Source organism: Streptomyces sp. NBC_01298 (assembly GCF_035978755.1).
GTDB lineage: Bacteria > Actinomycetota > Actinomycetes > Streptomycetales > Streptomycetaceae > Streptomyces.
In genome coordinates this window covers 57,672-114,670 of sequence record NZ_CP108416.1, presented here as the reverse complement: position 1 = coordinate 114,670, position 56,999 = coordinate 57,672, and the positions used below count along the sequence as shown (strand labels likewise).

Genomic DNA, 56,999 nt, shown 5'->3' with positions numbered 1-56,999 from the left:
CATCCCCGGCAAGCACGGGCACCCGGTGCCCGCCTGCGCTCCGGTCCGCGTCCTGATCGGGGACCAGCCCGGCGAACTCGCCCGGCTCCTCGCGAACGCCGCCGAACTCGCCGTCAACATCGAGGACATGACCATTGACCACTCGCCCGGCGACGAGAGCGGCCTGGTCGAGCTGATGGTCGCCCGCGGGACCGCCGTCACCCTGTCCCAGGGCCTGATGGGAGCCGGCTGGCGGGTCCAGCGGATGGGGCCGATCGAGGCTCCGCCGGTGGCCGTGGGCGTCTGACCCCGCGCCCGCGGATCCCCGTACGACCCCTTCCGCCATCCCTCCCCCCTCCACGGGGATCCGGCCGCCCCACCGGCCGGGTCCGACCGCCCACCACGCCGGCCCACCACCCCGCATGACAGAGGATCACCCTTGAGTACTTTGCGATGGCTCACCGCGGGCGAATCGCACGGCCCCGCCCTCACCGCCGTCCTCGAAGGCCTGCCCGCCGGCGTGGAGATCTCCACCAAGGCGGTCGCCGACTCCCTCGCCCGCCGCCGCCTCGGCCACGGCCGGGGCGCCCGGATGGCCTTCGAGCGGGACGAGGTGACCTTCCTCGGCGGTGTCCGCCACGGCCTCACCCAGGGCGGACCGGTGTCGATCCAGGTCGGCAACACCGAATGGCCCAAGTGGGAGACGGTGATGGCCGCCGACGGGGTGGACCCGGAGGTGCTGGCCGGCCGGGCGCGCAACGCCCCGCTCTCGCGCCCCCGCCCCGGCCACGCCGACCTCGCCGGGATGCAGAAGTACGGATTCGACGACGCCCGCCCGGTCCTGGAGCGGGCCAGCGCCCGCGAGACCGCCGCCCGGGTCGCCGTCGGGGAAGTCGCCCGGGCCTTCCTCAAGCAGGCGTACGGGATCACGATCGTCAGCCACGTCGTCTCGCTCGGCGCGGCCGTCGCACCCGAGGGACTGGTGCCGGAGCCGTACGACACCGAGCGCGTGGACGCCGACCCGGTGCGCTGCCTGGACCCGGAGGCCTCCGCCGCGATGGTCGCCGAGATCGACCGGGCCCACGAGAACGGCGACACCCTCGGCGGGGTCGTCGAGGTGCTCGCGTACGGACTTCCGCCGGGCCTGGGCAGCTACGTCCACGGCGACCGGCGCGTCGACTCCCGGCTCGCGGCCGCCCTCATGGGCATCCAGGCCATCAAGGGCGTGGAGTTCGGCGACGGCTTCGGCCTAGCCAAGGTCCCCGGCTCCCTCGCGCACGACGAGATCGAGCGGGACGGGCAGGGGGCCGTCCGCCGCCGCACCGCCCGCTCCGGCGGGGTCGAGGGCGGGATGACCACCGGCGAACCGCTGCGGGTGCGCGCCGCCATGAAGCCCATCGCCACCGTGCCGCGGGCCCTGGCCACCATCGACGTCGCCACCGGCGAGCCGGCCGTCGCCCACCACCAGCGCTCCGACGTCTGCGCGGTGCCCGCCGCGGCCGTCGTGGCCGAGGCGATGACGGCGCTGGTCCTCGCGCACGCCGCGCTGGAGAAGTTCGGCGGGGACTCCCTCGCCGAGACCGCCCGCAACCACCGGGGCTACCTCGAGAACCTGGCCGTCCGGTGAGCGCCCCGACGCTGAACACGCCGGCGCTGGCGGGGAGCACCCGGATCACGGTCGGGGGCGAGCGTCCCTACGAGGTCGTCGTCGGTCACGGGCTGACCGGTGAGACCGGGCGCGTACTGGGCTCCGAACCGCTGCGGGTGGCCGTCGTGCACTCCCGCACGCTGCTGGCGACCGCCCGGCGGATCGCGCGGGAACTCAACGACGAGGGACGCGTCGTCGTCTCGCTGGAAGTGCCCGAGGGCGAAGCCGCCAAGGACATGACCGTCGTGACCGGCCTGTGGCGGGCCCTCGCCGACGCCGGGTTCACCCGCTCCGACGCCGTCGTGGCCGTCGGGGGCGGCGCCACCACCGACCTCGCCGGGTTCGCCGCCGCCGGGTGGCTGCGCGGCGTGCGGCTGGTGCTCGTCCCGACCACCCTGCTCGGCATGGTCGACGCCGCCATCGGCGGGAAGACCGCCGTGAACCTGCCCCAGGGCAAGAACCTGGTCGGCGCCTTCCACCCGCCCGCCGGGGTGCTGTGCGACCTGGACCTGCTGGACACCCTGCCGCCCGCCGACTACGTCAGCGGCCTCGCCGAGGTGATCAAGGCCGGGTTCATCGCCGACCCGGAGATCCTGCGCCTGGTCGAGGAGGACCCCGCCGGGCCCGTCCACACCCGGGAGCTCGTGGAGCGCGCCATCCGCGTCAAGGCGGAGGTCGTCACCGAGGACTTCCGGGAGGACGGCCGCCGCGAGCACCTCAACTACGGGCACACGCTGGGCCACGCCATCGAGCGGGTCGCCGGCTACCGGGTCCGGCACGGTCACGCGGTGGCCGCCGGCATGGTCTTCGCCGCCGAACTCGCCCGGCTCGACGGCCGGCTGTCCGCCGCCGACGCCGACCGCCACCGCACCCTCCTCGCCGCCGCCGGCCTGCCCACCACCCACGCCGGGGCCTGGGCCCCGCTGCGCGACGCGATGGGCATCGACAAGAAGACCCGGGGCAACCGGCTGCGGTTCGTCGTGCTCGACGCCATCGGCCGCCCCGCCCTGCTCACCGCCCCGGACGAGGACCTGCTCCGGGCCGCCTACGAGCGGATCTCCCGGTGAAGCGGGCCCCCGTCCGCTACGCCCGTGCCCGCGCCGTCCGGCGTGCCCGCGCGGTCCGCCACGGCGGATCGGTCCGGCCGGCGGGGTGGGCCGGCGGGGGCGCAGCAGCCGAACGCACCGCAGGCCCCGTACGCGCGGAAGCGGTGGGAGCCGCGGGACCCGCACGCACACCCGTATCCGAATCCCCCGAACAGGAAGGCCCGTCATGACCGTCGCCACCGCCCCGCAGGCGCCCGCCCTGCTCTGGGGGGACGCCGACCGCCGGGCCGTCGAGGTCGCCCGCGCGCTGACCGTGGACGCGGTCGAGGCGGCCGGGCACGGACACCCCGGCACCGCCATGAGCCTCGCGCCGGCCGCCTACCTGCTCTTCCAGCGGCTGCTGCGGCACGACCCCCGGGACCCGCGCTGGGCCGGCCGGGACCGGTTCGTGCTCTCCTGCGGCCACGCCAGCCTGACCCTCTACACGCAGCTCTACCTGTCGGGCTACGGGCTCACCCTCGACGATCTCAAGGGCCTGCGCACCGAGGGCAGTCTGACCCCCGCGCACCCCGAGTACGGGCACACCCCGGGCGTGGAGACCACCACCGGCCCCCTCGGCCAGGGCCTCGCCAACGCGGTGGGCATGGCCATGGCGGCCCGGCGCGAGCGCGGCCTGTTCGACCCGGAGGCCGCGCCCGGCGCCTCCCCCTTCGACCACACCATCTGGGCCATCGCCTCCGAGGGAGACCTGGAGGAGGGCGTCGCGCACGAAGCCAGCTCGCTGGCCGGACACCAGCGCCTCGGCAACCTCGTCGTTCTCTACGACGAGAACCGCATCTCCATCGAGGACGACCGGCAGATCGCGCACTCCGAGGACACCCTCGCCCGCTACCGGGCGTACGGCTGGCACGTGCAGGAGGTCGACTGGACGGCGGGCGGGGAGTACACCGAGGATGTCGAGGCCCTGAACCGGGCGCTCGTCACCGCCCGGGAGACCACCGACCGGCCCTCCCTGGTATCGCTGCGCACGATCATCGGCTGGCCCGCGCCGAAGAAGCGCAACACCGGCGGCATCCACGGATCCGCCCTCGGCGCCGAGGAGGCCGCCGCCGCCAAGGCGGCGATGGGCCTCGACCCCTCGCTCTCCTTCCAGGTCCCCGACGAGGTCCTGGCCCACGCCCGCCGGGTCGCCGACCGCGGCGCCGAGGCCCACCGCCAGTGGGACAAGACCCTCGCCGACTGGCGCGCCCTCAACCCCGGGCGCGCCGAGCTCTTCGACCGGCTCTCGGAGCGCCGGCTGCCCGAGGGCTGGCAGGAGAGCCTGCCGGTGTTCGCCGGGGGCGGCCAGATGGCCACCCGCAAGGCGTCCGGGGAGGTGCTGAACGCCCTGGCCCCCGTCCTGCCCGAACTGTGGGGCGGCTCCGCGGACCTCGCCGAGTCCAACCTGACCACGATGAAGGGCGAACCCTCCTTCGTCCCCGAGGAGTTGGCGACGGAGGCGTACTCCGGCCACCGGTACGGGCGGACCCTGCACTTCGGCATCCGCGAGCACGCCATGGGCGCGATCCTCAACGGCATCGCCCTGCACGGCGGGACCCGCCCCTACGGCGGCACCTTCCTGGTGTTCTCCGACTACATGCGGCCGGCCGTGCGCCTCGCGGCCATGATGAAGCTGCCCGTCACCTACGTCTGGACCCACGACTCCATCGGCCTCGGCGAGGACGGCCCCACCCACCAGCCCATCGAGCACCTCTGGTCGCTGCGCGCCATCCCCGGCCTGGACGTGGTCCGGCCCGCCGACGCCAACGAGACCGTCGTCGCCTGGCGCACCATCCTGGAGAACGACGACCGCCCGGCGGGCCTGTGCCTGTCCCGGCAGAACCTGCCCGTGCTGGAGCGCACCGAGGAGAGCGGGCTGTCCCCCGCAGAGGGCGCCGCGCGCGGCGGGTACGTCCTGGCCGAGGCCGAGGGCGGGCGCCCCGAGGCCATCCTCATCGCCACCGGCAGCGAGGTGCCCATCGCGCTCGACGCCCGCCGCATCCTCCAGGACGGGGGCCTCGCCACCCGGGTGGTGTCCATGCCCTGCCTGGAGTGGTTCCAGGCACAGGAGGAGGCCTACCGGGAGGAGGTGCTCCCCACGGATGTGGCCGCCCGGGTCTCCGTCGAGGCCGGGTCCAGCCTCGGCTGGTACGCCCTGGTCGGCGCGGCCGGCACCTCGCTGGGCATCGACTCCTTCGGTGCCTCCGCCCCGTACCAGTCCCTGTACGAACTCCACGGCCTGACGGCGCCGAAGGTGGCGGCGGCGGCCCGCGCGAGCTTCGAGCGGGCCCAGCGCAGAGGCTCCGTACGATGAGCGGCGTGACAACTCCCGTACTGGAGGCCCGGATACCCGGGTCCAAGAGCATCACCAACCGGGCGCTGCTCCTCGCGGCCGCCGCCCCCGGCAGCAGCCGCCTCGGCGCGCCCCTGGTCAGCGACGACACCCTCGCCTTCCGGGCCGCGCTGACGGACCTGGGCACCGGGGTCCGCGACATCGGCGACAGCGGCTACGGGTACGGGGACGGCTCCGGCTACGGCGACGGCTCCGGCGAGGTCTGGGAGGTCACCGGGCGCGGCACCGGACCGGCCGGCCCCGGCCGGGTCTGGTGCGCCGACGCCGGCACCGCGGCACGCTTCCTGCCGCCCTTCGCGGCCACCGGGCGCGGGGAGATCGCCTTCGACGGCTCCGACCAGTTGCGGGCGCGCCCGCTCGGGCCGCTGCTGGAGGCGCTCACCGGGCTCGGGGCGAGGGTGCGCGGTACGGGCCTGCCCTTCACCCTGACCGCGCGGGGGCTGGCCGGGGGCCGCATCGAGCTGGATTCCGGGCTGAGCAGCCAGTACCTCTCCGGGCTGCTGATGGCCGCCCCGCTGATGGGCGGGCCGCTCACGGTGGACGTGCCGCGGCTGGTCAGCCGTCCGTACGTGGACATGACCCTGGCCCTGATGCGGCAGTTCGGTGCCCGGGTCGAGGAGGAGGGCAGCGCGATCACGGTCCACCCGGGCGGCTACCGGCCCACCGACCTCGACATCGAGCCGGACGCCTCGACCGCCTCGTACTTCTTCGCGGCGGCCGCCGTCACCGGCCGTACCGTACGGGTCCGGGCGCTGGGCGAGGGCAGCCTGCAGGGCGACACCGCCTTCGTGGAGGTGCTGCGGCAGGCCGGCGCCCGGGTCACCACGACCGCCAACTGGACCGAGGTCACGGGCACCGGCGCGCTGCGCGGCGGATTCACCGTCGACATGGGCGATATCTCGGACACCTTCATGACGATGGCCGCGATCGCCCCGCTCGCGGACGCCCCGGTCACCATCACGGGCATCGCGCACGCCCGGCTGAAGGAGTCCGACCGGATCGCCGCGGTAGCGGAGAACCTCCGCGCACTGGGCATCGAGGTGGAGGAGGGACCGGACCGCATCACCGTGCACCCGGGCACCCCCGCCCCGGCGACGATCGACTGCCGCCGCGACCACCGCATCGCGATGTCCTTCTCGGTACTGGGCCTGCGCGCCGCCGGGATCACCCTCGACGACCCGGCCTGCGTGGCCAAGACCTTCCCCGGGTTCCACGAGGAGCTGCGGCGGCTGTTCGGCTGAGACGCACGGAGCGGCGCTCCCCCGTGGGGGCGCCGCTCCTGTGTCGTTTGTCGTACGGGTCAGCGGACGACGTCGAAGACGTTCAGCTGCAGGCCGTTGGCGTACGCCGCGTGTTCGACGAGCTTCAGCTTCTGCGCGTCCTTGTCCGTGGCGCTGAAGAGGCGCTTGCCCGCACCGAGCAGCAGCGGGAAGACGAGCAGGTGGTAACGGTCGATCAGGCCGGCGTCGGAGAGCGCCCGGTTCAGGGCGGCGCTGCCGTGCACGATGATCGGGCCGCCCTCGGTCTCCTTGAGCGCGGCGACCTCGTCGAGGGTGCGCAGGATCGTGGTGTCGCCCCAGTCCGACACCAGGTCGTCCTCGGTGAGGGTGGTGGAGACGACGTACTTGGGCATCACCTTGTAGTCGGCGAAGTCCTCCATGGCGGGCCACACGGGGCTGAAGGCCTCGTAGCTGGTGCGGCCCAGCAGGATCGCGGAGGCCTCCTTCTGCTCCCGGCCCTTGATCTCGAACGCCTCGGGCAGGAACTCGACGTCCTTGAAGGTCCAGCCGGAGTTCCGGTACCCGGGCTCGCCGCCGGGGGCCTCCACGACGCCGTCGAGGGAGACGAAGGCGGAGCTGATCAGGGTGCGCATCTGGGGTTCCTCGGAATCTCGTGGCTGGCTCTCGGCGGTCCGTCCGGCGCGCCCCGCGACCACGTGCGTGGCTGCCGCGGCGTGCCTTTCATGATCTAAGACCGTGGCTCCCCGGGGAACTCATCGGTCCCGGCGATATTTCTTTCGGATCTTTCGGTGGAGGTGTCCGAGGGCGCCTCCGGTTTCGTGTGGAGGATCTCGCGGGCCTGTTCCGCGGCGCGGGCGATGCTCTCCGAGACGAAGTCGAGGAAGCGGGCGATGTTCTCCATGCGGGTGCCGGCCGGGGTGCCGGCGCCGAGGACGGTGACGCCCTGCCGCGCCGTCTCGACGATCTGGGCGGTGGAGCGGGCGCTGGCCATCATCGACTGGTACCAGATGTCGTCGTCGACGACGTAGCGCTCGCGGCGGCCTTCCTCGCGTTCCCGTCGGATGAGGCCCTGTCCCTCCAGGAACGTTATCGACTTCGATACCGAGGCCGGGCTGACCTGGAGGCGCTGGACGAGTTCCGACGCGGTGAGGCTGCCCGTGTCGGTGAGGGTGAGGCAGGCCATCACCCGGGCCGTCATGGTGGGCATGCCCGAAGCCATCATGACGGTGGTGAACACCTCCTCGTAGGCGCGTACGGCCTCGGCGTCCCGTCCGTAGGCCTGCGGGGCGGCCTGCGGTCCACGGGGCGCGGTCTGCTTGCGCCGGTGCGCGCGGGCTTCGGTGGCGCGGTGGGCCAGATCGGCGCGGTAGGCGCCGGGGCCGCCGTTGCGCATGACCTCGCGCGTGATGGTCGAGGTCGGTCGGTCCAGCTGTCGGGCGATCTCCGCGTAGGCGAGGCCGTCGGCCACTCCCAGCGCGATCTGCTGGCGTTCCTGCTGGGTGAGCCTGCCTCCCGGCATCGCGGTCTCCTTCGTGCGTCGTCGTGCCTCCAGTATAGCGTTCGCTTCCATGTCATTGCAACGTTCTGAGTGGCTGTCGTTGCATTTAACTTCAGTTCTTCGCAACGATTTCACGGCTTTGACCTGCAAATACTAGGATTCATCGCAACGAACTTCTTGCTGGGACTTGGAAAGCAACGTAGCTTTTCCTTCATCGGAAACAACGAGTCGCAGGAGAGAATCATGCAGAAGTTCGCTACCACCGCCCCGATCTCCGCCGTTCTGGACATCCCGGCCGGCGCCGTCCGGCTCATCGCCGCTGACCGCGCGGACACCGTGGTCGAGGTCCGGCCCGCCGACGCTTCGAAGGGCCGCGATGTGAAGGCGGCCGAGCAGACCGTGGTCGAGTACGCCGACGGGGTCCTGCGGATCGCGGTCCCCGCGAAGAACCAGATCCTGGGCGCCTCCGGTTCCGTTGAGGTGACCGTTCAGCTGCCCGCCGGCTCCGGCGTCGAGGCGAAGGCGGCCAGCGCCGAGCTCCGGGGCGTCGGACGCCTTGGTGACGTGGTCTTCGAGGCCGCGCAGGGCTCGGTCAAGATCGACGAGGCCGCGAGCGCGCACCTGACCCTGGCGGCCGGTGACGTCTCGGTCGGCCGCCTGGCGGGCTCTGCCCGGATCAGTACGCAGAAGGGCGACCTGAGCATCGTCGAAGCCGTGCGCGGCACGGTCGAACTGCACACGGAGTACGGAGACATCTCGGTCGGCGCGGGCCGTGGGGTCAGTGCCACCCTCGACGCCGGCACCGCCCTCGGCCGGATCGACAACGCCCTTCGCAACACCGAGGGCGCGGCGGCCGGCCTCGCCATCCACGCGACCACCGCCTACGGCGACATCGCCGCCCGCAGCCTCTGACAACCAGTCACAGAAGGAGTACCGCTCATGACGACCTCGGCCATCACGGCGAACGGTCTGCGCAAGTCCTACGGCGACAAGACGGTCCTCGACGGCATCGACCTGGCCGTCCCCGAAGGAACGGTCTTCGCCCTGCTCGGCCCGAACGGCGCGGGCAAGACCACCGCCGTCAAGATCCTCTCCACCCTCGTCTCCCCGGATCCCGCCTCCGGCGAGATCCGGGTCGGGGGCCACGACCTGGCCGCCGACCCGCGGGCGGCCCGCGCCGCCATCGGTGTCACGGGGCAGTTCTCCGCGGTCGACGGGTTGATCACGGGAGAGGAGAACATGCTCCTCATGGCCGACCTGCACCACCTGTCGAAGGCGGAGGGGCGGCGGGTCACCGCCGAACTCCTCGAGCGGTTCGACCTGACGGAGGCGGCGAAGAAGCCCGCCTCCACCTACTCCGGCGGTATGAAGCGACGCCTGGATATCGCCATGACGCTGGTGGGTGATCCGCGGATCATCTTCCTCGACGAGCCGACCACCGGTCTCGACCCGCGGTCGCGCCACAACATGTGGCAGATCATCCGCGAGCTGGTCACGGGTGGTGTGACGGTCTTCCTGACCACGCAGTATTTGGAGGAGGCGGACGAACTCGCGGACCGCATCGCGGTGCTGAACGACGGCCGGATCGCCGCCGAGGGCACGGCGGAAGAGCTGAAGCGGATGATCCCGGGCGGCCATGTGCGTCTGCGGTTCTCGGACCCGCACGCCTACCGGTCCGCGTCTGCGGTGCTCGGTGAGGTCGCTTTGGATGACGAGGCGCTGGCGCTGCAGATCCCCAGTGACGGCAGCCAGCGCGCGCTGCGCTCGATCCTCGACCGGCTGGACTCGGCCGGCGTGGAGGCGGACGAGCTGACCGTGCACACCCCGGATCTCGACGACGTGTTCTTCGCCCTGACCGGCACCGACCCCCGCCCCGCCCAGTCCACCGTCCCCGCCCAGTCCAAGGAGAACCTCCGATGAGTTCCCTGTCCCTCGCCGTCCGCGACTCGTCCACGATGCTGCGCCGCAACCTCCTCCACGCCCGCCGCTACCCGTCCTTGACCCTGAACCTGCTGCTCACGCCGATCATGCTCCTGCTGCTCTTCGTCTACATCTTCGGAGACGTGATGAGCGCCGGCATCGGCGGCGGCAGCCGCGCCGACTACATCGCCTACCTCGTCCCCGGCCTGCTCCTGATGACGATCGGTTCGACCACGATCGGCACGGCGGTGTCCGTCTCCACCGACATGAGCGAGGGGATCATGGCCCGCTTCCGGACGATGGCGATCCACCGAGGGTCGGTGCTCATCGGGCACGTCATCGGCAGCGTGCTGCAGTCGATCGCGAGCGTGGTCCTGGTCGGAGCCGTGGGGGTGGCCATCGGCTTCCGTTCGACGGACGCGACGGCCCTGGAATGGCTGGCGGCCTTCGGGCTCCTGGTCCTGTTCGCCCTGGCGCTCACCTGGATCGCCGTCGGCATGGGACTGATCAGTCCGAACGCCGAGGCCGCGAGCAACAACGCGATGCCGATGATCCTCCTCCCGCTCCTCTCCAGCGCGTTCGTGCCGGTCGAGGGGATGCCGGGCTGGTTCCGGCCGATCGCCGAGTACCAGCCCTTCACCCCGGCCATCGAAACCCTGCGCGGACTCCTCCTGGGCACCGAGATCGGCAACAACGGATGGATCGCCGTCGCCTGGTGCCTGGGCCTCGCCGTCCTCGGCTACTTCTGGTCGGCCGCGAAGTTCAACAGTGACCCGAAGTAGCGGCCGAGGCAGCACAGGCCCCCTCCCGCACCCCGCTCCGCCCCGAGGCGGCGTACCCCGACCACACGTCGGAGTGCGCCGCCTCGTTCGTATGCGCCCGGGGCGCCGTCGGCGCGCCCGCGACGGCCTCGGCCTCGGCCGGCCACACCGGGCGCTGCGGATCGCGGGTCAGCGCCCTTGAGGACAGCTTCTGTCCTCAACCGGCCGTGATCGTGGGGGAGTTCTCGCGTGCCTGCCCGCGAACGCCCGGGATGTCCGGACCGATCAGGAATCGAGAAGCGCGGTTCGGGGAGCCGTCCTAGCCTGCTCACCATGGACATCACCATTCACACGACGTCGCTTCCGCACGACGACCCGGACGCGTCGCTCGCCTTCTACCGCGACGTCCTCGGCTTCGAGGTCCGCAGCGATGCCGGGCAGGGGAGGATGCGCTGGATCACGGTCGGCCCGCCCGGTCAGCCGGGCACGTCGATCCTGCTGGCGCCGCCGGCCTCCGATCCCGGCGTCACCGAGGACGAGCGCCGAACCATCACCGAGATGATGGCCAAGGGCACCTACGGCTGGATCCTGCTGGCCACCCCGGACCTCGACGCCACCTTCGAGAAGGCGCAGGCCGGTGACACCGAGGTCGTCCAGGAACCGACCGAGCAGCCGTACGGCGTCCGTGACTGCGCGTTCCGCGACCCCGCGGGCAACCTGGTCCGCATCCAGGAACTGCGCTGAGCCGACGAAGGGCAAGGGGTTCTCATGTGCAAGCCCGAATGGCGACGTGCACGCGTCCAGGCGCAGCGCCTGGAGGATCTCGCACGGCTGCGCCGCGTCCGGGACCGGATCGACCGGGAGTACGCGCAGCCGCTGAACGTGGAAGCGCTCGCCCACGATGTGAACATGTCCGCCGGGCACCTGAGCCGGCAGTTCCGTGCCGCGTACGGGGAGTCGCCGTACGCGTACCTGATGACGCGTCGCATCGAGCGGGCGACGGCGCTGCTGCGGCGGGGGGACCTCAGCGTCACCGAGGTCTGCTTCGAGGTCGGCTGCGCGTCGCTGGGAACGTTCACCACCCGCTTCACCGAGCTGGTCGGCATGCCCCCGGGGGCCTTCCGGCGTCAGGCCGCAGCCGACGACGCGGGGCCGGCGATCACGGTGGAGGGGATGCCGGCGTGCGTGGCGAAGCAAGTCTCCAGACCGGTCAGGAATCGAGAAGCCACGGCCGCCCCGCAAGCCCTAGCGTGATGGTCACAGCAACCGCAGGAACCGCATCCGTTCACAGTGAGAGGAGCAGGACATGAAGGCGCACGTCAGCTCGATCCTTCTTGGTGTCCGGGACATGGACCGGGCCAAGCAGTTCTACACCGAGGGACTCGGCTGGAAGATCCAGAGCGACTTCGGCATCTCGGTGTTCTTCGAGTCGGACGGCGCCTCGCCGGTCGGCTTCTACAGCCGCGAAGGCCTGGCCCAGCAGGTGGGCACGGACCAGGAGGGCAGCGGTTTCAGCGGGCTGGTCCTGACGTACGTGGTCCGCAGCGAGACGCGGGTCGACGAGATCATGGCGGAGGCCTCGAAGGCCGGCGCCACGGTCCTCAAGCCGGCCGGCGCCCTGCCGTGGGGCGGTTACGGCGGCACCTTCGCCGACCCGGACGGCTACGTCTGGAGCCTCGGCTACAGCGACCAGGGCACCGACCAGCCCTACGCGGAGTAGCCGCGACCTGTGTCCGACAGCCGTCCGGGACGGCGGGGGAACGTTTCCCCCGCCGTCCCGGACGGCTTTGACCCGGGTGCGGGAAGCAGCAGGACGAAGAGACGAAGAGGAGAAGGTCTTGAAGTTCCAGTCCGTCGTCGAGCCGCCCGAGCCCATGCGGGGCCTCGAAGTTCCGTCCGAGGTGGTGGCGGCACTCGCCGGTGGCGCGCGGCCGCCGGTGACGATCACGATCAACGGGCATTCCTGGCAGAGCCGGGTCGCCCTCCTGCGCGGCCGCCACTTGATCGGCCTCAGCCATGCCAACCGAGATGCCGCGGGTGTCGAGATCGGCGAGGAGGTCGAGGTGGAGCTGGAGCTGGACACCGAGCCGCGCGTCGTCGTCGAGCCCGACGACTTCGCCCGGGCTCTGGACGGGGACCCGGCCGCCCGCGCCGCGTACGACAACCTGACGTACAGCCGCAAGCGCGAGCACGTGCGCGCCATCGAGAGCGCGAAGAAGCCCGAGACGCGCCTGGGGCGCATCGAGAAGGCCATCGCCACCCTGCGCGGCTGACACCCCGCGAGCGAGCCTCCGTCGGCCGGGAAACCCGCCGGGCGGAGGCATCGTCATGCCCGGGCGTAGCCGCGCCGCTGTAGCTTTCACTTTCAGTCCATTGCAACGTTTGCGGCTTCGTCGTTGCATTCAGCTTTAGGCTTTCGCAACGATTGTAAGGCGCTGACCTGCATTTATTAAGTTTCTTCGCAACGACTTCCTTGTCGAAATATGGAAAGCAACGTAGCTTTTCCTTCATCGGAAACAACGAGTCGCAGGAGAGAATCATGCAGAAGTTCGCTACCACCGCCCCGATCTCCGCCGTTCTGGACATCCCGGCCGGCGCCGTCCGGCTCATCGCCGCTGACCGCGCGGACACCGTGGTCGAGGTCCGGCCCGCCGACGCTTCGAAGGGCCGCGATGTGAAGGCGGCCGAGCAGACCGTGGTCGAGTACGCCGACGGGGTCCTGCGGATCGCGGTCCCCGCGAAGAACCAGATCCTGGGCGCCTCCGGTTCCGTTGAGGTGACCGTTCAGCTGCCCGCCGGCTCCGGCGTCGAGGCGAAGGCGGCCAGCGCCGAGCTCCGGGGCGTCGGACGCCTTGGTGACGTGGTCTTCGAGGCCGCGCAGGGCTCGGTCAAGATCGACGAGGCCGCGAGCGCGCACCTGACCCTGGCGGCCGGTGACGTCTCGGTCGGCCGCCTGGCGGGCTCTGCCCGGATCAGTACGCAGAAGGGCGACCTGAGCATCGTCGAAGCCGTGCGCGGCACGGTCGAACTGCACACCGAGTACGGAGACATCTCGGTCGGCGCGGGCCGTGGGGTCAGTGCCACCCTCGACGCCGGCACCGCCCTCGGCCGGATCGACAACGCCCTTCGCAACAGCGAGGGCGCCGCCGCGGGCCTCGCCATCCACGCGACCACCGCCTACGGCGACATCGCCGCCCGCAGCCTCTGACAACCGTAAAGGAGCACCGCTCATGATCAGCCTGCGCGGACTCCTCGGCTACGACGACAGGTCGGAAGTGGGCCGCCTCGTTCGTTCGCGGATGTCCGCGGTGGCTACGCGCCGCGGACGGCACGGAGTTCTCGGTGCTGCCTCTTGGGGGGCGCGATTTCGTAGCGGCCAGTGGCGGGCCGGGTGGGGGTTTCCGTCGGAGGCAAGCAGCACAGTGGCTGATGCCGTCTGTGGTGCGGAGTAGCGCCCGTACGCCGGATACCGGCTGCGGGCTGCACTGGGCGCACCTTCTGTGGCTGAGGCTGGTCCGTGGGCCCCATCCCGGCCGAGTGAGAATCGAGTCCAGGGCTGTGGGTGAGGGGGATGGCAGTGAGGCACACACTGGACCTGTGGCGTCGAGGGCTCGGGGAGGTGCCCGAGTCGGTGTGGCACGAGACCGGGCTCGAGGTGCTGATCCTCGCGGACAACGGGCTGACGGCGCTGCCGCCGGAGATCGGGCGCCTTCACCGGCTGAACACGCTGGACCTGGGCCACAACGCGCTGACGTCGGTGCCCGAAGAAATCGGCAGGCTGGCGGGGCTCGGCGACTTCCTCTACCTGCACGACAACCGGCTGACGCGGCTTCCGGACTCGGTGGGAAACCTGACCCGGTTGCGTTACCTCAACGTCGGCGAGAACTCCCTCACCACCCTCCCCGAGAGCATCGGTGGGATGAGCGGCCTCATCGAGCTCAGAGCGCAGCACAACCGGCTCACCACCCTGCCCGACGCCATCGGCGGGCTCCGCGGCCTGCGTGAGCTGTGGCTGCGGGGGAACTCGATCGAGCAGCTCCCCTCGTCGGCCTCCGAGCTGCACGAACTGCGCCACCTGGACCTACGCGAGAACTCCCTGGCCGGGGTGCCGGAGTCGCTGGCGGGCCTCCCGCGACTGCGCCAGATCGACCTGCGGAGCAACCGGCTGGGCCGGCCGGCCGACTGGCTCGCCGACATGCCGTCGTTGGAGAAGCTGGATCTGCGCTGGAACGAAGTGGACCCTTCCCTACCGGTCATCATCGAGCTGGAGCGGCGGGGCTGCGTCGTCTTGACGTGAGGGGGAGCGGGGTTACTGGTTCCAGTGGGAGGCGGTTTTCAGGAGGCGGTCGTTTGCGGTTGGGGTGCCGATCGTGATGCGGACGCCCTCTTCGCCGAAGGGGCGGACCATCAGGCCGGCCGCCTCGCAGGCGTCCGCGAAGTAGGCGGTGCGGGAGCCCAGGCGCAGCCAGACGAAGTTGGCGTGGCTTTCGGGGACCTCGTAGCCCTCCGCGCGGAGGGCGGCGCTGACGCGGTCGCGTTCCGCGACCAGGTCGGTCACGCGTTCGCGGAGTTCCTCCGTGGCGCGCAGCGAGGCCAGGGCGGCGGCCTGGGCGGGGCCGCTCACGCCGAGGGGGACGGAGCAGGCGCGCAGGGCGGCCGTGACCCGGGGGTGGGCCACCGCGTAGCCGACGCGGAGCGCGGCCAGACCGTAGGCCTTGGAGAAGGTGCGCAGGACGGCCACGTTGGGGCGGTCCCGGTAGAGGTCGATGCCGTCCGGGATGTCCTCGGCGGCGTCCACGAACTCGCGGTAGGCCTCGTCGATGACGATGAGGATGTGCGGGGGTACGCGGTCCAGGAAGCGTTCCAGTTCGGCCCGGCGCACGGCGGTGCCGGTCGGGTTGTTCGGGTTGCAGACGAAGATCAGGCGGGTGCGGTCGGTGACCGCGTCGGCCAGGGCGTCCAGGTCGTGGGTCTCGTCGCGCAGCGGGACCTGGACGGAGGTGGCCCCGGCGGCCCAGGCCAGCAGCGGGTACGCCTCGAACGAGCGCCACGCGAAGACGACCTCGTCGCCCGGGCCCGCGGCGGCGGCGACCAGGTGCTGGGTGATGCCGACCGAGCCGGTGCCCAGCACCAGGTGGTCGGCGGGTACGGCGAGGCGGTCGGCGAGTTCCGCGACGAGCTCGGCCGCGGTGGGGTCGGGGTAGCGGTTGAGGCGGCCCAGCCAGGTCTCGACCGCGGAGATCACCGAGGGGAGCGGCGGGTAGGGGTTCTCGTTCGAGGAGAGCTTGTCGACGAACTCGTCGCGTGCGGCGCGGCCCGGCACGTACGCGGGGAGCGTCGAGACGTCGGCCCGGAGCCTGGGGGAGGTGGGGGAGGCCGTGGAGGGCGTGGGGGCCGTGTGCGGATCGGCATCGGGCATGGCGCAATCCTTCGATGGGGAAGCCGTGGGCGGCGAGGGTGCCGGGCGGGAGTACAGCACCGTCCGGCCGCGCCGACGGGGGAGGGCGGCACGGCCGGACGGTGACCAGGGGAGACCGGGGGAGGGGGACGGCGCGGGGCTGAGGGGGATCAGGCCCGCGCCGGTGCCGCCGGGTTGTAGGGCGAGGGACCGCCGAACGCCCAGCGCAGCCGGGTCGCCCCGTCGATCTGCACCACGCGCTCGATGTCGAACTCGCACATCCGCAGGGCTCCGGGCACGTCCGCCCGGTCCCCCTCGGCCCAGTTGATCCGTGCCTTGCCCGTCAGTTGCAGGGTGTGGCCGGACTCCCAGTCCAGGAAGAGCAGTCCGCAGTTCTCGTTGAGCTGCAGATTGCCCAGGGTCATGTAGAAGGAATTGCCGAAGTAGTCGGGCCATACGAGCCTGCGCGGTCCCGCCACCGTGACGAAACCGGGGTCGCCGCCCCGGTGCGAGGAGTCCGCGCCGTAGCCGTCGGCCTGGCTGGCGATGAAGAAGGTGTCCGCGCCGCGGATCCACTTCTCCTGTTCGGGCGTCAGCTCGTCGCCGTCCCGGGTCTCCCGGGGCGCCGAGGCCGGCCCGTCCGCGACCGGGACCCGTACCTGGAGGTACTTGGGGCAGTTGCCCAGCACCTGTTCGGTGCGGATCTGCAGGGATTCCCCCTCGCGCCGCGCCACGCCGTTGATCCGGATCCGGGTCGTCGTGTGCGGTTCGAGGGCGAGCAGCCCGATGTCGGCCGTCTCCGCGAAGGCTTCGGCGAGCGGATCGCCCGGCACGGGCAGGGAGGACAGCGTGATCGTGCGCCGGCTGGTGGGCAGGGCGAAGCCGGGGTCGCCGGTGACCAGCGAGGACCACATGGCGCCCGTGGCGTCGGCGCCGCCCAGGAAGAGCATGCGCTGGCGCATCAGGTACTGGTCGAACCCGGGCTGGATCACGTCGTCGAACATCGGCGAACCCCAGCCGGGACCGCCTTCGCCGGCCTGCTTCTGGACGGCCTGTTCACCCTCGTGATGGGGGGTCTTGATCACGGGAATCGGAAACCTCCGGTCGGGACGGGCGCCGCGGCCGACGGGGTCGCCGTCGGCGGGCGCCCGTCTACGGGGCGCCGGTCAGCGGGCGCCGATCAGCAGGGCGGTGTCCACGACACGGTTGGAGAAGCCCCACTCGTTGTCGTACCAGCCGACGATCTTGACCTGGCGGCCGTCGCCGATCACCTTGGTCAGGCCCGAGTCGAAGATGCACGACGCGGGGTCGGTGACGATGTCGCTGGAGACGATCGGCTCGTCGGTGTAGGTGAGGATGCCCGCGAGGGGGCCCTCGGCGGCCTTCGCGAAGATCTCGTTGACCTCCTCGACCGTCGTCGCGCGGCCGACGCGGACGGTGAGGTCGGTGGCCGAGCCCGTCGGGATCGGCACGCGCAGCGCGTATCCGTCGAGCTTGCCCTTGAGCTGGGGGAGGACCAGGCCGATCGCCTTGGCGGCGCCCGTGGTGGTCGGCACGGTGTTCGTCGCCGCCGAGCGGGCGCGGCGCAGGTCGGTGTGCGGACCGTCCTGGAGGTTCTGGTCCGCGGTGTAGGCGTGGACCGTGGTCATCAGGCCGTGCTCGATGCCGAGCGCGTCGTCGATGACCTTGGCCAGCGGGGCCAGGCAGTTGGTCGTGCACGAGGCGTTGGAGACGATGTCGTGCTCGGCCGGGTCGTAGAGGTCGTCGTTGATGCCGAAGGCGATCGTCAGGTCCTCGTTCTTCGAGGGCGCGCTGATGATGACCTTGCGGGCACCGGCCTCCAGGTGGGCGCGTGCCTTGTGCGCGTCGGTGAAGACGCCGGTGGACTCGATGACCACGTCCACCTCCAGCTCGCCCCACGGGAGCTTGGCGGGGTCGCGCTCGGCGGTCACGCGGATGGTGCGCCCGTCGATGACGAGGTTGCCCTCGACCGCGCGGACTTCGTGGCCGAGCTTGCCGAGGGTGCTGTCGTACTTGAGCAGGTGGGCCAGCGTCTTGGCGTCGGTGAGGTCGTTGACGGCGACCACCTCCAGGCCGGTGCCCCGCTGAAGGGCGGCGCGGAAGAAACTGCGGCCGATGCGGCCGAATCCGTTGATGCCGACCTTGATCGTCACGTGATACCCCTCGTTCGGAAACTACATCCATGACCGCACGTGAAGCCGCGTTGTCCGGCCAGTCCTCGTCTTCAACTGTACTGGCCGACCTGTCTTCTGACTTGCGTAAATGCGCCTGTTCATGGCCTGTTCACGCCGAAAGTCGAGGTGGAGCCCCGCGCATTGGAACATCTGATGCTACTCGAGTACGTGCATGCAGGTATGTTTTTATGGGCCTGCCTGTCACGATGACACGACGCTTCCCGGCCTCCCGGAGCGAGGAGAACGATGGACATGCTGCCCCTTCGCGGGCCGAGCACATCCGTGCCGGACCGCAGTCCACCGCTCGCCGCGCTCACCACACCCTCCGCGGGTACGGCGGCGCGGGTCATCCGGGCACACGGCGAGTCCGTGTACGGGACCACCGTCCGGCGCGAGTTCGGAGACGTCACCATCTCCCTAGTCACCGGGGAGGCCCACGAGGCCGTACGCCCCGGCCGCCACATCCGCCCGGACCCCTCCGAGTCCCTGCGGCTGTTCCGGGCGCTGGCCGGCGAGATCCACGTTCACCAGGACGGCCGCCGGGGCCAGGCGAGCGGCCCGCAGATCATCTGCTGCGACACCAGCCGGCCCTACCGCCTCCTGCTGCCCCGGCCCTTCCACCTGGTCGAGGTCCAACTGCCGCACCGGCACCTCGGCATGTCGGCGGCCGACACCGCGAAGCTCACCGCCACCGGCTGGTGCGGGCGGATGGGCGCGGGCGCCCTGCTCTCCCAGCTGCTCGCCGGCCTCCACGACCACGGCACCGAGATCCATTCCGCCGTGGACCGGGTCGGCGCCACCGTGGCGGGCCTGACCGCGGCCGTCCTCGCCGATCGGCTGCGCCACGTCGCCGCCGAGGACGAGGTGGCCCGGCACGACCTGATGCTGGGCATCCAGGGGTTCATCCGCGCACGGCTCTCCGACCCCGACCTCACCCCGCAGGCGGTCGCCGAGCACCACAACATCTCGCTGCGCTACCTCCAGCGGATCTTCCAGGAGCACGGGACCAGCCCCGCCCGGTGGATCCGGGACGAACGCCTCGCCCGCTGCCGCTCCGAGCTGCGAGACCCGCGGCTCGAACACCTGCCCGTCGGGGTGATCGGCGAGCGGTCCGGCCTCTACCAGGCCTCGCACTTCAGCCGGCTCTTCCGCGACCGGTACGGGCTCACCCCGCGCGGCTACCGGACCATGCGCGAGGCCGTGCCCACGTAGCACCGACACCGACCGGTACCGCGCACCGACGAGCACCGCGCACCGACCGGTACCGCACACCGACGAGCACCGCCTCCCGCCGAGCACCGACGACCGACGAGCACTGACATCCGAGGAGGATGACGGATTTGACCGGCACGAGCTTCGAATTCCCCGGTGAGTACTACGAGATCATGCGGAAGGACTTCCGCAACCTCGACGCCGAGACGGAGTTCCTCGCGTCCCTGCTCCCCGAGGCGGGCACCGTACTCGACCTGGGCTGCGGCACCGGCTCCAACCTGCGCGCCCTGCGCGAGCGCGGGCACCGCGGGACCGGCGTCGACCAGAGCGCCGCGTTCCTGGAGTACGCCCGCGCCGCCGGCGACGAGGGCATCTCCTACGTGGAGGCCCGCGCCGAGGAGCACCGCACCGACGAGCGCTACGACCTCGTCTACAGCCTCTTCATGACGCTGAACTACCTGGAGCGGGCACAGCTCCCGGCCGTCCTGCGCTCCGTCCGCGAGCTGCTGAACCCCGGCGGGCAGGTCGTCCTGGAGTTCGGCCACCTGCTGAACTTCGTCGACTCCTTCCAGCCCAACAGCGTCGGCCACCACCGCCGCGACGGGGTCCTCATCACCCGCCTCGCCCGCCAGTTCATCAACGCGCACGCCGCGAACTGGCGCAACGAGGAGACCCTGCTGGTCCGCACCGCGGACGGCACGGTCGCCATGTACGACAACTTCTTCGACCAGGCCGTCCTGACCGGGCCCGAGGTGCGCGAACTGCTGGCCGCGGCGGGACTGACCATCACGGCCGAGTACGGCGGTTTCCGCAAGGAGCCCGCGCCCTTCCACGGCCGGGGCCCGCTCGTCATCGTGGCCACCGCGACCCCCGCCGACACCGCGTCGCACACCGGGTCCGACACCGCGTCGGACACCGCTCAGCAAGAGGAGAACCAGGCATGACCGGCACCGGCATATCCCTGCTCGACGGCGGGCCCGCCCCCGAAACCGGCGTCGCGCACCTCGGCGCCGCCCTCGTCCGCGCCGTCGGTGAGAGCCAGGCCGACGAACGCGGCGTGACGTACATCCGCGCCGACGGCACCGAGGTCCACCAGAGCTACGCCGAGCTGCTCGACGACGCCTCGCGCGTCCTGGCCGGCCTGCGCTCCTCCGGCGCCGCCACCGGTGAGAAGATCATCCTGCAGTCGGCCGACGACGCCGACCTCCTCGCCGGCTTCTGGGGCTGTGTCCTCGGAGGCTTCCTGCCGCTGCCCGTCAGCGCCGACGCGGTCAACGGCCCCGGCCTGCTGGAGCGCGTCTGGGCCGGGTACGGCCGCCCCCGCGTCCTGACCGGCACCGGCCAGGAGATCGCGCCCGCCGTCACCGCCGACGCCGGCTGGGCCGCCGCCCACCTGGGCGACGTGGCGAGCCTGCGCACCGCCCACGAGCCGGACCTCGCCTGGCACGAGCCGGACGCCGCCGACCCGGCCGTGCTGCTGCTCACCTCCGGCAGCACCGGCGTGCCCAAGGCCGTCAGCCTGACCCACCGCAACATCCTCACGCGCAGCGCGGCCACCTCCCGCGTGAACAAGCTCGACGCGGACACGCGCACCTTCAACTGGATGCCGCTGGACCACATCGGCGGGCTGATCATGTTCCACGCGCGCGACGTCTTCCTCGGCGCCGCCCAGGTCCACGCCAAGATCCAGTGGGTCCTGGAGGACCCGCTGCGCTGGCTCGACGCCGTCTCCACCCACCGGGCCGACACCACCTGGGCGCCCAACTTCGCCTTCGTGCTCGTCAACGACCAGGCCGACCGCTTCGAGGGCCGCGGCTGGGACCTGAGCCCGCTGCGCTACATCATGAACGGCGGCGAGGCCGTCCGCTCCGGCGTCGTCCGCCGCTTCCTGGACCTGCTGGCCCCTTACGGGCTGCCCGCCACCGCGATGTTCCCGGGCTGGGGCATGTCCGAGACCACCGCCGGCGTGGCCGACTGCCAGTTCACCGAGGCCGCCGCCGGCGACGACCGCTACGTGCCCGTCGGCCGCCCGCAGCCCGGTACCCGCATCCGGGTCGTCGACGAGCACGGCGCCCTCGTGCCGTGGGGCGTCACCGGCCGCCTCCAGGTCACCGGTTCGACCATCACCTCCGGGTACTACGACAACCCCGTGCAGAACCGGCAGTCCTTCACGGACGACGGCTGGTTCAAGACCGGCGACCTGGCGTACGTGGAGAACGGCATCCTCACCGTCACCGGCCGCACCGACGACGTCATCCAGCTCGGGGAGATCGCCTACCACGGTCACGAGATCGAGGCCGCCGTGGAGGAACTCGACTTCATCGAGCCCTCGTACACCGTCGCCTCGCTCGTCACCGCCGAGCCCGGCGGCGCCGAGGAGCTCGCGGTCTTCTTCAGCCCGCGCACCGGCACCCTCACCGGGGAGCAGGGCGAACGGATCCGCGAGCGGGTCCGCGAGCGGCTGGGCGTCGACGTACCGCACCTGCTGCCCGTCGACCGGTCCGAGATCCCCAAGACCGGCATCGGCAAGCTCCGCCGTGCCCAGCTCCGCAAGAGCTTCGAGGACGGCCTGGCCTCCGTTGCGGCCTCCGTCCCGGCCGGCAGCGCGGCCTGACCGTGCGGATGGTGCTGCCGGGGCGGGCAGCACCATCCGCACGTCTCCATCCCCTACGCACGAGGAGCGCCCATGGCGCAGCAGGAGCGAGCCGAGCGGACACGACGGGCTCTGATCGACGGCGCCGCCAAGGCCATTGACCTCTACGGCTACGAAGGGGCCTCGCTCGCGGTGATCTGCACCGCCGCGGGAGTGACCAAGGGCGCCTTGATGTACCACTTCCCCGCCAAGGACGACCTGGTCAGAGCGGTGCGCACCGAAGCCCGGCAAACGATCGTCGGCGCGCTGGGCGCCGTGCCGCACCGCGGGATGCGGCCCTTGCAGGCCGCCGTCGACATGACGCACGCCGTCGCCGGGCGGCTCGGGCACGACCCCGTCGTACGGGCGGGCGCGCGGCTGACCCGGGAGTTCGTGCACTACCCCGACGGCAGCGTTTCCTGGACCGATGCCGTCCGCGAGGAGCTGGCCGACGCCCTGACCGGCGCGGTCGACCCCTGGGGGACGGCCGCGCAACTCGTGCACTCCCTGATCGGGATGGACGTGTGCCTGCGCGTGGAGGAGCGCCGCCCGGGCTGTTCCTGCGGGCCCTTGCGCGGGTACCTGACCCGGCTGTGGCAGCTGATCCTGCCGGGGATCCTCGCGGCGCCGCAGGCCGTGGAGCTGTACCGGGCCGAGGGATCCTCGCCGTACTGCGCCTTCGCGGCCGCGCCCGAACCCGTGTACACCGGGGCGCGGGGATGAGCGGGGATCGTGGGGCCGCGATGGGGGCCTCGGTGGGAGGCTCGGCGGGTGCCTCGGCGGGTGCCTCGGCGGGAGGCTCGGCGGGTGCCTCGGTCGGGGTGGCGAGGGCCGGGGGCAGGGCCGGGGGTGCTGCCGGGGGTGGTGCCGGGGGTGGGATGGGGGCCGGGGTCGATCCGCGTCCGTTGACCGGGGAGCCGCTCAGTCTGGACATCCTCAACACCCACTGGCACGACCGGTACGGCCGCTACGACCTGCTGGACTCCACCTCCGGGCTCGCGTGCTGGCTGGCCGGGTCCCGGGTGGCCGCGGCGTACGCAGGCGGCGAGCTGCGTGCCGACCGGACCACCCTGACCGCCGCCCGGGCCGCCCGCTCCGCGCTGGCCGGTGTGGCCGGGCGCGCCGATGCGGGGCCGGGGGCGCTCGACGACTTCAACCGGCTGCTCGACGCGGGCCGGATCCGCCGGCTGCTCACGGCCGCCGGGCCCGTGGAGCGGCTGGAGGCGCCCGACTCGGGGCGTCTGCTCGGGTACCTCGTGGCGGCGGACTACCTCCGGTTGCTCAGCACCGCGGGGGACCGGATGCGGAGTTGTGCCAACCCGACGTGTGGGCTGCGGTTCCACGACGTCAGTCGGAACGGCACCCGGCGGTGGTGCACCAGCACGGGGTGCGGGAACCGGGCGAAGGCGGCTCGCCACTATGCGCGGCGGACGGCGTCGGCGTCCTGAGGGCGCGGCGGCGTTGCCGGGGACGCTGTCCCCGGGCCCCTGCGCCTCAAGCGCCGGCGGGGCTGGGGTTGGCCTGGGCGCGGGGTGGCTGCGGGTGGGGGGTCGGTGCCGGGGGGGGGGTGGGGTGTTGGCCTGGACTGCATGATTTAGGCGCCCTGTGCCGTACTTCGACAGTAATCCCGAGTAGTGCGCCACAAATCACGCTTTACGTCCCGGCCAACACCCCACCCCGCCCCCGTCCCCGGCCCACCGCCTTTCCCGGCCCCGGCCGGGGGGTGGTCATTCAGCCCGTCCAGCGTTTGAGGACCGGGTCCGGGCAGCGCCCGGGGAACGGTTGCAGCAGGGACCTCGGCTTGTGTCGGGGTGGTGTCGTTGTGGCGCGGGATGGTGTCAGTGCTGTGAGCAGGTGTTTTGTGTGCTGTGGTGTCGGCGCGCGGGGGAGTGGTGCCAGATTGGCTCGACATGGCGCCATAGCTGTGCCATGCTGTGCGACATGGACCTCACGCCCTACGTCGCCACCCTCCGCCAAGAGCTCGCCGTGGCCGCCGAGGCCGGCGGCGACGAAGCCCGCAAGCTGGCCGAGCGGCTCACCGCTCCGCTGGAGTCCGCGACCCGGCTGACGCTGCTCAATGTGCTCTCCGCGGCGATGGACGAGATCACCCGTGAACTCGCCCCCGGCTCGGTCGACGTACGACTGCGTGGGCTCGACCCCGAGTTCGTGGTGACGGTGCCCGCCGGCGAGAGTCATGCTCCCGCGCAGCCCACCAGTGAACCGCTCGCGCCGCAGGCACCCGCCGACGGCGACGAGGGCGGCACCGCACGCGTCAACCTGCGCCTGCCGGCCCACCTCAAGGCCCGCGCCGAGGAGGCCGCGAGCCGCGAGGGGCTGTCGGTCAACGCCTGGCTGGTGCGCGCCGTATCGGCCGCGGTCGACGGTGGCGCAGGGCCCCGTACGGCCGAGAAGTCCCAGAGCGTGGGACAGAGCTTCACCGGCTGGGTCCGCTAGCCGCATCAGTTCGCCCACACCACGTCCCACCAGCGGGGACGCCCGGAAGACCCAAGAGGACGGGACAGCCATGCCTTCTTTCGACACCTCCGAAGCGATCTCGGTCACCGCACACGTGGAGGCCGGCTCCATTCAGTTCACCGCGGGCGACCGCCTCGACACCGTCGTCGCGGTGCGGCCCCGGGACCCGAAGCGCGACAAGGACGTACGGACCGCCGAGCAGACCGAGGTCACGTTCGCGGGCGGCGTGCTGACCGTCAGGACGCCCAAGTCCAACCCGTTCGGCAAGCCCGGCATCGTCGATGTGACGGTCGAACTGCCCACCGGTTCGCACATCGACACGACCGGCGCCTGGACCCAGGTGGTCGGCGAGGGCCGGCTCGGCGAGGTCCGGGTGAAGACCTCGTCCGGCGACGTGCGCCTCGACACGACCGGCCCGCTCAAGCTGACCGCGTCGCACGGATCGATCACCGTGGACCGGGCCGAGGGCGCGACCGAGATCACCACCAGCTCCGGCAGCCTGCGCCTCGGCTTCGTCGACGGCTCCGCCGTCCTGAAGAACTCGCACGGCACCACGACCGTCGGCGCCGCTACCGGCGAGCTGCGGGTGAGCGGTGCCAACGGCGACATCGAGATCCGGCGGGCCGAGGACTCGGTCACCGCCAAGACCGCCCACGGCACCCTGCGGGTGGGCGAAGTCGCCCGCGGCACGGTGGAGCTGGAGACCTCCTACGGGGCCATCGAGGTCGGCGTCCGCGAGGGTACGGCCGCCTGGCTCGACGTCAGCTCCGGTTCCGGGCAGGTCCGCAACACGCTCACCGCGTCCGGGAGCCCGGAGGGGAGCACGGACACCGTCAAGGTCCGCGCCCGGACGAAGTACGGCAACATCGACATTCGTCGCGCGATCGCCGGCTGACCCCTTCCGTATTCGCGCGCGCGCTCTCTCTCCCCCCCCCCGCCACTTCAGCCTTCGAATGGAGGGCTCCATGCCTTCTTCTGTCATGTCCGCGTCAGGTGGAGCGGCCCCGGCCGCCGTCTCCACGGTCGGTCTGCGCAAGTCCTACGGAGACAAGACCGTCCTCGACGGCATCGATCTGAGCATCCCGGCCGGTTCCGTGTTCGCACTGCTCGGGCCCAACGGCGCGGGCAAGACCACCGTCGTGAACATCCTGTCCACGCTCATCGCCGCCGACGGCGGACAGGCCCAGGTCGCGGGCCACGACATCGCGGCCTCCCCGGGCGGGGTGCGCGCCGCGATCGGTGTCACGGGGCAGTTCTCCGCGGTCGACGGGCTGATCACGGGTGAGGAGAACATGCTGCTCATGGCGGATCTGCATCATCTGTCGAGGGGGGAGGGGCGGCGGGTCACCGCCGAACTCCTCGAGCGGTTCGATCTGGTGGAGGCGGCGAAGAAGCCGGCTTCGACCTACTCGGGTGGGATGAAGCGTCGGCTCGACATCGCGATGACGTTGGTGGGTGATCCGCGGATCATCTTCCTCGACGAGCCGACCACCGGGCTGGATCCCCGTTCCCGGCACAACATGTGGCAGATCATCCGCGAGCTGGTCTCTGGTGGGGTGACCGTCTTCCTCACGACGCAGTACCTGGAGGAGGCGGATCAGCTGGCGGATCGGATCGCGGTGTTGAACGGCGGCAGGATCGCCGCCGAGGGCACGGCGGAAGAGTTGAAGCGGCTGGTCCCCGGAGGCCACGTACGGCTGAGGTTTTCCGACCCGCACGTCTACCGGAACGCCGCCGCGGTACTCGGCGAGGTCACCCGGGACGACGAGGCGCTGGCGCTGCAGATCCCCAGCGACGGCAGTCAGCGCGCGCTGCGCTCGATCCTCGGCCGGCTGGACTCGGCCGGTGTCGAGGCGGACGAGCTGACCGTGCACACCCCTGACCTCGACGACGTGTTCTTCGCCCTGACCGCCTCCACCCACCAGACCAAGGAAGACGTCCGATGAGCTCTCTCTCCTTCGCCGTCCGCGACTCGGCCACCATGCTGCGCCGCAACCTCCTGCACGTGCGGCGCTACCCGTCCCTGACGCTGAACCTGCTGCTCACCCCGGTCATGCTGCTCCTGCTCTTCGTCTACATCTTCGGCGACGTGATGAGCGCCGGCCTCGAGGGCGGCGGCGGGGGCCGGAGCGCGTACCTCGCCTATCTCGTCCCCGGGATCCTGATGCTGACCATCGGCGGCACCACGATCGGCAGCGCGGTGTCCGTTGCCATGGACATGACCGAGGGCATCATCGCCCGCTTCCGTACGATGCCCATCCACCGCGGGTCGGTGCTCATCGGGCACGTCGTCGGCAGTGTGATCCAGTGCGTGATGAGCGTCGTCCTCGTCGGGGCCGTCGCGGTGGCCATCGGCTTCCGGTCCGTGGACGCCACCGCCGTGGAATGGCTGCTGGCGCTGGGCTTGCTCGCGCTCGTCTCCTTGGCGCTCACCTGGATCGCCGTGGGGATGGGGCTGACCAGTCCGAACGCCGAGGCGGCCAGCAACAACGCGATGCCGCTGATGATCCTGCCGCTGCTGTCGAGCGCGTTCGTGCCGGTTGACGCGATGCCGGGCTGGTTCCAGCCGGTCGCCGAGTACCAGCCGTTCACCCCGGCCATCGAGACCCTGCGCGGCCTGCTGCTCGGTACCGAGATCGGCAACAGCGGGTGGATCGCGGTCGCCTGGTGCCTGGGCCTGGCCGTGCTCGGCTACTTCTGGTCCAAGTCCCTGTTCCAGCGCGACCCGAAGTAGGGGTTGACCCTCCCAGTCACGGGCGGGGCACCGGCATCCTGCGCAGCGCCGGATGGCAGTCGTCGCCAAGATGGGGGTGTCCGCCCCCACCGAGGCGGGCGCCCGCCTCGGCGACGTCCGCTGCCCCGCGCTGATCGTCGAGGGCGACCTCGACACCCTGCGCGCCTACGGCCCGGAGGACGCCGCGGCCGTCCACGCGGCCCGCTGACCCCGTGGCCCGCGGCGACCATATGCGTCAGACGACGGCGAGCCGGTCCACCAGCAGCTCCACCCTCCGCTCGGCGTCTCCGGGGGGCAGCCGTCCCGCCCGGATCAGGGTGGCCAGCCCGTGCAGGGCCGCCCAGAACACCTCGGTGAACAGCCCCGGGTGGACGCCGTCCCCGGCGACCTCGCCGAGCGTCTCCAGCAGGGCGGCGAAAGCATCCTTCAGAGGCTCGGGGGTGTCCTCCTGGGCGTAGGCCAGGCCGCCGTCGAGCTGGAACAAGGCGTCGTAGACCGCCGGGTTGTGCTCGGCGAATGCGAGGTAGGTGCGGGCGAGGGCGGCGACCCTGGTGCGGGGGTCGTCCGCGGCGGAGGCCGCGGCCCGCAGCGCCGCGGCCATCTCCGTGGCACCCTCGAGGGCGACAGCGCCGATGATCTCGCGCTTGCCGCGGAAATGGCTGTAGAGGACGGGCTGGCTGTATTCGATGCGCTCGGCGAGCCGGCGGGTGGTGACCGCGTCCCAGCCTTGCTGCTCGGCGAGTTCGCGGGCCGTCGCCACGATGAGGCGCTCGCGGACCGCCCGTTCGCGCAGCTTGCGTTCGTGTACTGACATGATTCGATCCTAGCACTGCTAGACAAAAGAGCGGCAGCAGAGTTAGCGTTGCCCCATCACCTAGCAATGCTAGATATCGGAGGAGTCGTCATGCTCAACGCACTCGAGGTGTTCACCACCGTGATCGTCGGCGTGATGGTGGGGGTGGAGTTCTCCGTCGCCTTCGTCATGAGCCGGATCCTCAACGCACTCCCCGACGACAGCCGCCAACTCGGCCATGCCCACGGCGGCCGGATGCTCGGCGCCGTGATGCCGGTCTGGTACATAGGCTCGCTCGTCCTCGTGGCGGTCTGGGCCATCGCCGGATGGGACCACCACGGCACCGGCCTCGTCGTCACCGCCGGCGCGCTGCTGATGCTCAGCGTGGTCATGTCGATCCTGCTGCTCGTCCCGATCAACAACCTGAACAAGACGTGGACCCCCGAGAACCGGCCCGCCGACTGGAAGCAGCAGCTGCACCGCTGGGAACGCTTCCACTACGCCCGCGTCGCCGTCATCATCGCCGCCTTCGCCCTGCTGGTCTCCGCCCTTGCCTGAGCTCGTTGCGGGGACTGCACGAAGCTCGCGAGCCGCCCCTCCATCAGCAGGTCGCGCCCCTCGCGTCCCCTGGTCGGCGCGGCCGCGCCCGTCCCGGGGATCCGGGGTGGCCCGGCGGGGGCCGGCCGTGGCCCGTCGGCCTGCTCACGTCCGGCTAAAGCCCGGGCAGAGGAGGGCTCAAGGCCCTTCGACGTCGGCCCGCGGGGCGGAGCGACTGAGGAACAGCGACTGAGGGCTGGCTCAGTCGCTGCGATGCGATGAGTAAAACCCCTGTTCAGAGGGGGTGCTTGAGCCAGACAGCGACTGAAGCGACTCAAGGTCCGGGTATATGGGCTGCAACGCATGTGCGCGTGTGCGTGTGTGTGGGCGTCATATATACGGGTCTTGAGTCGCTTCAGTCGCTGTTTTGGCTTGTGCACCTCTGTGACCTGGTGTTTTGTGAGCGTCTCAACGAGCTACCGAAGAAAATTCGGTAGCTGCGTCTTCAGTCGCCGGGTAGCTGGAGCACTCCGCGGAGGCACGCGCTTGCGCAGGCTCAGTTGTCTCTTGCCTCCCGGTGGTTTCGCTAGCCTGATTCCAGGCGTTGAGTCGCTTCAGTCGCTGATGGGGGAAGTGGATGGCAGGTGAGCTGCGAGTTTCGCGTAGTTACCCAAGGCAGTCGGGGAGAGCTGCTTGGGGGGAACAGCAGCCTCTGACGACTGCCCTGTGGTGCGCGCGGCGCGGTTGGCCCGTTCACCCGCTGGCTCCGGGCCGCAAGACGCCCGTGGGCAACTGTGAGACCTGCCGTTCGGCGGGCCACCACCGTGGTGCCTGCGACTGCCTCCGGGCGGGCCGTTGGTGCCACGGCTTCCACGCGGCCACCCTCGACCCCGCCAGGATCGAGCAGTGCTGGGGTTCCCGCCCGGACCTGGGCATCGGTGTCGCGTGCGGTCCCGCGGACCTCGTGGTCGTCGACATCGACGCGCACGCCCGCGAACTCCCCGACCGGGACCGGCTGCTGCCCGGCGTCGCCATCTCTCCGGACGTGGACCTGACCGGACTGGCCAACGGCTTTCACACCCTGGGCCTGCTGGCCGCCCTGCGCGGCGCCGTCAGCCCTGCCGACGACGCCTCGACCCTGCGCGTGCGTACTCCTTCCGGGGGACTGCACGTCTGGTACCGGGACCACGGAGGCCACCGCTGGCAGTGCTCCACCGGATCGGGTAACGGCCGCGCCCTCGCCTGGCAGGTCGACCTGCGGGCACACGGCGGCTACATCGTCGCCCCCGGCACCGTGACCCGCGCGGGCGTCTACGAGCCCGTGGGCCCCGCGCGGGAGCCCGCGCCGCTCCCGGCCTGGCTCGCCCGGGAACTGGAGCGCACCGGACACCTGTCACCGGCGCACGTGGCCGCGCCCCGCTCCGTACCGCCCCGGGCCCGCCAGGCCGTCATCGCGGCGGGCGGCGGTCGAGGCGCCCCGGGCAGGCTCCTGACCGGAGTCCTCGCCGAGGTCGTCGCCTGCGCCGCCGTACCCGAAGGGGCCGCGTTCTCCGAGAAACTGAACCGCGCCGCCTACACCGCCGGCGGACTGGTCGCCGCCGGGCACCTGACGGAGACCGACGCCGCCGGTCTGCTGCGTGAAGCGGCCGAGCGGGCCCGGCCGGGGCAGGAGCGCCGCAGCGGCGCCGTCATCCGCAGCGGGCTCAGAGCGGGCGCGATGCGCCCGCTCTCGCTCGGAGGCAGAAGGTGAGCCTGGAGAACGGCGGCCGTCTCTGCGAGTTCGACGTCCAGGCCGCCGCCGCGCAGATCCTCGCGCAGCCCGTCGCGGCGGAGCACGAGGACCGGGACGCGGACATGACCGGCGTGCCCGTCATCCCGGTCACCAGCCCCGTCGCGGTGGCCCCCAAGGTCCCCGCCCAGGAGGCGCGTGCCCCGCACGCGGACGGCGAGGCGACGGCGGCCGGGCTGCTGCCGGACACGCTCACCGACCGGGGCAACGCCAAACTGTTCGTCAAGCTCTATGCCGACGACTACCGGCATGTTCCCGGCATGGGCTGGTTCCGCTGGGACGAGACCCGCTGGCAGATCGACGAGGACGACACCGTGCTCTGGGCCGCCGGCGACCTCGCGGAGAGCATCGCCACCACCGACCCCCGGGGCGTCTACACCCCGGTCGCGCTGCAGCAGCACCGTCGCCGCGCGCTCAGCACCAGCGGCATGAACGCGATGCTCACCCAGGCGAAGTCCGCCCCGGGCATGGTGCTCAACGCGGCGCTGCTGGACGCGGATCCGTACGCCCTGTGCACCCCCGCGGGCGTCGTCGACCTGCGTACCGGGCACATCCGCGCGGCGCAGCCGACGAAGGACTTCCATTCGCGCTGCACGTCGGCCGCGCCGGAGCCGATGGCCACCCCGCGCTGGAACCGCTTTCTGACCGACACCTTCGGCGGAGGCCCCGAAGGCGCGCAGATGATCAGCTTTCTGCAGCTGCTGCTCGGCTACTCCGTCACCGGGGACGTCGGCGCCCAGGTCATGCCGTTCCTGTTCGGCTCCGGCAAGAACGGCAAGTCGGTCCTGCTGGACGTCCTGATGAAGCTCCTCGGGGACTACGCGGACGCCGCGCCGCCCGGGTTCCTGATGGCGCGTCCGTACGAGGGCCACCCGACCGACCTCGCCGAACTGCACGGTCGGCGGGTCATCGTGTGCAGCGAGGTCAAGCCGGGCGACCGCTTCGACGAGGCCCGCGTCAAACTGCTCACCGGCGGCGACCGCATCAAGGCGCGCCGGATGCGGCAGGACTTCTTCAGCTTCGAGCCCACGCACAAGCTGTGGCTGCTGGGCAACCACCGGCCCGAAGTGGGCACCGGTGGCTTCGCGTTCTGGCGGCGCATGCGGCTCATCCCGTTCGAGCGCGTGGTCTCCGACGACCGCAAGATCGACAACCTGGCGGACGTCCTGGTCACCCGGGAGGGCCCGGGCATCCTCAACTGGCTCATCGAGGGCGCCCGCCGCTATCTGGGCGGCGACAAGGACCTCTCGGGGCCGGAGCGGGTCCGCATCGCCACCTCGGCGTACGCCGAGACCGAGGACCACACCGGGCGGTTCATCGGTGAGACCTGCCGGTTCGAGCCCGGTCTGCGGGCGGAACAGGCGCTTCTGTATGCCGCGTACCGGAGCTGGTGCCGCAGCGAAGGGGCTCCGGCGATCTCTTCCCGGGCGTTCGCGGCACGCGTCCGCGAGGCGGTGGGTCTGGTGTCGCCGAAGGCGATGATCCTTTCGAACCAGCGCAAGTACTACCCGGGCATCGGCCTGCTCGCGCACGAGGAGAGAGTATGAGCGCCCTCATCGCAGAGGACGAGATCCTGCACGAGGCGGACCTCGTCTGGCTCGAGGACATCAGCCGGCTCGATTACGTCCGCCAGAGCCTGGACCGGCTCCCGACCCGCCGCGGCAGGCCCGCCTACCACCGCGACGGCCGCATCGTCGGGTACGCGGTGCTGGGGCCGGGGGCGAAGCCCTCCCGCAACTCCGGTACCTTCCGGCGCCGGGTCTTCTGGCTGCTCCCCCACGACCGGGACACCGCCCCGGAGGGGCTGTACGCCACCGGGGCACCCGCGGAGGCCGTGGACGCGCGTACCCTGGCGCCGGGCGTCAAGGGATGCAAGACCGAGCGCTCTGAGGGCGGCCCGATGTCTTCGGCCCGCCTGGGGACCGCGGGCTGAGTCCGGGGCGGCCCTTCCCCTGTGCCGACCCTGACGCCCTGTTCCTCCCTGTAAGGCCTGATTCCTCCGCACTCGAAAAAAGAACAGGCCACCCGGTATATTTCTGTCGTCGTTGAGAGGCATTAGCTCGGGGGGGAAAGCCATCGACGTGCACAGTGCTGTCGTGTCGCGGAAAGGCGAGATTCGGGCGCAAGTGGCCGTCGTCGGGGGCGGGCCGGTCGGTTTGCTCGTCGCGGCCGACCTCGGCGCCCGGGCCGTCGACACCGTAGTCATCGAACGGGCGGCCGCAGTCAGCGAGCAGCCCAAGGCGAACACATTGCACGCCCGGGCCGTGCAGTGCCTGGCGCGGCGCGGACACCTGCCGGCCGGTTCGGCTCCGTACGTCGGAGGGGCGAGTCCCTTCCACTTCGGTGGTCTGCCCGGACTGGTCATCACGGCGCCCGAGGGCGAGCCGGAGCCGATCCTCAAGTGCTCCCAGGCCGATCTGGAGCGTCTGTTCGAGGAAAGGGCCCGCCGGGCCGGCGTCCGGATCCTGCGCGAGCACCAAGTGACGGGCATCGTCCAGGAGCCGGACGGGGTGCGGATCACGGCTGAGGGGCCGGGGGGAACGGTCACCTGTGTCACCGGATACGCGGTGGGAGCGGACGGTGCGCGCAGCACGGTGCGCGAACAATCGGGCATCGAGTCCGAGACTTACCCGGCAACGGTCGCGGCCATGGCCGCGACCGTCACGCTCCCGGACCCGGCCGCCCTGGCCCCGGGGTGGCACCGTACCCCTCGGGGATGGATCGTCGCGAAGCCCGATACAGGGGGCCGTACGCACGTCCGGACAGCCAACTTCCTGCGTGTGCATGCCGACCGGCACAGCCCGCTCGGCCTGGAGGAACTGCGTCGGGAGGCGTCATGGATAGCCGGACGCGAGATCGCGATGGATGCTCCGCGCTGGCTCAGCCGGTTCAGCGACTTCACGAGGCTTGCACGGAATTTCCGCGCGGGGCGTGTCTTCCTCGCCGGGGACGCGGCGCACATGCACTTCCCGATCGGCGGGCAGGGGCTGAGTGCCGGGGTGCTGGACGCCCTGGATCTGAGCTGGAAGCTAGCCCTCGCGGTGCACGGTACGGCGAGCGCGGGGCTGCTCGACACCTACGATCTGGAGCGGCGGCCGGCCGCCCGGCGCATCGTCGAGAACACCCGGGCCCAGCTCGCCCTGATGCGGGAGGGGACCGAAGCCGACGCGCTGCGCGCCGTGTTCGCGGAGATTCTGGCGGCGGACCCGACCGGGGGCTGCCTCGGCGGCATGATCAGCGCTCAGGACACGGTGCTCCCGGAGCCCACGGGGTGGTCCGCCCCCGATGCAGGAAGGTTCCTGCACAACGTCGCGCTCACGACCGCGACAGTCAAGACCGATGTGATCGGGCTTCTGGCGGAGGGCAAGCCGCTGTTGCTGCTCTTCGGCGAGAAGGGCAGCCGCTACCGCGACGCGGCGCGGGAATGGGAGGGGACCCTGCGAGTGGTGCACGCGATGCCCACTCCCGACGTGCCGCACGAGGCGCTGCTGGTGCGGCCCGACGGCTATATCGCATGGGCCCCCGGACGTGACGGCCTGGCCGTCGCGCTGTCGGCGTACCTGGCCCGAGGTGTTCGCGTCCGTCACCCGCGACGGAGCGGGGTGTGACTGCGAGATCAGGCGGTGCCGCCTGCCCCCACCAGCTCGTCCACGGGCCTGAACGCCTCGGCGTAGACCGTGGCGCCACGGGTCTCGGAGAGGTCGAGCGAGGCGAGGACGGACGGAACCACGACGCTGGGCAGCAGGTGGCGCATCAGTGCGGACACCCTTGTCGCGAGGTCCGCGTAGTCACAGATGGCCTGGGACATGGACTGGGTTCCGGCGAACGCGCCCACGAGGACGCCCGCCGTCTCGGTGGGCACGACATGGGGCAGCAGCTCACCCTGGCCCTGGGCCTCTTGGAACAGTGCGAGGCCGACTTCGCTCCAGCGCAGGAACGGGCCGCTGCGGTCCAGGCCTTGTGTCAGCTGGTCCATCGACAGCCGTACGCCGGCGCGCACCATGGGGTCGGTCTGCAGCCGGTGCGCGTGCAGCATCACCGCGTCCACGATCTCCTGCACCTTGCAGGCGCTGCTGCGGATGACGAACTGCTGGTCCTGCTCCGCAAGGACGCCTTGGGCCAGTTCTTCCTTCGACTGGAAGTGGAAGTACAGGGCTCCCTTGGTCACCCCCGCCTCCCGGAGGATCTGGGAGATCGTGGCCGCTTGGTATCCGTGTTCCTCGAAGATCTTGGCCGCCGCGGAAAGGATCGTCTGCCGCGTGCGGATGGCTCGTACTTGCTCAGCCACTCTGCCTCCTCCCCCCTTCGGGGATGGTGTCGGGTGCTCCGGCGACCAGTAAAAAACCGCCCAGTTTGTATCTTACAACGGTCAACCTTCTCTTCGGTCGATGGGCCGAGGAGTGACGGGTCAGGAAAGGAAAGTCATGATTCTCCTCACCGGTGCAACAGGAAGGATCGGGCGAGAGGTGGTCCGCCGATTCCCCTCTGACCTGGCAGTTCGCATTCTGGCGCGGGATCCGGGGCGCGTGACCGGCGCGTCCGGGAGGGCAGAGATAGTCCAGGGCGATTACAGCGATCCGCAGTCGCTCACCCGGGCACTGGATGGCGTGCGCGCCACCTTCCTCGTGACCAGCCGCATCGGCGACGACGACGCGCGCTTCGTCCGGGCCGCGGTGGCGGTCGGCGTACGGCACGTGGTGAAGCTGTCCGCGGCCGCGGTCGTGGATCCCGGGGCGAACGATCTGATCACCCGGTGGCAGCGGGCGAACGAGGACCTCCTGCGCGCGTCCGGGATGGAGTGGACCCTGCTGCGCCCTCGATCGTTCATGTCAAATGCTCTGGCCTGGGCGGATTCCGTCCGCGCACAGCACGTGGTGCGCGCCCAGTACGGGTCTTCGCCCAACGCGTGCGTCGATCCGCGCGATGTCGCGGACGTCGCGGTGCGCGCCCTCACCGAGGAGGGCCACGCGGGCCGGGCCTACACCCTGACGGGGCCGGAGCCGATCACGGCGGCCCAGCAGACGGCGCAGCTCGCCGAACTGCTGGGCCGTCCGCTCAGGTTCGAGGAACTGGGCGCGGACCAGGCGCGAGCCGCGCTGGGCAAGCGGTACCCCCACGACCTCGTCGAAGCGCTCCTGGCGGGCGCGGAGCGCCAGCGCGCGGGGGCGAAGGCCCGGATGGACGCAACCGTCCCTGCGCTGCTCGGCCGGCCGGCCGGCTGCTTTCGCGTGTGGGCCAGAGATCACCTGGGTTCCTTCTCGGCCCGGTGACGGCGTGCTGTCTTGCACCGCCGCTTGCTCCCTCAAACGCCGTGCGACCCGGCGACCACCGTGGCGTCGAAGACGAGCTCGCCGTCCTGATGGCCGGTCACCAGGACCGTTTCCTCGTCGTCGGGGCCCCTCCCGGGAAGGCGCTCGGCCTCGATCATGCAGGGTGAGTCCAGTTCGGTGTACCGCTTGAAGTTTGCGGCGACGTCGAGCGGGAGGTAGGAGGACCGCTCCAGCACCGACGCCGTGGCCTGCCGGGCCGCCTCGAGCAGCACCATGCCCGGTACGTGGTCCACCGCGTGCTCGAACAGTACGGGGTGGCGCGTGTCCGCTCTCAGCTGCCAGCGAGTGGGCTCGTCCGTGGGCGACAGGACCACGTCCATGGGCGACATGCGCCCGACGCTCTGCGGCGCCGCAGGACTGACGAGCGGCAGCTGGTGCCAGGGCCCGTAGAGGGTGTGGTTGCCGCGGATGCGCTGGTACACCCCCGGGGTCATGCAGGAGAACGAGCCGCCCCCGGTCGCAACGATGTGCCCCTCGCGCCGGAAAACCGTCTCGAGGCGCAGACCCGACAGATTCCTGCCGCGGCTCTTCATCTCCGTGCAGGTGACCTCGATGTCGAGGGCGGCCGGGGCCCAGCCAACCCGCAGATGCTGCGGGCGCACGGCTATGTTGATGTCACATACACTGAATTGATGTCCGAGCGGCACGCCGAACTCGGCGTGCCCCAGGAGCAGGCCGATCTGACGAATCGTCTCGCAGCCGATGAGAGGGTCGTGGTAGCCGTTCGCGACGGGAGTGAAGAAGCTGTGGCCGCGAGGCCACTGGGCGGCCACCCGGAAGCGGGTGTCGTCTTCGCGTTCCCAGTCGGTGAGCATGACTTCCGCGACAGCGGACCGATGCACTAATTCCTTGGGAACAGTGCTGGTCAGAGTTGGCCAGGACAGGCCGGCGGGACTGGTGTGAGGCCATGTCCGTCCCCGCGAAGAGGGTATCGACGGACGCTCAACTCGGAATGTAGTCGCAGTCATTGTTCCCCCTGAACAAACGGCGCTGGCGAGTTGTTGCAGTGCTTTGAAGCCTCGAAAAAGATACATACCAACCGGTTTAGTTTCCAGGGGAATGCGAGCCTCCAGGGCGAGGATTTGCGGAGCGTTCAACTCCGGCCATCCCCGCCCGGCCATTCCCCCTGCTCGGCGTCGCTCGGTTGCCCCTGGGGTCCTCCGCTCGGTCCCTGGCGGGTCTCGAGTGTGCCTTGAGGTGCGTCGCGGACCGTGGCCGAAGGTCTGAGGAGGAGTCATGGGCGTTCCCGGCGGCGAGAAGTTCGCTCTCCGTATCGAGCGAGGGAGGGCGAGTGACGAAGAGCTGGCGGCGGTGACCGTGGTGCTCTGTTCGGTGCTCACCGGGCACGGAGAGAGCCGGGGCGAGCAGGAACCGTCGGACGTTCCGTCGTGGCGGCCCGAAAGGGCCGTGGCGGACTACCGCTCTCCGTATAGCTGGCGGTAGAGCCCGAGGTTGTTGATCAAGGCTGATTTGTGTGCGTGCCACGCATCACCCTTACAAACCGCATGAGCGGTTTGTTATGGTGGGCATCGATCGGGCCGCACCTTGAGGGAGGGACGTGTCGTGACTGTTCTGGAAGACATTTCTCGGGCCTCTGTGGGGGCGGCGGATGCTCACGGGCGTGTGGCCGAACTGCAGTCGATCCGGGAGCAGGCCCGGCGTGGGCCGAGTGAGCGTGCGACCGAAGCGCAGCACGCCAAGGGCAAGCTGACCGCCCGTGAGCGGATCGCGTTGCTGCTCGACGAGGGTTCCTTCAAGGAGGTCGAGCAGCTGCGTCGCCACCGTGCGACCGGGTTCGGCCTCGAGGCCAAGAAGCCCTACACGGACGGTGTCATCACCGGGTGGGGCACGGTCGAGGGCCGTACGGTCTTCGTCTACGCGCACGACTTCCGGATCTTCGGTGGCGCTCTGGGTGAGGCCCATGCCACGAAGATCCACAAGATCATGGACATGGCCATCGCGGCCGGTGCCCCGCTGGTCTCCCTCAACGACGGTGCCGGTGCCCGCATTCAGGAGGGCGTCTCGGCGCTCGCCGGGTACGGCGGCATCTTCCAGCGCAACACCAAGGCCTCGGGTGTCATCCCGCAGATCTCGGTGATGCTGGGCCCCTGCGCCGGCGGCGCGGCCTACTCCCCGGCGCTGACGGACTTCGTGTTCATGGTCCGGGAGACCTCGCAGATGTTCATCACCGGTCCGGACGTGGTCCGCGCGGTGACCGGCGAGGAGATCACCCAGAACGGCCTCGGCGGCGCGGACGTGCACGCCGAGACCTCGGGGGTGGCGCACTTCGCGTACGACGACGAGGAGACCTGCATCTCCGAGGTCCGGTTCCTGCTGTCGATGCTGCCGCAGAACAACCGTCAGCACCCGCCGAGCGTCCCCTGCGCCGACCCCGTCGACATGCGCTCGGACGCGCTGCTGGACCTGGTGCCCGTCGACGGCAACCGCCCGTACGACATGCTCAAGGTCATCGAAGAGCTCGTCGACGACGGCGAGTACATGGAGGTCCACGGGCGCTGGGCCCGCAACATCATCTGCGCCCTGGGCCGGTTGAACGGCCAGGTCGTGGGCATCGTGGCCAACCAGCCCGGCCACCTCGCCGGCGTCCTGGACATCCACGCCTCCGAGAAGGCGGCGCGCTTCGTCCAGCTCTGCGACGCCTTCAACATCCCGATCATCACCCTCCTGGACGTCCCCGGCTTCCTGCCGGGCGTCGACCAGGAGCACGGCGGCATCATCCGCCACGGCGCGAAGCTGCTGTACGCGTACTGCAACGCGACCGTGCCGCGGATCTCCCTGGTCCTGCGCAAGGCCTACGGCGGCGCGTACATCGTCATGGACTCCCAGTCCATCGGCGCCGACCTCACCTACGCCTGGCCGACCAACGAGATTGCCGTGATGGGCGCCGAGGGCGCCGCCAACGTCATCTTCCGCAAGCAGATCGCGGAATCCGAAGACCCCGAGACCACGCGTGCGCGCATGGTCAAGGAGTACAAGGCCGAGCTGATGCACCCGTACTACGCGGCCGAGCGAGGCCTCGTCGACGACGTCATCGACCCCGCCGAGACCCGCGAGGTGCTGGTCAGCGCCCTCGCGATGCTCCGCAACAAGCACGCTGACGTGCCATCTCGCAAGCACGGAAATCCCCCGCAGTAACGGAGCACACTTGATGGGCATGCAGGAACGCGCAGTGCGGACTCGGGAGAACCTGATCCAACGCGCGGCCGAGATATTCGACCGTAAGGGTTTCACGGTCGCGTCGCTCTCCACGATCAGCACTCAGGCCGGGGTGAGCAACGGCGCACTGCATTTCCATTTCGTGTCCAAGGCGGCCCTGGCGGAGGCGGTCGAGGACGCTGCCCTGCTGAGGCTGCGTGCCGTCACCGACCGGGTGTCACCGACTGGTTCGAGCTACTTGCAGCGCCTTGTCAGCGTGACCCACGGTCTCGCCCGGGCGCTGCGCACGGACAAGGTTCTGCGTGCCGGGTTCAAACTCAGCGGCGACGTGGCCCGGCCGCGCCGCACCGACTTGCGCGAGCACTGGCAGCGCTGGGTCGAGGCGGAGATGGCGCAAGCCCGAGCGGCGGGGGAACTGCGTCCGGGGGTGGCGCTGGAGAGTGCCGTGGCCGCCGTGGTCGGCGCGACCGTGGGCTTCGAGGTCCTGTGCGCCCGGGACGCTGCCTGGATCTCACACCGCACGGTCACACAGTTCTGGGAACTGCTGCTGCCTTCACTGGCGTCGCGGGACGTCCTCGGCACGGTCGCGGCCGAAGGCCTCGAGCATCAAGACGAGCGTTGAACGGACCGTCTGGTCCCTTGAGAGTCCCGGACGATGCCCCGGGCGTCAGCTCGGGACGAGATCCAGCCGGGGGCCCCTCCGTCGCCTCGGGTCGCGCGCACGCGTGCGCCCCGGGGCTTTCGCATATGGGTCGGGGTGTGGATCCGGCCATCTCATGATGCGTCCTTCCTGATCAGCTGCGGCTGATACTGCAAGAACAGGCTCGGGCCAGCACAAACGTGCACGTCGGCAGTCTGGTGGGCAGGTTGTGCGGTAGGAGGCGTGGCTGAAAAGAGCCCATCCATATTGACAAACCGACTGTGCTGTTTTTTTATCAAGGGGTCTGGTGTGACAGTGCACCAGCACTGCAGTCGCAAGCACGCAGGCTGAAAACAGCCTTCGGGTGACCTTTTGGGGGAGAAGTGGACATCGAAGTGCTGGGTGCGCTATCGGTACGCGAGAACGGGGTGTCGATCACCCCGACCGCGCCGAAGACGAGACACGTACTCGCTCTGCTCGCGCTCCACGCCGACCAAGTGGTCCCCGTGAGCGTGCTGATCGAGGAGTTGTGGGGGGTGACCCCACCGCGCAGTGCCCGCACCACGCTGCAGACCTATGTCCTGCAGCTGCGATTGCTGATCTCGAAGGCGCTCGCGCGCAACGAGGACGAGCGCTGCACGTCGAAGGACATCCTGGCTACCCTCCCCGGCGGCTACCGCCTTGACACGCGGGGCGGCACCGTCGACTACCGGGAGTTCGCGCGCCGGGCCGGCACCGGCTTCCGGGCGATGGACGCCGAGGACTACGCGGGTGCGTCGCGCCGCCTTGGCGACGCGCTCTCCTTGTGGACAGGTCCTGCTCTGACCGACGTACAGGGCGGCAGCTGCATCGATACGGAGGTCAGGCGGCTGGACGAGGCCCGGCTGTGCGCGCTCGATCAGCGCATCGAGGCAGACCTGCGCCTGGGGCGTCACCGCGAGCTCCTGTCCGAGTTGACGGTGCTGGTCAACCAGTACCGGATGCACGAGAGCCTGCACGGCCAGTTCATGCTGGCGCTGCACCGCTCGGGACGCCGCGGCGAAGCCCTCAAGGTCTACCAGCGGCTGCGCGCCACGCTCGTCTCCGAGCTGGGGCTCGAACCCTCGGCGGCCCTCAGCCGACTCCAGCGCTCGATCCTCATGCTGCACCCCGAGACGGCGGTGCCGGCCACGGCCTCTGCCGGGGCGGACACGGCGGCCCGCACGGCTTCCGCCGGCGGAGTACGGATCGTGGCCCGCGCGAGCTGAACCGCGGGCTCCTCGCCCCACACCGCAGTGCGCCCTCCCCTCCGGCCGACCGGAGGGGAGGGCGCACTGCGGTGTGGGGCGCTCGTCATTCATGCCGGGTGAACTTCCCCGGAGGGCGGGTGGGCAGGATGGCGTGGTCAGACGGCCGGGCCGCGTCCCGTGGTCAGCCGGTCGAGGCGCGTGGCCAGCTCCTCCTGTTCCTGCGAGAGCCGGTCCACGTGGAGGCGCAGCCAGGCGATCTCCTCGCGCAGCAGGTGCGCTCCGGCATCGGAACAGCAGGGGGCCGCGGGGCCGACGGGGGCGTCGGACGGGAGGCCGCCGGTATGGCCGGTGGGCTGGGCCGGCACCCGCACGGGGCGAGCGGCAACGGGGGCCGGTCCGGGCGGCGGGTGCACCTCGGGGGCGGTGTCCGCCGAGGGATCGGGGTCGATGTGGCGCAAGACGGCTTCCATGTGGCCGCGCAGCACGGGGCCCGGCTCCAGGCCGAGGTCGTGCGCGAACCTGCGGCGCGCCCGGTCGTACACGCCGAGTGCCTCCGCCCGGCGGCCGGACCGGTACAGCACGGTCATCAGTAAGGAGTAGAACCGCTCCCGCAGCGGGTGGTGGATGGTCAGTTCGTTCAGTTCTCCCGCGATCTCGCCGAACCGGCCCGCGCGCAGACAGGCGTCATACAGCGTCTCCAGGGCGACGAGCCTGGCTTCCTCCAGAAGCGAGGCCTCGACCGAGCAGATGCCCCCGCGTCCGCTGCCCTCCAGGGCGGGCCCGCGCCACAGTGCCAGTGCCTCGCGCAGGACATCGGCCGAGCGTCCCGGGTCGGCGGCCGCCAGTGCCTTGCCCTTGGTGGCCAGCGCGTGGAAGCGCTGGGCGTCGGTGTCCGAGCGGCCCAGGCGCACTACGTAGCCCAGTGGGCCGGTCACCAGCCACTCGTGGCCTGCTTCGCGCGAGTTGGGCGCGGGGATCGGGAACAGCCTGCGCAGCCTCGTCACATGGGCCTGGAGGGCGTTGGCGGCATTGGCGGGCGGGCGCTCGCCCCACAGCTCGGCGACGAGTCGGTCCGCCGAGACCACCTGTCCGGCCTTCGCGACCAGTGCACCGAGCAGCGCGCGCTGCTTGGGACCCGTCGGCACGATGTGCACACCGGTGCGCGGATCGTGGATCTGGACGGGGCCCAGAATGCGAAACTCCATCTCACCCTCGGCCGGAACATTCGACGAGTCTGCTGCCGGAGATACGTTCTTGTGATTCTCCCCGAAGAGACGTGGGCTCCTCCCTTATCGGACAGTAGCCGCAGGCGCGTGCGCGGCGGGAGATTCGCGAGCGGACCACAGGACGTTGTCGATGATTCCTCGAGTCAGGGCTCGGGCGCGGTGGAGGCCGGCTCAGGGAAGTCCGGCCCGTGAGCAGCGGTTCATGGCTCGCCCCGTCGCACGGGATGGTGGCTGATGCGCCACGTCTCGAAGTCCTTGGGCCGTAACGAAGCGGCGAGGTTAGCAGTGCTGGTGCACGACAGAAAAGTTTTGCGGGTCTGTTTTTCAGTCCGAATTCTCGGTGTCAGTGATTTGTCAGTGATTTGTCAGTGGCTCGTCGGCAATCCGTGAGGCGGTTTTCGGGCACTTCTTGGAGGACCGCTCAAAGCGCACTCAAGTCCCGCAGGTGGGTGGATCGTCGGAAGATATGGTGCCCCTCGTCTGCGGTCCATCCGACGACAAAAAGAGGCCGAAAGGCGACGGTATCGAAAGACTCTGGTCCGGCTTGGAAACGACGGTGCCGGCAAGGCGCGGAGGGAATTATGAAAATAAGAGTCCTGGGTCCATTGAATGCCGAAGTCAATGGGGTGTCCATCGTCCCGACTGCCGGCAAGCCCCGCCAACTCCTGGCGCTGCTCGCTCTGTACCCCGGCCGGGTTGTCCCCGTGCCCACGCTCATGGAGGAGCTCTGGGGGACCGAACTGCCGCAAAGCGCGCTGACAACCCTTCAGACGTACATCCTTCAGCTGCGCCGCCGCCTGGGCACTGCCATGGGCCCGGACACCCAGGGCTCGGCCAAGGATGTACTCGTCACCCGGTACGGCGGCTACCTGCTCCAGGTGCCCAGCGAAGCGGTCGACGTCCACTCGTACGAAAGCCTCGCGGCCGAAGGCCAGCAGGCCTTCGAGGAGGGTGAGGACGCGCTTGCCTCCAAGTGCTTGCGGGAGGCGCTTGAACTGTGGGAGGGGCCCGCGCTCGTCGACGTACGGGTGGGCCCGATCCTCGACATCGAGGTGCTGCGACTGGAGGAGAGCCGCCTCGTCGCCCGCGAGCGGCGGATCGACGCGGACCTGCGCCTGGGCCGGCACGTCGAACTCCTTGCCGAACTCACCGACATCATCGCCCGCCACCCCCAGCACGAGGGGCTCCACTCCCAGGCGATGCTGGCGCTCTATCGCTCAGGACGGCAGGCCTCCGCGCTCGACGTCTACCGAAGGCTGCGGCAGCGGCTCATCGAGGAGCTCGGTGTGGAACCTTCTCCCCAGCTTCAGCGGCTGCATCAGGCGATGCTCGCGGTGGACCCGCGGCTGGATGTCGTCGCCGGACCGCGGCGCACCTCGACCTTCGATCTGTACGCGGCCTGACGCGCGGCCCGCCCTGAGCGGTGCTCGGGGCGGGCGGGGGCTCTGCCGGGACCGATCGGGCGGGCCTGTGGGGGCGCCAGGCCGCCCACAGATCCGGGGGTGACCGTGTGGGCGGCTTCAGGTGGGGCGCTTCCTCGGGCGTGCCGGCCAAGGATGCGCCGGCTGAACCCCCACGGGGGACACTATGACCGGTTGATCTTGAGTGTGGCTCGAACGGGCCTCCCTGAAGGCTGCTCGCAGCGATGTAGATCACCGGTTGCCTGCCTTCAACCCGCCTGTGATCTTCGGTAGTGTGTCGACCGAAGTTACCGCTTGGTAATTTAAAATGCCCCGCTCGCAGGTTCGAGGAGCCTCCATGCAGCTCGCGGCGATCGTTGTCTCGCTGGCACTCGAAATAGTCGGCTTCGCGCTGTTCTTCCGTGCTATCGCCCAGTTCGTCAAGTATTTCAAGCTCGGTCAGCCCCTACCTGCGGGCACCCGGACCAACAACCCTTACCAGCGCAGCGTGACGCTGGTGAAGGAGTTCCTCGGTCACACCCGCATGAACCGGTGGGGCGTCATGGGTGTGGCGCACTGGACCGTTGCGATCGGCTTCTACGCGCTACTCATCACGCTGGTCAATGCCACCGGCCAGCTGTTCAAACCTGACTGGGTGCTGCCCATCATCGGGCACTGGCTGCCGTACGAGCTCGTCGTAGAGGTGATCGGCACCCTCACCGTGGCCGGCATCATCGTCCTCATCGTCATCCGGCAGCTGTCGCTCCCCTCGCGGGCCGGCCGCAAGTCGCGCTTCGCCGGGTCCAAGAGCGGTCAGGCCTACTTCATCGAGACGGTCGTCCTGACCGTCAGCCTGTGCATCATGTCGCTGCGCGGCATCGAGGGGGCCTTCGCGGGCGTCGAGCACTGGGAGCCGGCGTACTTCTTCTCGTACCCGCTGGTCCTCGCCTTCTCCAAGCTCGACGTCTCGACGTTGGAGAACGTGACCTACCTCGTCGCGACGATCAAGATCACCACGTCCTTCGTCTGGATGATCGTGGTTTCGCTGAATACCAACATGGGTGTGGCCTGGCACCGGTTCCTCGGTTTCCCGAACATCTGGTTCAAGCGGAACGCGGATGGCGCGGTCGCGTTGGGTGCGCTTCAGCCGATGACCAGTGGCGGTAAGGTCATCGACTTCGAGGATCCGGGTGAGGACGATGTCTTCGGGGTCTCGCAGGTCGAGCAGTTCTCGTGGAAGGGCATCCTCGACTTCTCCACGTGTACGGAGTGCGGCCGCTGTCAGTCGCAGTGTCCGGCCTGGAACACGGGCAAGCCCCTGTCCCCGAAGCTGTTGATCATGTCGCTGCGCGATCACGCGCACGCCAAGGCCCCGTATCTGCTGGCGGGTGGCGGCAAGGACATGGAGGGCAATGAGAGGGCGACGCCCGAGCAGCTGAAGGACGTCCCGGCTTCCGCGCTGGCGGAGGCGGAGCGCCCGCTGATCGGCACAGCCGAGGAGAACGGGGTCATCGACCCCGACGTCCTGTGGTCCTGCACGAGCTGCGGCGCGTGTGTCGAGCAGTGTCCGGTGGACATCGAGCACATCGACCACATCGTCGACATGCGCCGCTACCAGGTGATGATCGAGAGTGCCTTCCCGAGCGAGGCCGGGACGATGCTCAAGAACCTGGAGAAGAAGGGCAACCCCTGGGGCCTGGCGAAGAAGCAGCGCGTGGAGTGGACCAAGGAGGTGGACTTCGAGGTCCCGATCATCGGCAAGGACGCGGAGGACCTCTCGGAGTTCGACTACCTCTACTGGGTGGGCTGCGCGGGCGCGCTGGAGGACCGGGCGAAGAAGACCACGAAGGCCTTCGCGGAGCTGCTGAACATCGCGGGCGTCAAGTTCGCGATCATGGGCGGTGACGAGAAGTGCACGGGTGACTCCCCGCGCCGTCTGGGCAACGAGCCGCTCTTCCAGCAGCTCGCGCAGGAGAACGTCGCGATGCTGAACATGGCGTTCGGTGAGGACGACGAGGACCCGGCGACCAAGAAGCCGAAGGCGGCGAAGCGGATCGTCTCCACCTGCCCGCACTGCTTCAACACGATCGCCAACGAGTACCCGCAGCTGGGCGGCGAGTACGAGGTCATCCACCACACGCAGCTGCTCCAGCACCTGATCGACGAGGGCCGCCTCACGCCGGTGACCCCGGTCGACGGGCTGATCACGTACCACGACCCGTGCTACCTGGGCCGGCACAACAAGGTCTACACACCGCCGCGCGAGATCATGTCGGCGGTGCCGGGCCTGCGCCAGCAGGAGATGCACCGCCACAAGGAACGGGGCTTCTGCTGTGGCGCCGGTGGCGCGCGGATGTGGATGGAAGAGCGGATCGGCAAGCGCATCAACAACGAGCGCGTCGACGAGGCCCTGTCCCTGAACCCGGACATCGTCTCCACCGCCTGCCCGTTCTGCCTCGTCATGCTCACCGACTCGGTCAACGGCAAGAAGAACGAAGGCCAGGCGAAAGAACACGTCACGGTCGTCGACGTGGCGCAACTGCTCCTGGAATCGGTGAAGACGCCGGATCCGGTGGAGCCGGAGCCCGAGCCGGAGCCGGAGACCGAGGACGCTCCGGAACCGGTGAAGTAGTCCCTACGGGCCCGGCGGTTCCCTGTGAGGAACCGCCGGGCCCGTCATTTTTTTCCCCCCCGAGCGCCGCGGAACGTCGAGCTCACATGCAGCGTCGTTCCAGAGCGGCGTCGGCGGTCCGACCGGGCGCGTCCTGCTCCTCCTGCTGGGCGGCGTAGACCGCGAGGAAGCTCGCGAGCCCCCGCACACCGCCGCCCGGTCCGAGTGCGGTGAACGGAATGCTCCGGCCCAGCACCGCCGAAAGCCTGCCGTGCGCGGTCAGAGCGGCGGCCGTCAGCTCGCCGGGAGGGCGATGGGCGTGGCCCGGGTCGGCGCAGGTCATGGAATGTGCCTCCGCCCAGGCCCGGGAAACCATCTCGGCTGTGCGCATGTGAGACTTCTGGCTCGTCATGGCGCCCCTCCAGGGCTTGTTCGTACGGTTGATTCCGGTGCTTTTCGGTGTCGTGCGGGCGCTGTCCCGACTGTCATGCCCGGACGGCCTCGAGCAAGAGTGGATCCCGGGTCGAGAGCGGCTCGTGCGACGAATACGAACTCGTCGGCGCCCTGCCATCCCGTGCGTTTGGAACAATATGCGGTCGCTGTGACGCTCTTGCTTCCTCTTTGAAGGCCGCTCAAGTTCCGTTGAAGGATCCGGCACACCTGGTATGGGTACGGCTAGCGTGCCAGTTCGCCGACGACTTTCCATCATGGCGAGTACCAGACGACGAACGGAGGAAGCCATGGAAATTCAGCTTCTGGGTCCGCTGTGTGCCGCCGTGAACGGGGGGTCGATCTTGCCGACCGCGGGAAAGCCGAGAAAACTATTCGCGTTGCTCGCCCTCTACCCGGGCCGCATCGTGCCCGTTTCGACGCTGATGGAAGAGATCTGGGGAACGGAGCCGCCACCGAGCGCGATGACGACGCTGCAGACGTACGTCATGCAGCTCCGGCGCTGCCTGGGTACCGCGATGGGACCCGATGCGCCAGGTGCCGCGAAGAACGTTCTGGCAACCCGGCACGGCGGCTACATGCTGCAGGTTCCCCCGGAGTCCGTGGACGTCCATCCCTATGAGCGGCTGGTCGTCGAAGGCCGGGAGGCCTTCGAACGGGGCGAGGACGAACGCGCGGCCCGATTATTCCGCCAGGCCCTGGCCCTGTGGCAAGGCCCCGCCCTGGTGGACATACGACTCGGTCCGATCCTGGAGATAGAGGTCATGCGTCTCGAGGAGTCCCGGTTGGTGACGATCGAGCGGAGGATCGACGCGGATCTGCGCCTCAGCCGGCACACCGAACTCGTCGTCGAACTCGCGGACTTGATCGCACGCCATCCCCAGCACGAGGGCCTGCACGCGCAGGCCATGCTGGCCATGTACAGGTCAGGGCGGCAGGCCTCCGCCCTGGATGTCTACCGGAAGCTGCGGGAGCGGCTCGTCGAAGAGCTCGGTGTGGACCCCTCGCCGCAGTTGCAGCGCCTGCACCAGGCCATGCTCGCGGTCGACCCGGAGCTCCAAGTGGCCGCCGGACCGCGGCGCGGGTCCACGTTCGACCGCTACGCGGCCTGACGGAACGCGGCAGGCGCGATCCCTCGGGCCAACGGTCTCGGCTGGTCCTCAAGGGTTACTCGAGACGGTACGGCGATTCTCGAACCCCGCCTCGTACGGCCAGGGGCGGAGGTAGAGGAGGATGCCATGTCGGAAGAACAGCCAGTGCGGCTCCACTGTTTCGCGCACTCCGCGGAGGGCGTCTCGGTATTCAGCGGCTGGAGGCCGAGTACCGGCCGTGGCGTGGAGCCGGTACCGGCCGTCCTCCCCGGCAGCGCGGGGCGTCGTGCCGAACCGCGCGTGACCACACGTGAGGCACTGCTCGCCGACCAGCTGCCCCGGTTCGCCGATCCGGACTCGGGCCCGTACGCCTTCTACGGGCAAGGTCTCGGTGCGATGGTCGCCTTCACCCTCGCGCGCGCCTTGCAGGAGGCGGGCCTGCCCGGCCCCGCCCTGCTCGCCGTCGGTGCCTGTCAGCCTCCGCACATCTCCTCGGGACTGCCCGACGTGCGCGGGAAGACGGACATCGAGCTGTTGGGCATCCTGGACGGAAACGGCGCCGTGCCGGCCTCCAGCGACGAGGGAATCTTGCTCCGGGCCATGCTCCCGGTGCTCCGCGTGGACCTGGAACTCGCGCGGTCCCTGGAAGAGGCGGCCCGTGAACCCTCCCCCGCGGGACCGCTGACCACTCCGCTGCTCGTCGTGGCTTCGCAGGACAACCCCCTGGCACCGCCTGAGATCGCCGATGGCTGGCGCCGCTGGACCGAGGGTCCCGCCCGGCTACGCGTGGTCCCCGGCCACCACTTCTTCGCAGGCGGACACGGACTGCCCCGGCTGCTGGGCCGGGCCTGCCGGGTGGCCCACCGCCTCGCCCGGCAGCCCGTGCCCGTCGCCTGAGACCGTCCGGCCCGTCGGACCCGAGCGCGAGGACCACTTGGGACGCGCGCTCACCCGCTTGTACTCCAGCGGTCTCGATCCTGCCGCTGGGTTCTGTTCGCGTCACCGTCGGCGCATTGTGAGGAGAGGTGTTCAGGTGATTGCTGAGCACGCGGACAAGACCACGTTCAAGGTCCGTGTGGCCGCACCCGCCGGCGTGGTCTACGGACTGCTCGCCGACGCGGTGAAGTGGCCGCTCTACTTCTCCCCGATCATCCACGTGGAACCGCTGGAGCTCGACGGCGAGCGGGAGCGGCTACGGATGTGGTCCCTCATCGACGGCCGGCTGGAGTCGTGGTTCTCCTGGCGGCGCTTGGACCCGGTGGAGCGCCGCGTCGAGTTCCGGCAGGACGTGTCCTCGGCCCCGCTGGACTCGATGGGCGGTGTCCTGAGCGTCAGCCCCAGGGGTTCGCACGAGTCGACGCTGGACCTGCTGTACGCCTTCGGCATGACCAGCGACCTGCCCGATGACGTGGCATGGGTGGAGCGAGCCACCGCAGGGGCCAGCCGCACCCAGCTCGCCGATCTGAAGCACTTCGCCGAACGGTGGACTCGCCTGGACGAGCTGGTGATGTCCTTCGAGGACTCGATGCGCATCACCGGTCCGGCCGAGCTCGTCTACGACTTCCTGTACCAGGCCGCGGACTGGCCCGGGCGGGTGCCGCACGTCACCGGGGTAGACCTCAGCGAGTACGCACCCGGCGTCCAGCGCATGAGCATGGAGACGGCGACCGAGCACGGCCCGGAGACCACCGATTCGGTGCGGATCTGCTTCCCGCACGCGGGCCGCATCATCTACAAGCAGACGACGCCCCCGCTCCTGCTCGAGGCCCACACCGGTGAATGGTCCGTCATCCCGGACGAGACGGGGGTGACCGTGATCGCCCAGCACAGCGTCGTACTGCGCGAAGAGGCCATCTCCGCGGTGCTGGGCGAGCACACGAGCCTCGCACACGCCCGCAGACACGTGCGCGCGTCGCTCGGCGGCAGGAGCCTGGCCCTGCTGGCGCAGGCGAAGAAGCACGCGGAAAGTGCCGTCCGCATGCTGTGACGGCGCGGCGAGGAGGCTTCCCAGGACTGCTCCCTCCTTCCCTGTCCTTCCCTGTCCGTCTGCCCGGTGCCTGCTGCACCGCTCGGGCGCCGCTGTACACCCGCTCGGGAAAACGGACTCCGGTTTCCTCTTGGGGCTAGCGTGGCCAATCCGACGGTTGTGGACACGTGCGGACAAGGAGGAGTCATGGAAGCGAGGAACTACGGCACGGCCCCCGAAGGAACCTGCCGTTGTCGCTCGAGCCGTACGGACTTCTTCCGTCCGGGCACCGGGCCGGAGTCGTACCCGGACGTTCCACCCGGGTCGGGCATGCGTCATCTTGTGCACTTATCCAGCGTCCACAGAGAGGAGAGGGGGGCCCCTGCCAGCCGCAGCGGACCGTCCGTCCCAGAACGCGCATGACTGCTCCCCGCTCCTCACACGCGGCGATCTCCGTGGTGGTAGATCCCGGGCCCCCCTCAAGCACCGCCGTGTGGGAGCTCGAGCTGCGCGGGCCGCTCGACACCGGCGCGCTGAAGAACCTGCTGGGCGAGCTCGCCTCCGGTGACCCGGGCCGGCCCCTCTGGCAGCACCGGCTGCTGCGGCACGGACCCGACCACCACACACTGCGGCTCACCATGCCGGAGGGATCGTCCACCGCGTCCGTCGTCGGGCGCATCGCGGACCTGGTTACCCGCCCGCCCGGGGACGAGCGTCCCCTCAGCCCCGCTCAGGGCGCTGCCCTGGCCCAGCCCCGAGGCCGGCGCTACGAGGCGATGTTCATCGAGCCGGGTGGCTCGCTGGACACAGGTGCCGTGCGCGAGGCGCTGCGTGCCGTGGCGGGCGCCCACCCGCACCTGCTGTTCGGCCTCGACACCGTCGGCGGCCGGCTGACCCGGGCGGCAGGCTCGCCGACAGGGTCCGCGGACCACCCGGACCTTCTGGTGGAGGCGGAGTTCGCCGACGAGGCCGCCTTCGACGCGGCCGTCGCTTCGGTCGGCCGCACCCTCGACACGCACAGCGGTATCCAGCTGCGGGCTCTGCTCGCCCGGGACCGCCGCCCGTCCGGACCGTGTGCCGACCGCCTTGTACTGATCGTCCACGAAATCGTCGTGGACGCCGCGTCCTGGCGGATCCTTCACGACGACGTGGCCACCCTCCTCGCCACGGGCACCGCCGGACCCCGGACGGAAGCAGAGCCCGCGCCCGACGCTCTCGCGCGCTGGGTCGCCGAGTTGAAGGACCTGGCCGACGATCCCGCCGAGGTCCGGCACTGGACCGCGGTTGCCGGGCGCAGGTCACGGGCGGCCGGTTCCCTCCCGCCCGCCCCGGTGACACCGCCGGGCGGGAGAGCCGGCACCACCCCGGCCGCGGAGCGCGACAGCGGTCCCGGACAGAGCCGGCACACCGGCTTCGTTCTGGGCGCGGGAGCCACAGACCGGATCGTCCACGGCATGGCCCAGCGGTTCGATCTGACCACCGGCCAGGTGCTGACCGGTGTGTTCGCTCTGGCCCTCGCCCGCTGGCAAGGCGTCTACGAGGCCTCCTTCGACGTACGCAGCGACCCGCGGGCGGACCGGCGGAGCCTGCGGCGCCACGTGGGCCGCCTCACCGAGCCGTACCCGGTCCATCTCACGCTGCGTCCCGGCCTAGGCCTTCTGGACCAGCTGGCCGCCCTGGCCGGTCGCCTGGCCACCGCGGGCGGGGGCGCAGCGGGCGGCGCGGGCTTCGGGGCCTGCCGCGAGTGGAGCACCGACCCCCTGGTGCGCGCTGCCATGAGCATGCTGGAGCCCGCCCAGGGGTGCCTGGTGCTGCACGACCCGGGCGAAGCGCTCTCCGGATGGTCCGGGGCCGTGAACGGCGGCGCACCGCGCCGTCCCGTGCACGCTGTCGAGGCGCATGTCGGGGTGGCCGACGGCAGGCTGCACGTCGGCCTGGACTGGGTCTCCGGTCATGGCGAAGGGATCTCGGAGACCGCGGTCGCCGCCCTGGGCGGGGTGCTGCGGGACGTGCTGCGGGATCTGGCCGCGGCGTCCACCGCCCCGATCTCGGCCGTCTTCCGGGCGACTCCGCAGCAGTCGGCGCTCTATCGGAGCGGTGATGGACGGCCGGGCACCGGCCGTCATATCGAGCAGCTCGTGTGGTCCTGGCGCGGCCCGCTCGACGCCGAACGCTTCGCAGCGGCGTGGCAGTCCGTCTTCGACCGCGAGGCGGTGCTGCGCACCGGGTTCACGGGCGGCCCCGAACCCCAGCTCATGGTGCACAGCAGGGTCGCACCCGAGATCACCAGCCAGGTCCATCACGGAGACGACTGGTCCTCCCTCCTGGAGCGCGACCGGCTGCGTGGCTTCGACCTGCGGCGCGCTGGAGCGCTGCGCCTCACCTTGCTGGACGTGGAGGAGCCCCCGCCCACCGGTGCCGCCGGCCCCACCCGGATCGTGCTCACCTACCATCGGGCGCTGCTCGACAACTGGAGCGCGCACATCCTGCTGCGCGAGTTCTACCGGGCCTATCTCGCGGGCGGCACGCTGCCCGGAGGCGAGCGCAGGCCCAACCTGTCCGACTACACCGCGTGGATCGCATCCCAGGACATCGAGCCCGCACGTGGGTTCTGGGCGCGCTCGATGCCGTCCGGCGCGCTCGCGTCCTGGCCCGGGCGCCCCTCAGGGGCCACCGGCCTGACCGGCGTGGGCCGGGCCCGGCTGCGCCTCGCGCCCGGGGAGGCCGCCCGCCTCGCGCACTGGGCGGGCACCTGGGGAGCCGCGGAGAGCAGCGTGCTGCAGGCGGTCTGGGCGCTGCTGATCCACCGGGCTTCCGGTACCACCGGGCCGGCCCCGGTCTCCTTCGCGGTGACCGTCTCGGGACGCGGCATACCGCTCGATGACGTGGCCGGGATGCCGGGTCCGCTGCGCAATCCCCTGCCGATGTCCGTCGAGGTGGACCCGGCGGGCACCGTTGCCGACCTCCTGCGGCGACTCCGCGACCGCGTACTGGACATGGCGGCCTACGAATGGGTCCCCGACGAGTGGATCCGTGCGTGGAGCGGGCAGGGCCAGGACGCCGGCTCCGTCGGTACGGTCGTCGTCTTCGAGGATCCGCCGCATCCGGTGGCGGGTCTGGCGGAGGAACTCGCCGCCCACGGCATCGAGATCGCTCCCCTCGGTTCCATACCGGCCCGCTCCGTGCCGCCGATCGGGCTGCTCGCCCAGCACGACAGCGCGGGCGGCCTGGTGCTCACGTGCGTGTACGACCGCGACCTGCTCAGTGATCAAACGGCTGCCGAACTGCTGCAGCAGAGCGCTCTGCTGCTGCGGGAACTCCCCATGCGGCCGGACGAGGCCACCACGGTCGCGGATGCCCTGAAGCTCCTGGAGGGCAGGGCCGTGCCGCCCATGGCCCAGAGACCCGGGACGAGCGACCCGCTGGTCACCTTGCGCGCGGCGCGGCAGGAGCAGGCGGGCGTGATCTGCCTGATCCCGCCGCCGGGCGCGCCCGCGAGCTGCTACGACCTGCTGGCCGGCACCTATGCGGGTCCTGAGGAGCTGCTCGTGCTCACGGGCGGGGCCGAGGGCGCGCAGTCCGCCCTGGAGGCGCTCGGCGGCGGACGGGTCCTGACGCTCGGAGGGTTCTCCGGTGCGGGATCCTTCGCCTGCGAGATCGCCCGGCGCATCGCGGCAGGGGGCGGACGCCCGCCGCGGGTGGTCCTCGCCGGCGTGGGCGCGGACGAGCGGGAACGGGCCCGGGACCTCTTCCGAGCCCTCCAAGAGGCTGTCGCCCCGGTCGTCTGACGGCGCGACAGCGGTTCTCCAGCGGTCCACGAGCGAACCTTGGGAAAGTTCGGGTTCAGCTGCGAGCGGGGTGAGGGAGGGACATGAAACGGCTGCTGCGGAGCGGTCGTCGGATGCTGAGGGACTACTGCGTCCGACCGTTCCTACGGTCCCTGGTGTCCCTCGGGGTGATGTACGTCGGTCTCGACGCGTTCCAGCAGCAACGGATCGGGCCCGCGTTGGCCGCGCGATCCAGTGACCCCTACGCGCTGTACGCGCTGGGGGACCTGCAAGCGCTGGAACCGTACGAGGAAGGCCCTCCGGCCGCCCACCCCGAGAAGCTGTGCGCGGACGTACCGCTCTCCGAGGAGGAGTTGCGGCTCGCCCGCGACCTGTGGCCCAAGCGCTACTCCGGACGCCGCGCCCGCGGCTCCGGGTGACCACCCGGCGCTCCGGTCGCCCGGTCGGCGGGGGATGCCCGCCGTCCGGACATCAGGTGATGTCGTCGTGGGTGGGGGAGGAAACACGCTCGGCCGCTCCCACCCCCACGGGGGTGAGGTCGAGCGGGGACGCCTCGTCGTCATCGAGACCCGCGTCGGGGTCGTTGCGGGTCCGGCGGAGGTCATTGAGCAGGCAGAACCCGAGCGCGATGGCACACAGGAACACGATCGGCGCGGCCAGCGACAGCATCGTCAGCGGGTCGCCGGTGGGTGTCGCGAGCGCTGCGAAGACGGTGATGCCCAGGATCATGCCGCGCCACCAGCCGAGGAGCCGTTTGCCGCTGAGCACACCGGTGAGGTTGAGCAGGATGAGCAGCAGCGGCAGTTCGAAGGCGAGCCCGAAGACGATGACCATGCGGGTGACCAGGTCGAGGTAGTCATCGACCGGCAGCAGGTTCTGGGCGTTGTCCGGGGTGAAGTCCAGCAGGATGGTGGCCGTCTGCGGGAGGATCTTGTACGCGAGCACCGACCCGCTGAGGAACAGCGGCGCACCGATGCCCACGAAGCTCAGCGCGTACTTCTTCTCGACGCTGTGCAGGCCGGGAGCCATGAAGGCCCAGAGCTGGTAGAGCCAGACGGGGGTGGCGAGCACCACACCCGCCGTCAGCGAGACCTTGAGGGCGATGGAGAAAGGGGCCATCAGACCGTTGACGGTCATGTCCGCACAGGCCTGGCCGCCGGCCCGTCGTGCCGCGCCGTCGAGACAGCCCACGGATTCGAGGATCGGCTTCATCATGAAGTCGATCAGGTCCTTGTAGAAAACGGCGGCGACGGCCGTGACGACCAGTACTGCCAGGACGGACTTCAGCAGGCGGTTGCGCAGCTCACGCAGATGCATCGTGAGGGGCATCCGGCCCTCGGCATCGTCTTCCTGCTTGCGGGTGGGCTTGAGCAACGCACGTCCCTCGTCTCGTACGGCGCGGCGGAGGTCGGTGGACGCTTCAGCTCTGGACGGTCTGGTTCATATCGGCCACCGGGCGCGGGCTGTGCACCTCGCCGGGCGCCGCATCGATGGTGAGGAGCGGCGCGGCACCCGGCTGCTGAGCGGTCCGCGCGGCGGCTGCGGTGTCCGCCGCGGGGTCCTCGCTCTCCTTCTTCATCGCCTTGGCCTCGCTCTTGAGGATCCGAGCCGACTTGCCGAGCGAACGAGCCATGTCGGGGAGCTTCTTGGCGCCGAACAGGAGCAGGACGACGGCGAGGATCAGGACGATCTCGAGGGGCTTCAGATTGCCGATCACGTGATGATTCCTTCTCGCCGGGGGAGTTGGGTGCGTGCCGCGGATCCGTGAATGCGGCTTCCTAGACCATGGCGATCCGAGAATATGACGCTTCCCGTGCCCCCACCCGTTTGCTCAGCCGCCCTTCGAGCGGCCTTCGAGCCTGAGGGCACCCGGGCGATCAGCGCGTGCGAAGCCGCACGGCACGCACGGGCCGTGCGGCACGCTCACCACTCGACCAGTGCGAATCCCACCGACATGCCGCCGCCGAAGCCGGCGAGGAGGATCAGATCGCCCGGGCTGAAGGCGCCGGCGCGTGCGGCCGCGTCCAGGGTGATCGCGATGGAGGCGGCCCCCGTGTTGGCGTACTCGCCCAGCGTCCAGTGCATGGTTGCCAGAGGGAGCCCCAGATCGGCGAAGACGCTGTCGAGCATGACGCCGTTGGCCTGGTGCGGCACGAAGTGACGGATGTCGTCGGGTACGACCCCGGCCTCGTGGAGGAACTCCTTGGTGAGTTGGGGCAGGTTGTCCGAGACGAAGCTCCGTACTCCGCGCCCGTCCATGGTGAAGTACTGCAGACCGGCGTCGAGCCCGGCCTGGTCCAGGGGCAGCCTGCTGCCGCCGCCGGGCACCTCGATCAGGCCCGAGTTGTCGCCGAACGTGTGCAGCGCCACGTGCCGGATGCGGGGGCCGCGGCGGGCTCCGTCCTGCTCTGCCCCGTCGTGTCCCGCCATGGACAGGACCATCGCGCCCGCGCCGTCTCCGAAGAGGATGACCGTCCTGCGGTCGGCCGGGTTCAGGATGCGTGAGTACAGGTCCGCTCCGATGACCAGCGCGTGTCCGCCGCGTCGGGCGAGTATGCCCTCGACCGCGGAGAGCGCGAAGACCAGCCCGGAGCAGACGGCGTTGATGTCGAAGGCCGCCGCCCCGGCCGCACCGAGCTTCTGCTGCACGTAGGACGCGGTGGGAGGCTGGGGCCGGTCCGGCGTGGAGGTGGCGACCACGATCACCGACAACTGGTCGGCGGTGATGCCGGCCGACGCCAGGGCAGCCCGGCCCGCGGCCGCGGCCAGGTCCGAGGTGGCCTGGTCGTCGGCGGCCCAGCGTCGTTCACGGATGGCGGTCTTGACGGTGACCCATGCGTCGTCGACTCCGGCTGCCGCGGCGGCCTCGTCGTTGGACACGACTCGATCGGGCACGTAGGCACCCGTACCGAGGATCCTGACGTCGGTCATGCGGCTGCCCTCCCCTCAGATGGTGTGGAGAACGGTGTGTGAAAGGCCGGCGGACGCACGGCCGTGACGGGCTCCGTACGCGGGCGGCCGTACAGGCCGCCCGCGTACGTGCGGGCCCGGATCATGCTCTAGCGCGCCTGGTAGAGACGCTTGTGGCCGCTGAGACCGGCGAACCGGAAGGGCCCGGTGGTCTGCGCCGGAGTGGGGTGGTCGCCCCCGTCGGCCGGGAAGGACCGCTCGTGCAGCTCCCGGTAGCCGGCGTAGTCGACCGGCTTGCGCCTGGCGATGACCTCGAGGTTGGCCTCGGTGCGCAGGTGCTGCTGGTAGCCGGGTACGACGGTTCCCGCGAAGAACTCGGCCACGCTGCCGGACCCGTAGCTGAGGAAGCCGATGGGCCGGTCCGTCAGGTCGTCCGCCTGGTCGAGCAGCGCGGCGAGGGCGAGGTACACCGACGCGGTGTAGCTGTTGCCGACGACCGTGTTGTAGGCCACGGTCTGCCCGATGGCGCGCTCGATGTCGTCCTTGTCGGTGTCGAAACCGGCGTAGTTGAGCAGGTGGCGGTGCGCCTTGTAGGCCATCTTGGTGAACGGCTGGTGGTAGCAGAACGCGGCGAACTGCTCCAGCGTGCGGCCGCCCTGCTCCCCGTAGTCCTTCCAGCTGCCTTCCACGGCCTGCAGGTACGCCTGGACGGACTCCTGTCCGTCGACCAGCGCGGTGCTGCGGTAGTTCGGCCGCCAGAAGTCCATGACGTCGGCGGTGAACAGGCCGGAGGCGTTCTCGATGCGTACCAGGGCGGGGTCCGCGCTGACCAGCATGGCCACCGCGGCGGCACCCTGGGTCGACTCGCCCGGGCTGTCCAGGTCGTACTTGGAGACGTCGCTCGCGATCACGAGGACCTGCTGGTCGGGGT

55 protein-coding genes (2 of these 55 cut by a window edge) are annotated in these 56,999 nt (G+C 70.5%); 41 read left to right on the top strand and 14 right to left on the bottom strand.

Going from position 1 to position 56,999, the window contains the following annotated elements; translation table 11 throughout:
• The 5 genes from OG730_RS43285 to aroA all read left to right on the top strand — a co-directional run.
• Positions 1-286: the final stretch of a prephenate dehydrogenase gene (locus tag OG730_RS43285; RefSeq protein ID WP_442815250.1), read on the top strand. Its footprint begins 839 nt before the window's first position; only the last 286 of its 1,125 coding nucleotides appear in the window; its start codon lies off the left edge, out of view; the stop codon is at positions 284-286.
• Positions 287-418: 132 nt separating this feature from the next.
• The gene (aroC, locus tag OG730_RS43280) at positions 419-1,606 is read left to right on the top strand and encodes a chorismate synthase (protein ID WP_327309980.1); all 1,188 of its coding nucleotides are present in this window, start codon (positions 419-421) and stop codon (positions 1,604-1,606) included.
• A gap of 26 nt (positions 1,607-1,632) precedes the next feature.
• Positions 1,633-2,694, top strand: coding sequence for a 3-dehydroquinate synthase (aroB, locus tag OG730_RS43275; RefSeq protein ID WP_327310028.1), 1,062 nt, complete (start codon positions 1,633-1,635; stop codon positions 2,692-2,694).
• Positions 2,695-2,899: 205 nt separating this feature from the next.
• Positions 2,900-5,026 carry a transketolase gene (gene tkt / locus OG730_RS43270; protein WP_327309979.1) on the top strand — a complete coding sequence of 709 codons (2,127 nt, stop codon included), beginning with the start codon at positions 2,900-2,902 and terminating at the stop codon, positions 5,024-5,026.
• Positions 5,027-5,031: 5 nt separating this feature from the next.
• Positions 5,032-6,306, top strand: a complete 1,275-nt coding sequence (aroA, locus tag OG730_RS43265; protein ID WP_327309977.1) for a 3-phosphoshikimate 1-carboxyvinyltransferase — start codon at positions 5,032-5,034, stop codon at positions 6,304-6,306.
• A 59-nt stretch (positions 6,307-6,365) separates the two neighbouring features.
• Here aroA and OG730_RS43260 read toward each other — a convergent pair whose 3' ends face one another.
• Complete coding sequence (locus OG730_RS43260) at positions 6,366-6,938, bottom strand: dihydrofolate reductase family protein (RefSeq protein ID WP_327309976.1); 573 nt, start codon at positions 6,936-6,938, stop codon at positions 6,366-6,368.
• A gap of 95 nt (positions 6,939-7,033) precedes the next feature.
• Complete coding sequence (locus OG730_RS43255) at positions 7,034-7,825, bottom strand: GbsR/MarR family transcriptional regulator (RefSeq protein WP_327309975.1); 792 nt, start codon at positions 7,823-7,825, stop codon at positions 7,034-7,036.
• Between the two features lie 222 nt (positions 7,826-8,047).
• Here OG730_RS43255 and OG730_RS43250 point away from each other — a divergent pair, with 222 nt between their 5' ends.
• From OG730_RS43250 to OG730_RS43210, 9 genes are all read left to right on the top strand, one after another.
• Complete coding sequence (locus OG730_RS43250; protein ID WP_327309974.1) at positions 8,048-8,716, top strand: DUF4097 family beta strand repeat-containing protein; 669 nt, start codon at positions 8,048-8,050, stop codon at positions 8,714-8,716.
• A gap of 27 nt (positions 8,717-8,743) precedes the next feature.
• On the top strand, positions 8,744-9,724 hold the full coding sequence (locus OG730_RS43245) for an ATP-binding cassette domain-containing protein (RefSeq protein WP_327309973.1): 981 nt from the start codon (positions 8,744-8,746) through the stop codon (positions 9,722-9,724).
• The gene (locus tag OG730_RS43240; RefSeq protein ID WP_327309972.1) at positions 9,721-10,506 is read left to right on the top strand and encodes an ABC transporter permease; all 786 of its coding nucleotides are present in this window, start codon (positions 9,721-9,723) and stop codon (positions 10,504-10,506) included. Before OG730_RS43245 ends, OG730_RS43240 begins: the two co-directional genes overlap by 4 nt.
• Positions 10,507-10,818: 312 nt before the next feature.
• Positions 10,819-11,229: a VOC family protein gene (locus tag OG730_RS43235; protein ID WP_327309971.1), complete on the top strand. Its 411-nt coding sequence runs from the start codon at positions 10,819-10,821 to the stop codon at positions 11,227-11,229.
• 24 nt (positions 11,230-11,253) lie between these two features.
• A complete protein-coding gene (locus OG730_RS43230; RefSeq protein ID WP_327309970.1) occupies positions 11,254-11,739 on the top strand; it encodes a helix-turn-helix transcriptional regulator in 486 nt (161 codons plus the stop codon).
• Positions 11,740-11,791: 52 nt separating this feature from the next.
• On the top strand, positions 11,792-12,205 hold the full coding sequence (locus tag OG730_RS43225) for a VOC family protein (protein ID WP_327309969.1): 414 nt from the start codon (positions 11,792-11,794) through the stop codon (positions 12,203-12,205).
• A gap of 118 nt (positions 12,206-12,323) precedes the next feature.
• Positions 12,324-12,758: a YdeI/OmpD-associated family protein gene (locus tag OG730_RS43220; RefSeq protein ID WP_327309968.1), complete on the top strand. Its 435-nt coding sequence runs from the start codon at positions 12,324-12,326 to the stop codon at positions 12,756-12,758.
• A gap of 266 nt (positions 12,759-13,024) precedes the next feature.
• Positions 13,025-13,693: a DUF4097 family beta strand repeat-containing protein gene (locus OG730_RS43215; protein WP_327309967.1), complete on the top strand. Its 669-nt coding sequence runs from the start codon at positions 13,025-13,027 to the stop codon at positions 13,691-13,693.
• Positions 13,694-14,056: 363 nt separating this feature from the next.
• Positions 14,057-14,782, top strand: coding sequence for a leucine-rich repeat domain-containing protein (locus OG730_RS43210; protein ID WP_327309966.1), 726 nt, complete (start codon positions 14,057-14,059; stop codon positions 14,780-14,782).
• A 12-nt stretch (positions 14,783-14,794) separates the two neighbouring features.
• Here OG730_RS43210 and hisC read toward each other — a convergent pair whose 3' ends face one another.
• The 3 genes from hisC to gap all read right to left on the bottom strand — a co-directional run bounded on the left by hisC (position 14,795) and on the right by gap (position 18,057).
• The gene (gene hisC, locus OG730_RS43205; RefSeq protein WP_327309965.1) at positions 14,795-15,904 is read right to left on the bottom strand and encodes a histidinol-phosphate transaminase; all 1,110 of its coding nucleotides are present in this window, start codon (positions 15,902-15,904) and stop codon (positions 14,795-14,797) included.
• Between the two features lie 149 nt (positions 15,905-16,053).
• A complete protein-coding gene (locus OG730_RS43200) occupies positions 16,054-16,968 on the bottom strand; it encodes a pyridoxamine 5'-phosphate oxidase family protein (protein ID WP_327309964.1) in 915 nt (304 codons plus the stop codon).
• 81 nt (positions 16,969-17,049) lie between these two features.
• On the bottom strand, positions 17,050-18,057 hold the full coding sequence (gene gap / locus OG730_RS43195) for a type I glyceraldehyde-3-phosphate dehydrogenase (RefSeq protein ID WP_327309963.1): 1,008 nt from the start codon (positions 18,055-18,057) through the stop codon (positions 17,050-17,052).
• 273 nt (positions 18,058-18,330) lie between these two features.
• Between gap and OG730_RS43190 the strand changes: the two genes are divergently transcribed.
• From OG730_RS43190 to OG730_RS44420, 10 genes are all read left to right on the top strand, one after another.
• Entirely contained in the window at positions 18,331-19,290 is a 960-nt protein-coding gene (locus tag OG730_RS43190; protein WP_327309962.1) for a helix-turn-helix domain-containing protein, read from the top strand.
• A 119-nt stretch (positions 19,291-19,409) separates the two neighbouring features.
• Positions 19,410-20,234, top strand: a complete 825-nt coding sequence (locus OG730_RS43185; RefSeq protein ID WP_327309961.1) for a class I SAM-dependent methyltransferase — start codon at positions 19,410-19,412, stop codon at positions 20,232-20,234.
• Positions 20,231-21,904: an AMP-binding protein gene (locus tag OG730_RS43180; protein ID WP_327309960.1), complete on the top strand. Its 1,674-nt coding sequence runs from the start codon at positions 20,231-20,233 to the stop codon at positions 21,902-21,904. Before OG730_RS43185 ends, OG730_RS43180 begins: the two co-directional genes overlap by 4 nt.
• 72 nt (positions 21,905-21,976) lie before the next feature.
• Positions 21,977-22,645: a TetR family transcriptional regulator gene (locus OG730_RS43175; RefSeq protein WP_327309959.1), complete on the top strand. Its 669-nt coding sequence runs from the start codon at positions 21,977-21,979 to the stop codon at positions 22,643-22,645.
• Positions 22,646-22,827: 182 nt separating this feature from the next.
• Entirely contained in the window at positions 22,828-23,370 is a 543-nt protein-coding gene (locus tag OG730_RS43170) for a CGNR zinc finger domain-containing protein (protein WP_327309958.1), read from the top strand.
• Positions 23,371-23,863: 493 nt separating this feature from the next.
• On the top strand, positions 23,864-24,376 hold the full coding sequence (locus OG730_RS43165; RefSeq protein WP_327309957.1) for a toxin-antitoxin system HicB family antitoxin: 513 nt from the start codon (positions 23,864-23,866) through the stop codon (positions 24,374-24,376).
• Positions 24,377-24,446: 70 nt separating this feature from the next.
• On the top strand, positions 24,447-25,292 hold the full coding sequence (locus tag OG730_RS43160) for a DUF4097 family beta strand repeat-containing protein (RefSeq protein WP_327309956.1): 846 nt from the start codon (positions 24,447-24,449) through the stop codon (positions 25,290-25,292).
• Between the two features lie 70 nt (positions 25,293-25,362).
• A complete protein-coding gene (locus tag OG730_RS43155; RefSeq protein ID WP_327309955.1) occupies positions 25,363-26,343 on the top strand; it encodes an ATP-binding cassette domain-containing protein in 981 nt (326 codons plus the stop codon).
• Entirely contained in the window at positions 26,340-27,131 is a 792-nt protein-coding gene (locus tag OG730_RS43150) for an ABC transporter permease (RefSeq protein WP_327309954.1), read from the top strand. Before OG730_RS43155 ends, OG730_RS43150 begins: the two co-directional genes overlap by 4 nt.
• 52 nt (positions 27,132-27,183) lie before the next feature.
• Positions 27,184-27,339: a hypothetical protein gene (locus OG730_RS44420; protein WP_442815246.1), complete on the top strand. Its 156-nt coding sequence runs from the start codon at positions 27,184-27,186 to the stop codon at positions 27,337-27,339.
• Positions 27,340-27,366: 27 nt separating this feature from the next.
• Here the strand turns inward: OG730_RS44420 and OG730_RS43140 are convergent, their stop codons facing one another.
• Positions 27,367-27,945: a TetR/AcrR family transcriptional regulator gene (locus tag OG730_RS43140; RefSeq protein ID WP_327309953.1), complete on the bottom strand. Its 579-nt coding sequence runs from the start codon at positions 27,943-27,945 to the stop codon at positions 27,367-27,369.
• A 90-nt stretch (positions 27,946-28,035) separates the two neighbouring features.
• Between OG730_RS43140 and OG730_RS43135 the strand changes: the two genes are divergently transcribed.
• The 5 genes from OG730_RS43135 (at position 28,036) to OG730_RS43115 (ending at position 33,858) form a co-directional block, all read left to right on the top strand.
• The gene (locus OG730_RS43135) at positions 28,036-28,482 is read left to right on the top strand and encodes an anthrone oxygenase family protein (protein WP_327309952.1); all 447 of its coding nucleotides are present in this window, start codon (positions 28,036-28,038) and stop codon (positions 28,480-28,482) included.
• A gap of 616 nt (positions 28,483-29,098) precedes the next feature.
• Positions 29,099-30,211: a bifunctional DNA primase/polymerase gene (locus tag OG730_RS43130; RefSeq protein WP_442815245.1), complete on the top strand. Its 1,113-nt coding sequence runs from the start codon at positions 29,099-29,101 to the stop codon at positions 30,209-30,211.
• A gap of 104 nt (positions 30,212-30,315) precedes the next feature.
• Positions 30,316-31,797, top strand: coding sequence for a DNA primase family protein (locus tag OG730_RS43125; protein ID WP_327310026.1), 1,482 nt, complete (start codon positions 30,316-30,318; stop codon positions 31,795-31,797).
• On the top strand, positions 31,794-32,183 hold the full coding sequence (locus OG730_RS43120; protein ID WP_327309951.1) for a DUF6009 family protein: 390 nt from the start codon (positions 31,794-31,796) through the stop codon (positions 32,181-32,183). Before OG730_RS43125 ends, OG730_RS43120 begins: the two co-directional genes overlap by 4 nt.
• A gap of 163 nt (positions 32,184-32,346) precedes the next feature.
• Positions 32,347-33,858: an FAD-dependent monooxygenase gene (locus OG730_RS43115; protein WP_327309950.1), complete on the top strand. Its 1,512-nt coding sequence runs from the start codon at positions 32,347-32,349 to the stop codon at positions 33,856-33,858.
• 8 nt (positions 33,859-33,866) lie between these two features.
• On the opposite strand, the gene OG730_RS43110 is transcribed toward OG730_RS43115, so the two are convergent.
• Positions 33,867-34,538, bottom strand: coding sequence for a ScbR family autoregulator-binding transcription factor (locus OG730_RS43110; protein WP_327309948.1), 672 nt, complete (start codon positions 34,536-34,538; stop codon positions 33,867-33,869).
• 136 nt (positions 34,539-34,674) lie between these two features.
• Here OG730_RS43110 and OG730_RS43105 point away from each other — a divergent pair, with 136 nt between their 5' ends.
• Positions 34,675-35,520 carry an NAD(P)H-binding protein gene (locus OG730_RS43105; RefSeq protein WP_327309947.1) on the top strand — a complete coding sequence of 282 codons (846 nt, stop codon included), beginning with the start codon at positions 34,675-34,677 and terminating at the stop codon, positions 35,518-35,520.
• Positions 35,521-35,552: 32 nt separating this feature from the next.
• On the opposite strand, the gene OG730_RS43100 is transcribed toward OG730_RS43105, so the two are convergent.
• Complete coding sequence (locus tag OG730_RS43100; RefSeq protein WP_327309946.1) at positions 35,553-36,548, bottom strand: ScbA/BarX family gamma-butyrolactone biosynthesis protein; 996 nt, start codon at positions 36,546-36,548, stop codon at positions 35,553-35,555.
• A gap of 268 nt (positions 36,549-36,816) precedes the next feature.
• On the opposite strand from OG730_RS43100, the gene OG730_RS43095 reads away from it, so the two are divergent.
• The 4 genes from OG730_RS43095 (at position 36,817) to OG730_RS43080 (ending at position 40,644) form a co-directional block, all read left to right on the top strand.
• Positions 36,817-37,023, top strand: coding sequence for an acyl-CoA carboxylase subunit epsilon (locus OG730_RS43095; protein ID WP_327309945.1), 207 nt, complete (start codon positions 36,817-36,819; stop codon positions 37,021-37,023).
• Positions 37,024-37,152: 129 nt separating this feature from the next.
• Positions 37,153-38,736: an acyl-CoA carboxylase subunit beta gene (locus OG730_RS43090; protein WP_327310025.1), complete on the top strand. Its 1,584-nt coding sequence runs from the start codon at positions 37,153-37,155 to the stop codon at positions 38,734-38,736.
• Between the two features lie 13 nt (positions 38,737-38,749).
• Positions 38,750-39,379 (top strand): ScbR family autoregulator-binding transcription factor, encoded by a 630-nt coding sequence (locus OG730_RS43085; RefSeq protein WP_327309944.1) that lies wholly within the window; start codon positions 38,750-38,752, stop codon positions 39,377-39,379.
• A 401-nt stretch (positions 39,380-39,780) separates the two neighbouring features.
• A complete protein-coding gene (locus OG730_RS43080; RefSeq protein WP_327309943.1) occupies positions 39,781-40,644 on the top strand; it encodes an AfsR/SARP family transcriptional regulator in 864 nt (287 codons plus the stop codon).
• Between the two features lie 137 nt (positions 40,645-40,781).
• Here the strand turns inward: OG730_RS43080 and OG730_RS43075 are convergent, their stop codons facing one another.
• Positions 40,782-41,831: an AfsR/SARP family transcriptional regulator gene (locus OG730_RS43075; protein ID WP_327309942.1), complete on the bottom strand. Its 1,050-nt coding sequence runs from the start codon at positions 41,829-41,831 to the stop codon at positions 40,782-40,784.
• A gap of 602 nt (positions 41,832-42,433) precedes the next feature.
• Between OG730_RS43075 and OG730_RS43070 the strand changes: the two genes are divergently transcribed.
• A complete protein-coding gene (locus OG730_RS43070; protein WP_327309941.1) occupies positions 42,434-43,255 on the top strand; it encodes an AfsR/SARP family transcriptional regulator in 822 nt (273 codons plus the stop codon).
• Positions 43,256-43,610: 355 nt separating this feature from the next.
• Positions 43,611-45,884, top strand: coding sequence for a (Fe-S)-binding protein (locus tag OG730_RS43065; protein WP_327309940.1), 2,274 nt, complete (start codon positions 43,611-43,613; stop codon positions 45,882-45,884).
• An 82-nt stretch (positions 45,885-45,966) separates the two neighbouring features.
• On the opposite strand, the gene OG730_RS43060 is transcribed toward OG730_RS43065, so the two are convergent.
• On the bottom strand, positions 45,967-46,254 hold the full coding sequence (locus OG730_RS43060) for a hypothetical protein (protein WP_327309938.1): 288 nt from the start codon (positions 46,252-46,254) through the stop codon (positions 45,967-45,969).
• Positions 46,255-46,603: 349 nt separating this feature from the next.
• Between OG730_RS43060 and OG730_RS43055 the strand changes: the two genes are divergently transcribed.
• From OG730_RS43055 to OG730_RS43035, 5 genes are all read left to right on the top strand, one after another.
• Positions 46,604-47,425 carry an AfsR/SARP family transcriptional regulator gene (locus OG730_RS43055; RefSeq protein ID WP_327309937.1) on the top strand — a complete coding sequence of 274 codons (822 nt, stop codon included), beginning with the start codon at positions 46,604-46,606 and terminating at the stop codon, positions 47,423-47,425.
• A 126-nt stretch (positions 47,426-47,551) separates the two neighbouring features.
• The gene (locus OG730_RS43050) at positions 47,552-48,301 is read left to right on the top strand and encodes a thioesterase II family protein (protein ID WP_327309936.1); all 750 of its coding nucleotides are present in this window, start codon (positions 47,552-47,554) and stop codon (positions 48,299-48,301) included.
• Positions 48,302-48,437: 136 nt separating this feature from the next.
• Positions 48,438-49,391, top strand: coding sequence for an aromatase/cyclase (locus OG730_RS43045; protein WP_327309935.1), 954 nt, complete (start codon positions 48,438-48,440; stop codon positions 49,389-49,391).
• Between the two features lie 470 nt (positions 49,392-49,861).
• Complete coding sequence (locus OG730_RS43040; protein WP_327309934.1) at positions 49,862-53,158, top strand: condensation domain-containing protein; 3,297 nt, start codon at positions 49,862-49,864, stop codon at positions 53,156-53,158.
• 83 nt (positions 53,159-53,241) lie between these two features.
• Positions 53,242-53,577 carry a DUF6059 family protein gene (locus OG730_RS43035; protein ID WP_327309933.1) on the top strand — a complete coding sequence of 112 codons (336 nt, stop codon included), beginning with the start codon at positions 53,242-53,244 and terminating at the stop codon, positions 53,575-53,577.
• 52 nt (positions 53,578-53,629) lie between these two features.
• Here the strand turns inward: OG730_RS43035 and tatC are convergent, their stop codons facing one another.
• The 4 genes from tatC to OG730_RS43015 all read right to left on the bottom strand — a co-directional run.
• Positions 53,630-54,532 (bottom strand): twin-arginine translocase subunit TatC, encoded by a 903-nt coding sequence (tatC, locus tag OG730_RS43030; RefSeq protein ID WP_327309932.1) that lies wholly within the window; start codon positions 54,530-54,532, stop codon positions 53,630-53,632.
• A gap of 46 nt (positions 54,533-54,578) precedes the next feature.
• Positions 54,579-54,875: a Sec-independent protein translocase subunit TatA gene (tatA, locus tag OG730_RS43025; protein ID WP_327309931.1), complete on the bottom strand. Its 297-nt coding sequence runs from the start codon at positions 54,873-54,875 to the stop codon at positions 54,579-54,581.
• 206 nt (positions 54,876-55,081) lie between these two features.
• Positions 55,082-56,089 carry a 3-oxoacyl-ACP synthase III family protein gene (locus OG730_RS43020; RefSeq protein ID WP_327309930.1) on the bottom strand — a complete coding sequence of 336 codons (1,008 nt, stop codon included), beginning with the start codon at positions 56,087-56,089 and terminating at the stop codon, positions 55,082-55,084.
• 128 nt (positions 56,090-56,217) lie between these two features.
• Positions 56,218-56,999, bottom strand: partial view of a hydroxymethylglutaryl-CoA synthase gene (locus OG730_RS43015; protein WP_327309929.1) — the 3' portion only. It continues 394 nt past the right edge of the window; the window shows 782 of its 1,176 coding nt (coding positions 395-1,176); its start codon lies beyond the right edge, outside the window; its stop codon occupies positions 56,218-56,220.

Coding starts and splice junctions, on each gene's coding strand:
- tkt (WP_327309979.1), top strand. CDS start 2,900: ATGACCGTCGCCACCGCCCCGCAGGCGCCCGCCCTGCTCTGGGGGGAC.
- OG730_RS43260 (WP_327309976.1), bottom strand. CDS start 6,938: ATGCGCACCCTGATCAGCTCCGCCTTCGTCTCCCTCGACGGCGTCGTG.
- OG730_RS43255 (WP_327309975.1), bottom strand. CDS start 7,825: ATGCCGGGAGGCAGGCTCACCCAGCAGGAACGCCAGCAGATCGCGCTG.
- OG730_RS43250 (WP_327309974.1), top strand. CDS start 8,048: ATGCAGAAGTTCGCTACCACCGCCCCGATCTCCGCCGTTCTGGACATC.
- OG730_RS43245 (WP_327309973.1), top strand. CDS start 8,744: ATGACGACCTCGGCCATCACGGCGAACGGTCTGCGCAAGTCCTACGGC.
- OG730_RS43240 (WP_327309972.1), top strand. CDS start 9,721: ATGAGTTCCCTGTCCCTCGCCGTCCGCGACTCGTCCACGATGCTGCGC.
- OG730_RS43235 (WP_327309971.1), top strand. CDS start 10,819: ATGGACATCACCATTCACACGACGTCGCTTCCGCACGACGACCCGGAC.
- OG730_RS43230 (WP_327309970.1), top strand. CDS start 11,254: ATGTGCAAGCCCGAATGGCGACGTGCACGCGTCCAGGCGCAGCGCCTG.
- OG730_RS43225 (WP_327309969.1), top strand. CDS start 11,792: ATGAAGGCGCACGTCAGCTCGATCCTTCTTGGTGTCCGGGACATGGAC.
- OG730_RS43215 (WP_327309967.1), top strand. CDS start 13,025: ATGCAGAAGTTCGCTACCACCGCCCCGATCTCCGCCGTTCTGGACATC.
- OG730_RS43210 (WP_327309966.1), top strand. CDS start 14,057: ATGGCAGTGAGGCACACACTGGACCTGTGGCGTCGAGGGCTCGGGGAG.
- hisC (WP_327309965.1), bottom strand. CDS start 15,904: ATGCCCGATGCCGATCCGCACACGGCCCCCACGCCCTCCACGGCCTCC.
- OG730_RS43190 (WP_327309962.1), top strand. CDS start 18,331: ATGCTGCCCCTTCGCGGGCCGAGCACATCCGTGCCGGACCGCAGTCCA.
- OG730_RS43185 (WP_327309961.1), top strand. CDS start 19,410: ATGACGGATTTGACCGGCACGAGCTTCGAATTCCCCGGTGAGTACTAC.
- OG730_RS43180 (WP_327309960.1), top strand. CDS start 20,231: ATGACCGGCACCGGCATATCCCTGCTCGACGGCGGGCCCGCCCCCGAA.
- OG730_RS43175 (WP_327309959.1), top strand. CDS start 21,977: ATGGCGCAGCAGGAGCGAGCCGAGCGGACACGACGGGCTCTGATCGAC.
- OG730_RS43165 (WP_327309957.1), top strand. CDS start 23,864: ATGGACCTCACGCCCTACGTCGCCACCCTCCGCCAAGAGCTCGCCGTG.
- OG730_RS43160 (WP_327309956.1), top strand. CDS start 24,447: ATGCCTTCTTTCGACACCTCCGAAGCGATCTCGGTCACCGCACACGTG.
- OG730_RS43155 (WP_327309955.1), top strand. CDS start 25,363: ATGCCTTCTTCTGTCATGTCCGCGTCAGGTGGAGCGGCCCCGGCCGCC.
- OG730_RS43150 (WP_327309954.1), top strand. CDS start 26,340: ATGAGCTCTCTCTCCTTCGCCGTCCGCGACTCGGCCACCATGCTGCGC.
- OG730_RS44420 (WP_442815246.1), top strand. CDS start 27,184: ATGGCAGTCGTCGCCAAGATGGGGGTGTCCGCCCCCACCGAGGCGGGC.
- OG730_RS43140 (WP_327309953.1), bottom strand. CDS start 27,945: ATGTCAGTACACGAACGCAAGCTGCGCGAACGGGCGGTCCGCGAGCGC.
- OG730_RS43135 (WP_327309952.1), top strand. CDS start 28,036: ATGCTCAACGCACTCGAGGTGTTCACCACCGTGATCGTCGGCGTGATG.
- OG730_RS43130 (WP_442815245.1), top strand. CDS start 29,099: ATGGCAGGTGAGCTGCGAGTTTCGCGTAGTTACCCAAGGCAGTCGGGG.
- OG730_RS43125 (WP_327310026.1), top strand. CDS start 30,316: ATGACCGGCGTGCCCGTCATCCCGGTCACCAGCCCCGTCGCGGTGGCC.
- OG730_RS43120 (WP_327309951.1), top strand. CDS start 31,794: ATGAGCGCCCTCATCGCAGAGGACGAGATCCTGCACGAGGCGGACCTC.
- OG730_RS43105 (WP_327309947.1), top strand. CDS start 34,675: ATGATTCTCCTCACCGGTGCAACAGGAAGGATCGGGCGAGAGGTGGTC.
- OG730_RS43100 (WP_327309946.1), bottom strand. CDS start 36,548: ATGACTGCGACTACATTCCGAGTTGAGCGTCCGTCGATACCCTCTTCG.
- OG730_RS43095 (WP_327309945.1), top strand. CDS start 36,817: ATGGGCGTTCCCGGCGGCGAGAAGTTCGCTCTCCGTATCGAGCGAGGG.
- OG730_RS43085 (WP_327309944.1), top strand. CDS start 38,750: ATGGGCATGCAGGAACGCGCAGTGCGGACTCGGGAGAACCTGATCCAA.
- OG730_RS43075 (WP_327309942.1), bottom strand. CDS start 41,831: ATGGAGTTTCGCATTCTGGGCCCCGTCCAGATCCACGATCCGCGCACC.
- OG730_RS43070 (WP_327309941.1), top strand. CDS start 42,434: ATGAAAATAAGAGTCCTGGGTCCATTGAATGCCGAAGTCAATGGGGTG.
- OG730_RS43065 (WP_327309940.1), top strand. CDS start 43,611: ATGCAGCTCGCGGCGATCGTTGTCTCGCTGGCACTCGAAATAGTCGGC.
- OG730_RS43060 (WP_327309938.1), bottom strand. CDS start 46,254: ATGCGCACAGCCGAGATGGTTTCCCGGGCCTGGGCGGAGGCACATTCC.
- OG730_RS43055 (WP_327309937.1), top strand. CDS start 46,604: ATGGAAATTCAGCTTCTGGGTCCGCTGTGTGCCGCCGTGAACGGGGGG.
- OG730_RS43050 (WP_327309936.1), top strand. CDS start 47,552: ATGTCGGAAGAACAGCCAGTGCGGCTCCACTGTTTCGCGCACTCCGCG.
- OG730_RS43035 (WP_327309933.1), top strand. CDS start 53,242: ATGAAACGGCTGCTGCGGAGCGGTCGTCGGATGCTGAGGGACTACTGC.
- OG730_RS43020 (WP_327309930.1), bottom strand. CDS start 56,089: ATGACCGACGTCAGGATCCTCGGTACGGGTGCCTACGTGCCCGATCGA.